Genomic DNA, 54,388 nt, shown 5'->3' with positions numbered 1-54,388 from the left:
CTGCGCGCGCTCGAAGACGCCCTGCTCGAATTTGCGGGCTCGGTCATGGTGATTTCGCACGATCGCTGGTTCCTCGACCGTATCGCCACGCACATCCTCGCGTTCGAAGGCGACTCGCAGGTCACGTTCTTCGACGGCAACTATCAGGAATACGAGGCCGACAAGATCAAGCGTCTTGGCGAAGAAGCCGCGCGTCCGAAGCGTCTGCGCTACAAGCCGATCAGCCGCTAATCAGGCGAGATCGATAGCAAACAACGGCGGCCCGCGGGCCGCCGTTGTCTTTATGGAGCCACGCGCGGCATGGCGGTTGCTCGAAAGCCGCTACGCTTGGGGTCACCTTGTGTCACTTCGGGCTTGAACTCCGGCCATCCCCCGAAAGGAATTCCGTATGGCGATGCCGCTGCGCAACCGTGTTCTCCTCATCGTGGCGATCGTCGTCGCGGTGCTCGTGCTCGCGGCGCTCGGCACGCTCTACGCGCTGCAGCGGGAGGCCAAGGCGTACGTGGAGGGCGCGCTCGCGCCAGTCGGCACAGCCGCGAGCGTGAACGTGGCGTTCAATCTCTCGTCAGTCGAACTCACCGACGTGCGCCTCAAGCCCCCGCCCAACTGGCCCACCGCCGACACCCTGCGCGCCGCGCGCATCACGATCACGCCCGACTTGCGTGCGCTAATTTCGCACCGCGTGCATATTCGCGACGTCACCGTGAGCGACTTCACGATGACGGTGCTGCGCCGGGAAAGCGGCTCGATCCAGATCCTGCCGAATCTGCGCGCAGAGATGACACGAAGCGCCGCGCCCGCGAGCGGTGCGCAGGGAGGAAGCAGCCTGCCTCAGGAAAAGGTCATCGACCATATCGGCTTCGAGAACGGCACATTCGACTTCTACGACCGCTCGGTGAGCAATCCGCCGTGGCGTGTCACGGTGAACCGCGCGCAGGCGAGCGTCGACAATGTCCACCTGCCCGCACTGACGGAGCCTACGCGCGTTTCGGTCACGGGCAATGTTGTCGGCCCGGAGCACACAGGGCGCATGACGTTCAACGGCTGGATGCAGATCGCGAGCCAGGACTCGCAACTCCACACGACGCTGCGCGGCGTGGATGTGCGGACGATCGATCCCTATCTGCTGAAAAAGGCCGGTGCGAAGGCCAATGTGACGGGCGGCACGCTCGACCTCGATCTCACCTCGACCGTGCGCGGCTATCACCTGCACGCGCCGGGCACGGTCACGCTGCACAACCTGCAACTTTCGCAAGGCGGCAACGCCGTGGACACCTTCCTGTCGATTCCGACGCGAGCCGCCGTGGCGGCCTTGAAGGCGCACAAGGGTGAGATCACGCTGCATTTCGTGCTCGAGGGCAACCTGCGTGATCCGAAATTCAAGCTCGACGAAAACCTGATGACGGAACTGCGCGCAGGCTTCGCGCAGGCGCTCGGCGTGAGCGCGGAAGGTGTGGCGAAGGGCGCCGGGCAAACCGCAAAAAGTATCGCCGACGCGCTGCGCAGTCTGCTGCAGCCGGTGCCGCCGGCGCCGGCATCGAAATAGCGCGCGGGGCGCGGACTTTGGCCTGGTTAGACCGGCAGGCCGAGTTCGCGCAGTTTCGCGTCGGTGGCCGCGTTGCTCGTGTGGTGCACGCCGTGCCAGCCGAGCGCCGTGGCGGCTTGCGCGTTGTGCGCGTTGTCGTCGATGAAAACGAGTTCCTCGGGCTTCACGCCCGGCAACTGCGCTTCGATGCGGCGGAACATCTCGTGGAAGATCGCCGGATCGGGCTTCACGAGCTTCACGCGGCCCGAAACGACGATGTCGCGGCAGCGCCGCAGGATGCCGAAGCGCTCCCACGCCCACGGAAACGTCTCGTCCGACCAGTTCGTGAGACCGAAGATCGGCATGCCCGCCGCCTCCAGACGCTCGAAGGTGGCGACGCCGCCCTCGAGCAGCCCGCCGATCATCTCGTGCCAGCGCTCGTAGAACGCACGGATAAGCGCCTCGTGCTCGGGAAACTGCGCGATCAGTTCCTCGGTGCCCGCTGCGATAGGCTCGCCGCCGTCCTGGCGGATCACCCAGTCCATCTTGCAGACATGTGTGAGAAACCAGCGCCGCTCGTCGTCGTTGGGAATGAGCTTGCGATAGAGATGCTCGGGACTCCAGTCCACGAGCACCCCGCCGAAATCGAACACCACTGCCTTGATCGCCATGCGCGTTTCGCTCCGCTTGTTCGCTATCTGATCGCTATCTGGATACCGGGGACCTCAGATCGGCTGCGTGCGCTTTTCGAGCCACGCGAGCGCATCGCCGCTCACGTGCAGCGCCACGCGCACGCGCACCGTCTGGTGATACGCATTGAGCCATTCGCGCTCGTCCGCGCGCAAAAGCGCCAGATCAATGCAGCGCGTGTCGATCGGGCAGAGCGTGAGCGTCTCGAAGTCGAGGAAGTCGCCGAATTCGGTCGTTTCGGCGCGCTGGTTCAGCACGAGATTCTCGATGCGAACGCCCCACTTGCCCGGCCGGTAGATGCCCGGCTCGACCGAGGTGATCATGCCCTCTTCCATCGCGGTCCAGGGCTCGGCCGGCGCGTAATGCGAGATGACCTGCGGACCTTCGTGCACGTTCAGGAAGTAGCCCACGCCGTGGCCGGTGCCGTGGCCGTAGTCCGCGCCCGCTTCCCAGATCGGCGCGCGCGCGATGGCGTCGAGCATCGGCGAGCGGATGCCGCGCGGGAACTTCGCGCGCGAGAGCGCCATCATGCCCTTGAGCACGAGCGTGAAGTCGCGCTTTTGCTCCGTGCTCGGCGTGCCCACGGGCACGACGCGCGTGATGTCCGTGGTGCCGTCGAGGTACTGTCCGCCCGAGTCGATGAGCAAGAGGCCATTGCCTTCGATCACGCTGTGCGATTCGGGCGTGGCGCGGTAGTGCGGCATCGCGCCGTTCGCGTTGAAGCCCGCGATGGTCGCGAACGAGAGCGACTTGAAGCCCGCACGGCGCGCACGCGCGGCGGAAAGCTTTTCGTCGATGGTCAGCTCGGTGATGGTCTCGCGGCCAAGCGCCGCCTCGAACCACGCGAAGAATTCGGCGAGCGCCGCACCGTCCTGCTCCATGGTCGCGCGGACGTGATCGGCTTCGGCGGCCGTCTTGCGCGACTTGAAGAACGTGCTCGGATTGACCGACTCCACGAGCTTCACCGCCGACGACACCGCCTGCAGCAAGCCATACGTCACGCGGCGCGGATCGACGAGCAGCGCGGCCTTCGCGGGCAGCGCCGCGAGCGCGGCGGCGGCCTCGGCATAGGGCGCGACGCGCACCTTGTCTTTCGCGAGCGACTGCACGAGCGCCTCGCTCACCTTGCCGTCGGCGACGAAAAGCGTCGCGTCGTCCGGCCCGATCAGCGCGTGGGCGACGAACACCGGGTTGTAGTTGACGTCCGCACCGCGCAGGTTGAAGAGCCAGGCGAGGTCGTCGAGCGTGGAGACGAAGTGCCACTGCGCGCCCTTCTCCTGCATCGCGCGGCGCACCTGGTCGAGCTTGCCGGCGCGGCTCGTATCGGCGTGCGGTGCGACGTGCTCGTACACGGGTTCGAGCGGCAAGGACGGGCGGCCCTGCCAGACATCGTCGAGCAGATCGAGGTCGGTGCGCAGCGCGACGTCGCGCGCCTTGAGCGCATCGGCCAGCGCGCGCGCCGAGGCCACGCCGAGCACCGCGCCGTCCACGGCCACCGCGCCGCCCGCGCTCACGTTCTGCGCGAGCCAGTCGATGTGCGGCGCGCTCTGCTGGCCGCCCATCATCTTCATGAGCTGGATGCCGGTGCCGGCCAGTTGCTGCTCGGCCTGCACCCAGTAGCGGCTGTCGACCCACACGCCCGCGAAATCCTTCGTCACAACGAGCGTGCCCACCGAGCCGGTGAAGCCCGAGAGCCACTCGCGCCCTTGCCAGCGGCGCGGCAGGTATTCGGACAGATGCGGATCGGCGGACGGCACGAGGGCAGCATCCACGCCGGCGCGCGCCATCGCGGCGCGCAGGGCGGCAATGCGTTCGGGAATCGAGGAGGTTTCGGGGAGTCGGGCGTTCATGTTTTCACCTGCGAAGAATTCGATGCGGAAGATCTGGGTACGGCCAAAGGCGGCGGCTGGACAGACCGGCTGCGTGCGGCTAGCTCCACCGGGCGCGCAGCGCCACGCACACACCCACGAAAACGAGCGCGAGCGCCGTGCAAAGCGGCCACTGGAGCAACTCGCCATCGTAGAAAAGACCGATCGCACTGCCGGCCGCGTTCGCGAGCGCCGCTCCGAGCACGCCGGCCACGACCGCCAGCGCGAGTGAGTGACGCGCGGCACGGCGCAAGGGATGGAGCCACCATCCCGCACATCCCACCACCAGACCAAGAATGACAATACCGGGCCAGCCCATCAGAGACTTGTCCTATAGGTTTTCGGATAAGTCTGATAGGACTGGCGAAGCACGGGGGCTAGCATTTGTAACTTGGTTAGTCTCTTTTAAAACTGGAAAACGGTCGGCTCGGCGCTTCCCGCGTAGCGGTTGAGTGTAGGGGGCAGGATGGCGCAAGGCAAGCGCATCCGGGCCGCTCCAGCCGCACTCTCTCGTATGCGAATCGCCCTTGTCGAACCCGACGCCCGTCAGGCCGAAACCCTTGTGCGCCTGCTCATTGCGGGTGGGCACGCATGCCAGCACTTCCCGCTCGGCGCACAGCTCTTCGAAACCCTTGAAGACGAAACCTTCGACCTTTTGATCGCGGCATGGTGGTGCGGCGACGTTGGGGCCGACGACGTCATCCCCCAGGTGCGCAAGCTGCTCCCGGGTCTGCCCGCCATCGCGCTGATGCTCGCGCCCCATGAAAGCGAGATCGTCGCGAGCCTGCAGGCCGGTGCGGACGACTGCATCGCCAAACCCGTGCGCGGCCCCGAAATGCTCGCACGCATCGACGCGCTCCTGCGCCGCGCCGGTGTGCGCCGGCCGCGCAACCGCGCCCGTCACGGTTTTGGGGACTACCTCTTCGATTCCGGGCGCTACGAAGTGTCGTTTCGGGGTCAAACCGTCACGCTCACACCCAAGGAATACCGCTTCGCGCTGCTGCTCTTCACCAACGCATCGCGCCCCGTTTCGCGAGCACGCATCCTCGAAACCGTTTGGAATCTGAACCGCGACGTTCGGTCGCGCACGCTCGACACTCACGCCTCCCGGCTGCGCAGCAAATTGCAGCTCGGGCCCGAGCACGGCTGGCGTTTGACAACGTTGTATGGCTTTGGCTACCAGCTCGAAAGACTCCCCATATCACCTACCGGAATGTCGGACTCTGTCGACGCGAATGTCGGAAGCGAGGAAAAGTTATAATATCCGCCTAAATCTCGCCCCCATGGTATGCAGCTTCTAACGATCGGAATCAATCACCACACCGCGCCCGTCGCCTTGCGCGAACGCGTGGCGTTTCCGCTCGAACAGATCAAGCCCGCGCTCGCCCTGTTCAAGGAAGCGTGGTCCGGCAAGCGTTCGCTGAGCGCGCCGGAAGCAGCCATTCTCTCCACCTGTAACCGCACCGAGCTCTACTGCGCGACCGACGCGCAAAGCTCGCGCGACGCCGCCGTGAGCTGGCTTTCGCATTACCACGGCATCCGCGAAGAGGAACTTGCACCGCACGTCTACACGCTGCCGCAGTCCGAAGCGGTGCGTCATGCGTTCCGGGTGGCTTCGGGGCTCGATTCGATGGTGCTGGGCGAGACGCAAATCGTCGGCCAGATGAAGACCGCGGTTCGCACCGCGACCGAAGCCGGGGCGCTCGGCACCTATTTGAACCAGTTGTTCCAGCGCACCTTCGCCGTGGCGAAGGAAGTGCGCAGCTCGACCGAGATCGGCGCGCAATCGGTCTCCATGGCCGCCGCTGCCGTGCGCCTCGCACAGCGCATCTTCGACAAGATCGCCAACCAGCGCGTGCTCTTCATCGGCGCGGGCGAGATGATCGAACTGTGCGCCGCGCACTTCGCCGCGCAGCAGCCGCGCGAACTTGTCGTCGCAAACCGCACCGCCGAGCGCGGGCGCTATGTTGCCGAACGTTTCGGCGGGCGCGCCATTCCGCTCTCCGACCTGCCTACCCGCATGCACGAATTCGACATCATCGTCTCGTGCACGGCGTCCACGCTGCCCATCATTGGACTCGGCGCGGTGGAGCGCGCGGTGAAAGCGCGTCGGCACCGCCCCATTTTCATGGTCGACCTCGCGGTGCCCCGCGACATCGAGCCCGAAGTCGCCCAGCTCGAAGACGTGTTCCTCTATACCGTCGACGATCTCGGCGCGATCGTGCGTGAAGGCAACGCCTCTCGCCAGGCCGCCGTCGCGCAGGCCGAGACGATCATCGAGTCGCGCGTGGCGAACTTCATGCAGTGGCTCGACTCGCGCAGCATCGTGCCGGTCATCCGCCACATGCACACTCAGGCCGACGCGCTGCGTCGCGCCGAGCTCGACCGCGCCCGCAAGTTGCTCGCGCGCGGCGACGACCCGTCCGCCGTGCTCGAAGCGCTGTCGCAGTCGCTCACCAACAAGCTGATCCACGGTCCGACGCATGCGCTCAACACGTCGAGCGGCGATCAGCGCGACTCGCTCATCGAACTGATGGGCGGCTTTTACCGCCACGGCCAGCCGGCCAGGGCAGACGACGCCGCGCCGCCAGCGGCGGGTGTCACGGCCTCGCCGCGTTCCGCCGGCTCGTCCGATTCGTCCGATTCGTCCGGTAGTTCGGACCGTTAGCGACGTTCGCGGTCGGGCGCGCGCCATGCGTGCCGTGCACAACCGGGCCGCGCGCCCGCCTCTTCTCTCTCGCAGTCCTATCCGGAGTCCGCTCCGCACCGCCCGATGAAAACGAGCATGCAATCGAAGCTCGACCAGCTGACTACGCGCCTGGCCGAGCTAAACGACCTGTTGAGCCGTCCCGATGTGACCTCGAACCGCGAGCAGTACCGCAAGCTCACGCGCGAGCATTCGGAACTGGGGCCGGTCGTCGAGCACTATGGCCAGTGGCGTCAAGCCAAAGACGACGAGGCAGCGGCGAAAGACCTGCTCTCCGACGCCTCGATGCGCGACTTCGCCGAAGAAGAGGTGAAAGCCGCGCGCGAGCGCATGGCGCAGCTCCAGCAGGAATTGCAGATGATGCTGCTGCCGAAAGACCCGAACGACGACCGCAACGTGTTCCTCGAAATCCGCGCGGGTACGGGCGGCGACGAGTCGGCCCTGTTCGCGGGCGACCTGCTGCGCATGTATCTGCGCTACGCGGAGCGCAGCCGCTGGCAGATCGAAATGATGTCGGCGAGCGAGTCGGATCTGGGCGGCTATAAGGAAGTGATCGTGCGCATTGCGGGCGAGGCGGCGTACTCGAAGCTCAAGTTCGAGTCGGGCGGCCACCGCGTGCAGCGCGTGCCCGCCACCGAAACGCAGGGTCGCATCCACACGTCGGCCTGCACGGTCGCGGTGATGCCGGAAGCCGACGAGATCGGCGAAGTCGAGATCAATCCCGCCGACCTGCGCATCGACACGTTCCGGGCCTCCGGCGCGGGCGGTCAGCACATCAACAAGACCGATTCGGCCGTGCGCGTGACGCACCTTCCGACCGGCATCGTGGTGGAGTGCCAGGACGACCGCTCACAGCACAAGAACAAGGACCGCGCGCTCAAGGTACTGGCCGCGCGCATCAAGGACAAGCAGTACCAGGAGCAGCACGCGAAGGAAGCGGCCACACGCAAGAGCCTCGTGGGTTCGGGCGATCGCTCGGAGCGCATCCGCACCTACAACTTTCCGCAGGGGCGGCTCACCGATCACCGCATCAATCTCACGCTCTATCGCCTCGAAGCAATCATGGACGGCGACCTCGACGAACTGATCGGCGCGCTCGTTTCCGAGCATCAGGCCGAGCAGCTTGCGTCGCTGGGCGACGCGGATTGAGCGCGTATTGGACATGAGCGAAGCCTTTACCGCTGACGCGCTGCTGCGCGCCTCGCCGCTGCCCGCGCTCGAAGCGCGCATTCTGCTGATGCACGTACTTGGCTGGCGCCGCACCGAACTCATCACGCGCGGCGACGAGACGCTCGACGCGGCCCGCGTGGACGCCTACCGCTCCCTCGAAGCGCGCCGAGTGCGAGGCGAGCCGATCGCGCAGCTCGTGGGTGCACGCGAGTTCTACGGCCTCGACTTCGACGTGACGCCCGACGTGCTGATTCCGCGTCCCGATACCGAGCTGCTCGTGGAAACCGCGCTCGCGGCGCTCGAAGGCATCGCACAGCCGCGCGTCCTCGATCTCGGCACCGGCAGCGGTGCGATTGCGGTGGCGCTCGCCTCGGCACGGCCCGATGCGCGCGTTTGGGCCGTCGATCGCTCGGCGGCCGCGCTCGAAGTGGCTTCACGCAACGCCGCAAAGCTGCTCGACATGCGGCGCCCCGGCGGCCCGCTCGCGTTCGTCGCGGGCAGCTGGTACGACACGCTCGAACCGGCACTGCGCTTCGAGGCGATTGTGAGCAATCCGCCCTACATCGCGAGCGCAGACCCGCATCTGGAACAAGGCGACCTGCGCTTCGAGCCGCGCGGCGCGCTCACCGACGAAGCCGACGGCCTCACCGCTCTGCGCGCGATCGTCGCGGGCGCACCGGCGCGGCTCGCGCCGGAAGGCGTGCTCTGGATGGAGCACGGCTACGACCAGGCAGCCGCTGTTCGAGCGTTGCTGGAAAGCGCCGGTTTCACGGACGTGCGCTCCGAGCGCGATCTGGCCGGCATCGAACGCATCAGCGGGGGCCGCCTGGCGCCGCAGGCCGACCAGGAACGCTCCTAGTAGCGCCGGGCCCGCGCGAGCGAAATCCGCTATCATTTCATCCTGCATTCCAACGTATTCAGCATCAATTCAATCGCAAGGTCAGTCATGGACACCCAACAACGCATCAAGCAGATCGTCGACGAAAACGCCGTCGTCCTCTTCATGAAGGGCAACGCGCAGTTCCCGATGTGCGGCTTCTCCGGTCGCGCGGTGCAGATCCTGAAAGCCTGCGGCGTCGATCAGTTCAAGACCGTCAACGTGCTCGAAGACGACGCGGTCCGCCAGGGCATCAAGGAATTCTCGAACTGGCCGACCATTCCGCAGCTCTACGTGAAGGGCGAGTTCGTCGGCGGCTCGGACATCATGATGGAGATGTACCAGAACGGCGAGCTGCAGCAGCTTTTCGCCGCGGCGTAATTGCCGGCCACGGGGCGGCATCGGGCGCACCGCGTTGCGTCTGCGCCGTCCCGAGCGCGCGGCACGCTACGCCGGCGCTTATCATGAGGCGCTGCGCGCCTCGCCTTCGCTTCGACTCCCGCCTGCCCGCCTGACGTGAATACCGCCTCCCCAGCTTCGTCCGCTATCGCACAACTGCCGCAACGCCGGCTGATCATCGCGATCACGGGTGCCACGGGCGCGATCTACGGCGTGCGCATGCTCGACATGCTGCGGCGGCTGGGCGGCGTCGAAACGCACTTGCTCGTTTCCGCCGCGGGCTGGCTCAACATCCAGCACGAGTTGCAGCTCACCAAGGACGATCTGCACGCGCGAGCCGATGTCGTGCATTCCGTGCGCGACGTCGGCGCGACCATCGCTTCGGGCTCGTTCGCGACCGACGGCATGATCGTCGCGCCCTGCTCGATGAAGACGCTCGCGAGCGTCGCTCACGGTCTCTCCGACAATCTGATCGCGCGCGCCGCCGACGTCACGCTCAAGGAACGCCGCCGTCTCGTGCTGCTCGTGCGTGAAACACCGTTCAACCTCGCGCACCTGCGCAACATGACGGCCGTGACCGAAATGGGCGGCGTGATCTTCCCGCCGTTGCCGGCCTTCTACAATCAGCCGGCTTCGATCGACGAGATGGTCGATCACACGGTCGCGCGCGTGCTCGACCTGTTCGCGCTCGGGCCCGCTCTCTCGCCCGCCTGGCCGGGGCTGCGCGGCGGCGACGAGTAAGCGCTCATCGCATCTACCTGCGCCACGTCGATTATCAATGCTGGCGACACAATCAATTCCCTTTCGCCACGTTTAATTCGCGACGGTTGGGTCTTATATTGATCGCAATACGATACTTTCGGACCGCCCCGGCGCGGCCAGCCCAGGATCATGACCACCCGCACGCCTACCCTTTTCCTCTCGCACGGCGCGCCTACGCTGCCGATCGATCCATCGCTGCCTTCTGGCGGCTTTACCGTGCTCTCGGAGCATTTGCCGCGTCCGCAGTCGGTGCTCATGCTCTCCGCACATTGGGGCACGATGCGCCCCGCGGTGAGCACCGCCAAGCAGCCTGAAACGATCCACGACTTTTACGGCTTTCCGCGCGCGCTCTACGAAATCCAGTACCCCGCGCCGGGTGCGCCTGAGATGGCGCAGCGCGCAGCGGCGCTGCTGCGCGAGCAAGGCGTTCCCGTCGATGAGGAAGCACATGGCCTCGACCATGGCGCGTGGGTGCCCATGCTGCTGATGTTCCCGGACGCCGACGTGCCCGTCGCCCAGCTCTCGGTGCAGCCGCGCGCCAACGCCGCGCATCACTTCGCGCTGGGACGCGCGCTGCGCTCGCTGCGCGACGAAGGCGTGATGGTGATCGGCTCGGGCCAGATCACGCATAACCTGCGCGAGGCGGACTTCTCGGCGCGCCCGGAAGACGCCGATCCGCGCGTAGCCGAGTTCACGGAGTGGTTCGAGAATCACCTCGCCGCGCGCGACATCGACGCATTGCTCGACTACCGCCAGCGTGCACCGCACGCCGCGCTCATGCACCCGACCGACGAGCACCTGCTGCCCGTCTTCGCAGCGCTCGGCGCAGCCGACGACGACTACACGCTCGGTGTGCAGTCGCTTGGCACCTACCAGCGCGCGCTCGCGATGACGAACTACGTGTTCGGCAGTGCGGTGCAATAACGCCCCTGCGAGCCGCCATACTGGCTCCGCGTTTGCTCAAAAGGCAAAAAAGCCCGCCTGAATCGCTTCAGGCGGGCTTTTTGTATTGCGCGACGCTTGGTTTGAGACTTAGTGCGCGCCGATGCCTTCGAGGACTTCGTCGTGCTCCTGGCGTTCCGCGAGGTACGGCGAGCGGTAGCCCGAATTCACGCCCCAGTAATAGAACACGAGCGCGATCAGCGCGACGATCAGCATGTCCCAGCCGTAGGGAAGTAGACCACTGCCGCCGAACTCCTTGCTGCCCATCAGCGAGAGAAGCGCCATGATCGGCAGGTATGCGCACAGCCACCATGCGGCCTTCAGGTCCTGGCCCCAGCCGTCGAAGCCCTGCTTGCGCTGGAAGTAGAAGTACACCGGCAGCGCGACGACCATCAGCAGAATGATTTCGCCGGTCAGCGGCCACTTCGCCCAGTACAGGATCATCGACGCGCAGACGAATGCGAACGGCGCGATCACTTTCATGAACGGCACGCTCAGCGGGCGCTCGATGTCCGAGGCGGCGCGCTTGAGGGCCATCAGGCTGATCGGGCCGGTCAGGTACGAAATCACCGTCGCCACCGAGATCACCGCCGCGAGCGAGCTCCAGCCGCGGAAGAAGAACATGAAGATGAACGAGACGAGCAGGTTGAACCACATCGCGTTACGCGGCACGCCGTAGAACGGGTGCACGTTGCCGAACATCTTCGGCATCGTGTTGTTGCGCTCCATCGCGTAGATCATGCGCGAGGTCGTCGCCATGTAGGTCGTACCGGTGCCGCTCGGGCTCACGAATGCGTCGACGTAGAGCAGGATCGCGAGCCAGTTCAGGTTCAGCGCGATCGCGAGTTCCGCGAACGGCGACTTGAAGTTGAAGGTGTTCCAGCCCTTCGCGACGTCAGCCGGATTGACCGCGCCGATATAGGCGATCTGCAGCAGCACATAGATCACGAGCGCGCAGAGAATCGAGCCAATGACCGCGAACGGCACGCTCTTGGCCGGATTGCGCGCTTCGCCCGCCAGGTTGATCGGGCTCTGGAAGCCGTTGAACGCGAACACGATGCCGCTGGTCGCAACCGCAGTGAATACCGCCGACCAGCCATACGGCGCGAACGTAGTCGTTTGGCCGAAATTCTCATGGTGGAAACTTCCCGCCATCAGCCCAATGATCGTCAAGCCCGGGATAATGAACTTGAAAATCGTGATCGCGCTGTTGGCACGCGCGAACAGCTTCACACCCCAATAGTTGAGCATGAAGTAGATAATCACGAGAATCGCCGAGAGCCCGAGCCCTGAGTGTGTCAATGACCCGTCGACAAAGAGCGCGTGCGCCCACCCATAGGGCCAGGTGCTCATGTACTGAATCGAGGCTTCGGCTTCGATCGGGATCACCGAGACAATGGCGATCCAGTTTGCCCACGCGCTGATGAAGCCCACCAGGGCGCCGTGCGAGTAGCGGGCGTAACGGACCATGCCGCCCGACTCCGGGAACATCGCACCGAGTTCGGCGTAGGTGAGCGCGATGGCCAGAATGACCACGGCACCGATGATCCAGGCGCAAACAGCCGCCGGACCTGCAATTTTCGCCGCCTTCCACGCGCCGAACAGCCAGCCCGAACCGATGATCGAGCCGAGGCCGGTAAACATCAGCGCGAACGGGCCGATGTTCCGTTGAATAGAACTTTTCACGTCTTCTCCTGTTTCAAGAGCAGCTCGACACCGCATTTATCCCGTCTGTTGTGTGGGCGGGTTTCCTGCGGTTGTCGTACCTCCACACAAAAGATTGCGCCTGTAGGCGCAACTTCCGCGCGGCGCGTAGTTTAACCGGTTGCACCACGGACGGGCGCCAAAAACGACCGCTTAATACAAAAAAGTCATTTGCTTATCAAGCTTTGTAAGGGTCAATTTCGACCCTGTAGCAAAAAAATACGAACTTTCCCGGGGCCCTAGTTGACCTTCCTGCCATTTAGCCGTATAAAGTTCGGGCAGGATTTCAAGCGGCGAGTGTGAATTGGTCTTTCGTAGTTCGCCCATCAACGGTACTCCGGCTGGTCCCATACCCCTTCCTTGATTTTCGTGCACCTCTCGGGCTTCGGCCTTCATTCATTTTTAGGAAAGTAATATGGAAACCGGTACCGTCAAGTGGTTCAATGACGCAAAGGGCTTTGGCTTCATCACTCCGGACGGTGGCGGCGAAGATCTGTTCGCGCACTTCTCGGAAATCAAGGTTGACGGCTTCAAGACGCTGCAAGAGAACCAAAAGGTTCAATTCGAAGTCCGCACGGGCCCGAAGGGCAAGCAAGCTGCCAACATCAAGCCGGTCTAAGTACTGCGCTCATTGGTCTGCTACGGCTTTTAGGATCTGAACGCCGCTTCTGCGGAGATCCTGACTAGCAAGCTTACCGAAAAACCCCACTCTTCTTCTCGAAGGTGGGGTTTTTTGTTGCCTGCGTTTTCCAGGACCGCTTTTCAACGGGGTTTGGGCGCCCCGAACGTTCACCCGAAAAGGCGCTGCGCGTGAATGCCAAGGCCCGTCGCCACGCTGGCAAGACGGTCGCCGAACACGGCTTGCGACTGCGGAAACGCCTCTGCCAGCGCCTGCGTCAGGAACAAGAGGCCGGTCGAGCCGCCCGTGAAGTAAAGCGCGCTCACCTGCCCTGGCGCGACGCCAGCCGCCTGCACCGTTTCACGCGCGGCCTGCACGATGCGCCGCGTCTCCTCGCGGCCCGCCTCGACGAGTTGCGCGTCGCCGAACGCGAGGCGCAGGTCCGTTTCGACCGCTTCGAGGTCGATCATCGTCTCCCCGCCCGCCGAAACACCGATCTTCGCCTCCTCGGCGCGCGCCGTGAGCGCGTGCCCCAGTCGCTCGTCGACCACACGCATCAGCCGGTCGTGATGGCGCGTCTCGGGGTACAGATGGCGCATGAGCTTCAGCTCGGTCGCGCGTTTGGGCGTGTAGATCGTGTTGATGAGGTGCCAGGTCGCCAGATCGAAATAGATGCGGTTCGGCACCTCGCGCCCTTCGGGGTCGAGCGACTGGTAGCCCAGTTCGCGCAGGATGGTCGCGAGTTCGACGCGGCGGTCGAAGTCGGTGCCCGCCACGTGCACGCCGTGATGCGCGAGTACATCGTCCTTGCGCTCGAGCCGCGTCATGCGATCCGGCCCCACACGCACGAGCGAGAAGTCCGACGTACCGCCGCCAATGTCGGCCACGAGCACGAGCCCCTCTTGCGCGAGGCGCGACTCGTAGTCGAACGCCGCCGCGATCGGCTCGAACTGGAACTCGATCTCGCGAAAGCCCACGCGGCGCGCCGCCGCTTCGAGCTGGTCCTGAGCGAGCTGGTCGGCGCGCGGGTCTTCGTCGACGAAGAAGACCGGGCGACCCAGCACAGCGCGCGTGATGGGCGCGCCCGAGCAACGCTCGGCGCTGCGCTTCAGGTGCTCCAGGAAGATTGTGATGATTTCGGTATAGGGAATCGCGCTGCCGTCGCCGAGGTCGGTCGTGCTCTCGGCAAGCGGAGAGCCGAGGATGCTCTTCATCGAGCGCATCAGCCGGCCGTCGAAGCCGTCAATATAGGACGCAAGCGCCGCACGCCCGAATTCGCGGGTGTGTTCATCGGCGTTGAAGAACACCGCCGTGGGCAAAGTGGTGTGTGCGCCTTCCACCGGCGCGAGGCGCATCGCGCCGTCGGCCGCTGCCGGGAGCGCCACCGCCGAATTGGAGGTTCCGAAGTCAATCGCGCAGAAGCTGGTCATGGCAAGAGCGCGCCGCAGCGAATGCGCGCGCAAGAGAGGAAAGGTCGGGGGGATCGGCTTTGTAGCACGAAAGCGCGGCGCTGAGCAACCGCAGGCCCATGATGCGGCCCCGCCAGAAAAAAACGCGCGGGCCGCGCCGCGCGTTTGCGCTCAGGAGAAAAGCCCGCAGCCCGCGTGGGCGCAAGGCTACCCGCGGCTCAGCCCTTGAACGGTTGCTTCCAGGCGTTCGCGTAGGCGATCTCGCCCACCACCGAACGCGTGCGCTCCGCCTTTTCGCGGTCGCGCAGCACCGGTTCCAGCTTCTCGGCTTCGCCGTAGTGGCCGATCGAGATGATCGACAACGGCTCCACGTCGTTCGGCAGCGCGAATTCCGTGCGGAATGCCTTCACGTCGAAACCGCTCATCTGGTGCGCGGCGAGACCCTGCGCATGCGCCTGGAGCACGAGCGCCATCGCCGCCGCGCCCGCATCGTATTGCGCAGTGCGATTCACTTCACCCTTCGCGTTGAGCGTATGCGCCGTCACAGCGATCAGCACCGGCGCGGGCGCGTTCCACTGCTGGTTGAATGGCACGAGCGTCGCGAACGCGCGCTTGAACGCGATTTCATCGGCGCTACGGTCGAAGACGATAAAGCGCCACGGCTGCAGGTTGTAGCCCGAGGGCGCCCAGCGCGCCGCCTCGATCACCGCGTGCAGCGCCTCGCGGCTCACCGGCTCGCTCGAATAGGCGCGCGGGCTCCAGCGGCCGGCGATGAGTTCGTGAATGGGCACGGCTGTCGGTGCGGGTTTGTGCTTCGTCATGCCTGGTGTGTCCTTGAGGTGGCGGGCGGCTTGCCCGGGGGTCACTAGAATAACCGCAGCGCGTGAAATACGCTCAAACGCAACGGGCGACGCTCATGCGTCGCCCGTCGGGATGCGCCGAAGTGCGAACCGGCGCGTTGAAGCCGAGGTGCGCGAGCGCTTCGTCAGGCCGTTTGCACGCCCACGGCCCGCGACCCGCGGTTGATGCGCAGTACGAGGAACGACGCCACGAGACACAGGCCGCCCGAAATCATCGACGCCACCGTGTAGGTGCCGAGGCTCGAGCGCAACAAGCCCGCGCCGAACGCCGCGAATGCCGCGCCAAGCTGATGCCCCGCCACGACCCAGCCGAACACGATCGGCGCGCGCTCCTTGCCGAAGACGTCGGTAGCGAGACGCACGGTCGGCGGCACCGTCGCGATCCAGTCGAGTCCGTAGAACACCGCGAAAATCGGCAGCCCGAAGAAGTCGATGCCAAACGCGTGCGGCAGATAGATCAACGAAAGTCCGCGCAGCCCGTAGTACCAGAACAGCAGCAAGCGGCTGTTGAAGCGGTCCGAGAGCCAGCCCGAGAGCGTCGTGCCAAACAGGTCGAAAATGCCCATCGTGGCGAGCAGCGAAGCGCCCTGCACTTCGGTCATGCCGTAGTCGCCGCACATGGCGATGAGGTGCGTGCCCACATAGCCGTTCGTGCTCGCGCCGCAAATGAAGAAGCTGAAGAAGAGCAGCCAGAAGTCGCGCGTGCGGCTCGCCGAGAAGAGCGCGTCGAACGCGATCTTCAGCGGATTTTGATGCGGCGCGGGCGGCGCGACGGGGGTGCTCTCATCCTCGCCGAACGGACGAAGATTCACGCTCGCGGGCCGCTCGGGCAGCAGGAACAGGACGAGCGGCAGCACCGCGGCGGCCGCCACCGCGACCACGAGCACCACCGACTGCCAGCCGTGCTTCTCCACGATCGCCGCGAGGAGCGGCAGGAACACGAGTTGGCCCGTGGCCGAACTCGCTGTGAGGATGCCCATGGCAAGCCCGCGGTGCGAGCTGAACCAGCGCGTGACGACTGTGGCCGAGAGCGAAAGCGCCGCTACGCCGGTGGCGCCACCTACCATCACGCCCCAGATCAGGATCATCTGCCACGGATGCGTCATCAGCGCGGAAAGCGCCACGCCCGCCGCCATCGTGCCGAGCGCCGCGAGCAGCGTGGGCCGCACGCCGAAGCGCTGCATGGCCGCCGCTGCAAACGGCCCCATCAGCCCATAGAGTGCGATGTTCACCGAGATGGCAAGCGAGATCGTCGCGCGGCTCCAGCCGAACTGATGCTCGAGCGGGATCATCATCACGCTGGGCGTCGCGCGCGTGCCGGCCGCCGCCAGCAGTACCAGAAATACGACTGCCACAACGAGCCATCCGTAGTGGAAACGCCCGACTATTCGCCTCGCTGCCCAGTTCATTGATGCTCCTGTCACGGCGCGTCCGGTTTCGACACGCCGATGTTTTCGTTGGTATGACCGCTAGCTGCGACGATTCGCGATCGCTCGATTGTTACCGATCGGTCACAAGTGTGTTGCGATAGTAGTTACCGCTCGGTAACATGTCAAGCAATCCCCTGATCGCGAGATGCGCTCATGAAACACGAAGGCCACGACGAAACGTCTACCACCTCTGCGCGCACGCCTCGCCCCCGCGCGCAGACGGCCGGGGCGCGCGCCCACGAGCACCTGCTGCGCGCCGCCGACGAGCTGTTCTACCGCGAGGGCGTGCGCGCGGTCGGCATCGAGGCCGTGGTCGAGCGTGCCGGCGTCAACAAGATGAGCCTGTACCGGCAGTTTTCGTCGAAGGACGAACTCGTCGTCGCCTACCTGCATCGCTGCGATGTGCGCTTTTTCGAGCGCTTCGACGAAAGTCTCGCGAAGCATCCGGGCGAGCCGGCAAAGCAGTTGGTGCAGTATTTCGAGGACCTCGCGCGCCGCGCCTCGGCGCCGGACTATCGCGGTTGCCCGTTCGTGAACGTCGCGACCGAATTTCCCGACGTCACGCATCCCGCGCGGCGCAGCGTCGAGCACAACAAGACGCGGCTCATGGCGCGACTCACCGCGCTCGCGCAGGAAGCAGGCGCCGACGATCCGGTCGCGCTTGCGGAGGAGCTCGCGCTGCTCGTCGAAGGCGTCTATGCCGCAAGCCAGACTTACGGCCCCGGCTGCGGCGCGATTCTTGCGGCGCCGCGCATGGCAAAGCTGTTGATCGGGGCGGCATGTCCCCGGCGCTAGCCGCCCGTAAAATGACACGATGAACGAAACCACTGCTCTGTCCCCCGACCACGCCGCCATTCTCGAAGCGACCCGCCACTGGCTCACGCGCGCCGTGATTGGCCTGAACCTCTGCCCGTTCGCGAAGAGCGTGCATGTGAAGAACCAGATTCGCTACGTGATCAGCGAGGCGACCGATCTGGCAGGTGTCCTCACCGATCTCGAGCGCGAATTGCAAACGCTCGCTCAAACAGACGCCGCGGAGATCGACACGACACTCCTGATCCTGCCCCACGCGCTCGCCGACTTTGCCGATTTCAACGACGCGACCTGGTTTGCCGAGCGTCTCGTGCAGCAGTTGCGGCTGGAAGGCACGCTGCAGGTCGCGAGCTTTCACCCGCAATTCCAGTTCGAGGGCACCGAGCCCGACGACATCGAGAACTACACGAACCGCGCGCCGTATCCAATCCTGCATCTGCTGCGGGAGGCGAGCATCGAGCGCGCAGTCGAGGCATTCCCCGACGCCGCCGACATCTACGAACGTAACCAGGAAACGCTGCGCAAGCTCGGCTTCGACGGTTGGCAAGACTGGATGAACAAGCGCGACTGACGCCGCGCTGCCCGCAAGCTCAACCTTCGGTTGCCGCCTCTGAGGCCGCCTCGCCTTCGTCGGCGAAAAAGCGCTCGCGCAGGTCCGCCAGGCCGAAGGTATCGAGAATCTCACCCAGCCGCGCCGCCGGACGGCGCCGCGGCAAATCCTTGTACTGGGCGATGATGAGTTCGTTCTTCATCGAGTGCTCCCAGCCCACCAGTTCCGTCACGCTCACCTGATAGCCGTGCGCTTCAAGTTGCAGGCAGCGCAGCACGTTGGTGATCTGGCTTCCGAATTCGCGCGTATGCAGCGGATGGCGCCAGATTTCCGTGAGCGCTTGCCCGAGCGACTTGCCCTTACTCCGGCGCAGCACGCCCGCCACCTCGGCCTGGCAACACGGCACGACCACGATATAGCGCGCGTGCTTCTTGAGTGCGAAACGCAGCGCGTCGTCAGTGGCGGTGTCGCAGGCGTGGAGTGCCGTCACGATATCGACGGTCGCAGGCAGCTGCGGCGACGTAATCGAATCGGCTACCGAAAGGTTCAGGAACGACATCCCGTTAAAGCCCAGCCGTTTGGCTAGCTCCTGCGAGTGCTGCACGAGCTCGTCGCGCGTTTCGATGCCATAAATATGTGACCTGTCGCGCTGATCCTTGAAGAACAGGTCGTAGAGAATGAAACCCAGATAGGACTTGCCCGCACCGTGATCGACGAGGGTCACGTCGCGGCCATCCTGTTTGAGGTCCTTAAGCAGCGGCTCGATGAACTGGAACAGGTGATAGACCTGCTTCAGCTTGCGGCGGCTGTCCTGGTTCATTTTGCCGTCGCGCGTCAGGATGTGGAGCTCCTTGAGGAGTTCGACAGACTGGTTCGGACGGACTTCGTAAGTCTTGCTGGACATCGTCGTGGTCAGATGAAAGGCGTGGTATGTCGCGAAACGTGCGACAGGCGACAGAAGGGCTGCAGTAGTTCTGTCATTTTACGAAAAAAGCTAGTCGTGGCTGCCGAACCCATAAGAGCAGCGAGTGTCGTAATAGCGTCCATGCACGCGGACCCACGTGCGGACAGGAGGGAGGGGTTGAGTAGAAGAGACACGAGGATTTTCGTCCCCGATGCCCAAAAAGGACCAAAACGTAGCGCGACCGGCCGGCAACGAATCGACAGGCGCGCATTGGGAGGTCGCACCGGGAGTGCCGGTTGCGATGAATCAGGCTGGCGCAGTCCTCGCTGCGCGAAGAGCGCACGACGCTGTATGGCCTTGCATGGGGCATGCAATGAATACGATACCTGACGGAAACGCAGAGCAAAAATTCCAGGAACTGCTTACGAAACTCGTCACGGTTCCCGACTGGACGGAAAAGCAGCAACTGGAGCTGGAAATGGCGCGCGACATCTCGGTGGAGATGCTGCGGTGCGCGGAAAGCATGCGCGACGGCCCTTCTGATCTCGAAACCTGCCTGATTCTGCTGAAGTACGCGAAAGTGCTCGATTTCGTGATGTCGGCGCTGGCGTCGCGCCGTGATATCAAGCCGCAAACGCTGCGCGTGATTTTCAAGCTGGCAGGCCTCAAGGTCGACGAGGCCTATCCGGGGTGAAGCCGATGTGACCCGGACGCATACCCGGCGCGGCGGCTACGCCGCCGACGCCGGTGCTCGCCACCCATACGGGCCGTTAGCGGCCCGCACTCTTCTTTATTGCCAACGCTCCCCGCCGGTTCACTGCGCGCGCACCTTGAGGCGCCACAGCGAAGTCAGCTCGGCCGCGCGCGCACGATAGAGCGGATCGCTGGGATCCGAGGCTTTCGGGTGCCGCGGACGAATGTCCTCTCGGCCCACCACTTCGAGCCCAGCCTGCACGATCATTTCGACGAGCGATTCGCGCGTGCGCAACCCGAGATGCTCCGCGAAGTCGGACAGGATCAACCACCCCTCGCCGCCCGGCTCGAGATGATCCTTGAGACCGCCGAGAAACCCGCGCAGCATGCGGCTCTCCGGATCGAACACGGCGTACTCGATGGGCGACGCGGGACGCGCCGGCACCCACGGCGGATTGCAGACGACGAGCGGCGCGCGGCCCGGCGGGAACAGATCCGCCTCGACGACCTCGACCTGCGCGGCATAGCCAAGGCGGTCAAGGTTCTCTTGCGCGCAGGCTAGCGCGCGGGCGTCCTGATCGGTGGCGACCACGCGCTTTACGCCACGCGCGGCGAGCACGGCGGCGAGCACGCCCGTGCCCGTGCCGATATCGAAGGCCTTTTCGAGCGACGGCAGCGCCGTGCGCGCGACAAGATCGACGTATTCGCCGCGTACCGGCGAGAACACACCGTAGTACGGATGAATACGCGCCCCTTTCAGCGCCGCGATCTCAACGCCCTTCTTGCGCCATTCGTGCGCGCCAACGAGACCGAGGATTTCACGCAACGACACGGCAGACGCTTCGCCATCGGGCTCGCCCCACGCCTCTTCGCACGCAAGCCGGACGTCGGGCGCGCGGCGCAGGTTGATGCCGTAGTCGCCTTCGAGCGGAATCAGCACCATGGCGAGCGTGCGGGCGCGCTGCGCCTGCGCCTGGCGATGCAGATGAAACGCTTCGAGCGGTGAAGCGGGCGCGTTGGCCAGTGCGCCCTTGCGGGGCTTGCGCTCCGCGCGGCGCGCCATGGCCTGCAGTAACTGACGCGCGTTCTGATAGTCGCCGCGCCACAGCAGCGCGGTGCCTTCGCAGGCGAGACGGTACGCAACATCCGCGGTCGTGCGATCGTCGGCGATGACCACGCGTTTGGGCGCCGGCACGCCAGCCTCGGAGCGCCAGCGCACCGTGCGCGGGCCTTCGGTGTCGGGCCAGGTGAGAGTGGGATGTTCGGTCATAGGTCGGATATTCGATGCGGCGGGCCAGTTCGTAGATTCGTTCCTGGCTCGCGGGTTGACGCCGCGGGGCGCCTCGCGCGGCGCCATCATATAGCAGAGCGACGCCGCACGTTCCGCCGCATCGCCTTTGCAGGGATGATCGCTCAGACGGGCGGGCGCGTCGACTCGGCCAAACGGCGTAGGACGAAACGCACGTGGGCGGCAGTAAAATGTGCGCCGACCGCGCCTCGCCAGGCCACGCCCACCCGCACGAGACCATGCCAGAAACCATCCCGCAGACTCACGGCGCGCGCAAAACGCGCACGCGCCGCGCCAGCGCCGGAGGTGGGCTCGACGAAGCGTTTTACGCCGAACTGCTGCATATCGTGGGGCTGCGGGAGAGCGTTTCCGGCGGAGGGCGCACCGTGGCGCGACTCGCGCCGGAAGCGCGATTGCGCGGCGCACTGATCGAACTCGCGCTGTCGCGTCTCGCTGCCCGCGAGGTTCAGAGCAAGAGCGAGCGGCAGGATGCCGAGCACTTCGAACTCGCGCTGCGGCTTTGCATCGCGTGGATCAGCCGCCTGGTTTTTCTCAAGGTGCTCGAAACGCGTCTGCTGACGCTCCATGACGGCGATTCGCCCTACGCGTTTCTGAACGCACGGCACATCCGCTCGTTCAGCGATCTCGACGCACTGTGCGACACCGTACTGGGCGTCGATGACGTCGCGCCACCGGCTCGCTTCGCTCACCTCCCCCGCTTCGACGGTGCGCTTTTCGCGCCGCAAGACCTGGACCCAAGCCTGCTCGGCATGCGCGCGCTCGACGAGAGCGCCACGCTACCGCTTTTCGCAGCGACTGTGCTCACCGATGCGAGCGGCGAGCGGCACGTGCTCGCGTATCTGCTTGATTTTCTCGCCGCGTTCGACTTCTCCGCCGGTTCGGTCGCGCAAGAGCCCGCCGCGACGAACCGGCGTTGCCTCGACGCCTGGGCGCTCGGGCTCGTCTTCGAAAAGCTCAACGGCTACCGCGATGGCGCCTGGTACACGCCGGGCAGCGTCGCGATGCAACTCGCCCGTCCCGCCGTCACGCATGCGGCGCTGAATCGCTTGAATCGCGCTAAGGGCTGGTGCTGCACGAGCATCGATCAGCTATCCGAATTGATCGAAGACCGCCACGAAGCTCAGGCGATTCTTGACTCGCTGCGCATCTGCGATCCTGCTGTCGGCTCGGGCCATCTGCTCGTTTCAGCGCTCAACGAGTTGCTTGCGCTAAAAGTGCGCCTTGGCTTGCTGCACGTACGCGAGCGCGAAGCACTCAGCACTTGCCGCATCGACGTCACTGCGGACCGGCTTTGCGTCACGCGCGCGAACGGCGAACCGTTCACGCGCGCGCGCGATGGCGAGGCCATCCGCAAGATTGAAGCGGCGCTCTTTCGCTTGAAGCGAGACATCGTCGAGCACTCGCTTTTCGGTGTCGATATCCATGCAGATTCGGTCGGCATGGCACGCCTGCGGCTGTGGATCGAACTGCTCGAACACGCGGATTTCACCGCTTCGCTGCCGAACCTCGAGACCAACCTCAAACAAGGCAACGCGACGCTCAGCCGTTTTGACTTCGATACGCCCATTCGCGACAACGCCGAGCGAGTGGCGAACTATCGCGCGAACGCGGCAAGACTGCGGGCGACAAACACACCCGCTGCAAGACGCGCCGAAGCCACTCGATTCGCACAACTGCGCGACGCGTTGCACAACGCGCTCGCGAACAATCTGCCCGATACGCCGCCCGAGGAAACCACAGCGTTCGAATGGCGCATCGAGTTCGCCGCCCTCCTCACCGACGAAGGCGACTTCGAGCGCTTCGACGCCGTCATTGCGAACCCGCCCTATATCGACTCCGAGCGCATGATCAACCAGGGCCAGCGCGCGCTGCGCGAGCGGCTAGCGCAGCGCTGGCCGAGCGCGAGGGGCAACTGGGACCTGTACATCGTGTTCATGGAACTAGGCCTCGCGCTCCTCAGGCCGGGCGGCGCGATGGCGTATCTCACGCCCGACAAGTGGCTCTCGAAGCCCTTCGGCAACGCGCTGCGCGCGCGGCATCTGGACAAAATCGAACGCATCGTCGGGCTCGGGCGCGACGTGTTCGAACAGGCGCGCGTGGACTCGATCATCACGGTCTTTCGCGAGTCGGGCACGCCCGCCGTCGCGACCGCACGCATCGAGGGCGATACGCTCTTCGAGCTGGCGCAAACCGACAAACGTACGCTCGAGGCGCCTTGGCCGCTCGACGCGTTGCTCTCGCCCCACGCCGCGTTCGTGCAGCGGATCGGCCGCGCGCACCCCACGCTCGGCGCCCTGCTGCCCTGCGAAAACGCGTGCGCGACATCGGACGCCTACCGGCTCGCGCCCCTCGTCGAAGAGGTCGAAGGGCAGTTCCTCGCGGACCATCACTACCGCGTGGTGAACACCGGCACGCTCGGGCGCTACGTCTCGCGCTGGGGCAGCAAGCCGATGACCTATCTCGGACGACGCTACGACGCGCCCGTGGTCGAGCGCGGACGCTTCGCTTCGACGTTCGCGAACGGCTACGGCGCGAAAGCCCATGCGAAAAAGGTGATCGTGAAAGGCCTTACACGGCTCGACGCGACACTCGATCTCGCTGGCGACACCATCCCCGGCAAGACCACGCTGATCCTGCGCTCGGAAGACGAGCACCTGCTGAAGTTCGCGGCGGCGCTCCTCAACTGTCCGCTCTCAGTTTTCCTGATCCGCGCGAAGTACGGTTCGTCGAGCTACAACGGCGGCGTGGCGTTCACGAAAGCGATGATCGACGCCTTGCCAGTGCCAGGCGGCGCTGCGGTGCGCAGCGAGATCGCCGACTGCGTGACCCGGTTGCTGCGCGCTCACCAGTCCGGATGCGGCGACCCGGAAGTGGAAGACATCGCGCGCGAGATAGATCGACGCCTCTACGCGGCATTTGGCTTGTCGGCGCGGGAAATCGACCTCGTGGAAGGCCGCGCCGGCTCGATTGCGAGCGAGGCAAACTAACCGGGCAGCCGGGCGACGGCGTCACGGCGAGTCGGCTAGTCTTGCTCATCCTCGCGCAGAGCAGACATCATGGAACGGCTACGTTTCTTCAGTACCTCCGACGAGAGCAGCGTGCTGACGCTATCGATCGCCACGACGTTGGTGATCGCCCTCATCGGCATCCTGTTTGGCCTGATCTCCGGCTCGTTTTCCATTGTCTTCGACGGCGTTTATTCACTCGTCGACGCGAGCATGAGCGCGCTCGCGCTCGCCGTCGTGCGCCTCATCACCTCCTACGCGGTCAATGTCGACCTGCCGCGCAAATGGCGCGAGCGCTTCACCATGGGCTTCTGGCATCTCGAACCCATGGTGCTCGGCCTGAACAGCACGCTGCTCGTGGGCGTGGCCGTCTATGCGCTGATCAACGGCGTCACGAACCTGCTCTCCGGCGGCCACGAATTGCGCTTCGGCCCGGCTCTCGTCTACGCCGTGCTCACCGTGAGCGCTTGCGTTGCGATGGCGGTGTTCGAATCGCGCGCGAACCGTCGAATCCACTCGGATTTCGTGCGCCTCGACATCAAGTCGTGGATCATGTCCGCGGGCATCACGGCGGCGCTGCTGATCGCTTTCAGCGTCGGCTATGCGATTCAGGGAACGGCGTGGGAGCACCTCACGCCCTACGTCGACCCGGCGGCGCTCGTGGTGGTGTGCGCCGTGATCATTCCGATTCCGCTTGCGGAAATCCGCCAAGCCCTGATGGACGTGCTGCTCGTCGCGCCCGCGGATCTCAAGCAGCACGTCGACGCGGTCGCGAAACGCTTCGTCGAGCGCTACGCCTTCGAGTATTACCGCGCCTATGTCGCGAAAGTGGGCCGTTCGCGCGAGATCGAACTGTATTTCGTCGTGCCGCCCGACATGCCGCCGAAGCGCATCGCCGAATGGGATGCGATCCGCGACGAAATCGGGCGGGCCATAGGCGGGGACGAGTCGCACCGCTGGCTCACGATCATGTTCACGAGCGACCCGGAATGGGCGGAATGAGGCATTGGGCCCGCAGTTGACCCCGACCCGGAGTGGGCCCAGAAAGCACAAAGGGTTACGTGAACTTCACGTAACCCTTTGTCTTGAATGTGGTGCCGGCTGCAGGACTCGAACCCGCCACCTGATGATTACAAATCAACTGCTCTACCAGATGAGCTAAGCCGGCGTAGCCCGCTATTCTACTTCATTTTACGATCTTGAGGTGGCCCTTGCCGCCCTTATTGCCGCCTTCGTCATCTTTGTCGGCAGCGCGCGACGCAACGGGCGCGAGCGGCGCAGCGGGTTCCTCGGCAGGCTCGTCGCGCACTTCATGCGCCTCATGCGCTTCGGTTTCTTCGTGGTCCTCGGAGGACAGCACGTCGTCGGCGTCGCCCGGTGGCGATTCGACCGGGAACGCCATGCCCTGACCATTCTCGCGCGCGTAGATCGCGAGAACGTTCGATACCGGCACCTCGATCTTGTGTGACTTGCCCGAGAAGCGCGCGTGGAACTCGATCATCTCGTTGCCCATCTGCAGTTGGCTCGTCGCCTCGAAGCTGATGTTCAGCACGATCTCGCCGTCACGCACGAACTGGCGCGGCACGCGCGTGCGGTTGTCGACCCGCACCGCGATATGCGGCGTGAAGCCGTTGTCGGTGCACCACTCGTACAGCGCGCGCAGCAAATACGGCTTGGTGGAAATCTCTTGCATCAACAATCCTTTCACGAGGCGGCACCCACACCCACGCAGTGGGCGCCGCCTCTGTTACCTGCAACCGCCAGGATACCGCTTAACTGCGTGCTTAACTGCGTGCTTAACTGCGTGCTTAACTGCGTGCTTAACGGCGCATGACCTTTTCAGACGGCGTGAGCGCTTCGATGTACGCCGGACGGCTGAAAATGCGCTCAGCGTACTTCATGAGCGGCGCGGCATTCTTCGACAGTTCGATGCCGTAATGGTCGAGGCGCCACAGCAACGGCGCGATCGCGACGTCGAGCATCGAGAACTCTTCGCCCAGCATGTACTTGTTCTTAAGGAAGATCGGCGCGAGCTGCGTGAGGCGGTCGCGGATCGCGAGCCGCGCCTTCTCGTGATTCTTCTCGGCGGCCTTGCCCTTCTCGTTTTCGAGCGTGCTCACGTGCACGAACAGTTCCTTCTCGAAGTTGAGCAGGAACAGGCGCGCGCGGGCGCGCTGCACCGGGTCGGCCGGCATCAGCTGCGGATGCGGGAAGCGCTCGTCGATGTACTCGTTGATGATGTTCGATTCGTACAGAATCAGGTCGCGCTCGACCAGAATCGGCACCTGACCGTACGGATTCATCACGGCGATGTCTTCCGGTTTGTTGAACAGGTCGACGTCGCGGATTTCGAAGTCCATGCCCTTTTCGAACAACACCAGCCGGCAACGCTGGGAGAACGGGCAGGTAGTGCCGGAGTACAGAACCATCATGATTTACATTTCCTCAATAAACCCAAAAGGCCAGCTGGCGAAAAAACCGTCTGACGGTCCCTGAACCGTCAGACGGCTTCTCGTCGCACCGGCCCCACGTCGGTCAGGACGTGCCTATTTGATATCTTTCCAGTACGCGGCGTTCAATCGCCACGCGAAAAAGCTCAAGACGCCGAGGAACAGGAGCACCCACACGCCAAGCTGCCTGCGGGTTTTCTGCTCGGGTTCGGCCATCCAGCCGAGGTAAGCCACAAGGTCGGCCACGTCGGCATCATAATCCACCGGAGAGAGCGTTCCGGGCGTGACTTGCTGGAACCCTGCGAAGCGGCGGACTTTTTCCCCGGTTTCCTCGTCCGTCGTGTCCTCGAACTTCGCCGTGCGTATGCCCTGCAACTGCCACAGCACGTGCGGCATGCTCACGTTCTCGAACACCAGATTGTTCCAGCCGGTCGGCCGCGTGTCGTCGCGGTAGAAGCTGCGCAGGTACGTGTACAGCCAGTCGCGCCCTTTCGCCCGTGCTTCCACGGAGAGGTCCGGCGGCGCCACGCCGAACCACGACTTCGCGTCGTCCGGGCGCATCGCGATGGACATCGTGTTGCCGACCTTGTCAGTCGTAAACAACAGATTATCTTCGATTTGCTTCTGCGGAATGCCGAGATCCTGCAATCGGCTGTAGCGCATCAAGTTCGCACTATGGCAATTCAGACAATAGTTTACAAACAATTTGGCGCCGTGTTGCAGCGAAGCAAGATTCTCGCCGTTATCGGGAGCGCGGTCGAGCGGAATGTTTTCCTGCGCTGTCGCGGACCCGACCCCAAATGCACATGAGAGCGCCAGCGCGGCCAAGCCGGCCCGGACGCTCACCTTCGCGAGCGTCGAAAAAAGAGATTTTCTCGTCATATCTTCCTCGCTCATCAATTAATGGGGCTTGAAGTGCACGCGTTCGGGCGGCTGCTTGAACGTGCCAAGCGGCGTCCAGAAAGGCATGCCGAGGAAGAAGGCGAAATAGACGAGCGCGCAGATCTGGGCGATCAGCGTGGCGGCCGGCGATGGCGGTTTCGTGCCGAGGAACGCGAGCGTCAGGAACGCAAGCACGAAGATGCCCAGAAACACTTTGTGGAACAAGGGCCGGTAGCGGATCGACTTGACCGGCGAGCGATCGAGCCACGGCAGGAAGAAAAGCGAGATCACCGCCGTGCCCATCACCACCACGCCCCAGAACTTCGACTCGGTGAAGTACATGGCGAGGATCACGAGCACCGCCAGCACCGGCAGCCCGGCGCGCCATTTGCCGCGGGCGCGCACGAGCGCGAGCAAGCCGAGCAGCGCGATCACGATCATCAGGACGATCTTGAACGGGTCGGTGGTCGCGCGCAGCATCGCGTAGAACGCCGTGAAGTACCAGACCGGCGCGATCTCGGGCGGTGTTTGCAGCGAGTTGGCCGGCACGAAGTTGTTCGCTTCAAGGAAATAGCCGCCCATTTCCGGCGCGAAGAACACGATCGCCGCGAAGATCATCAGGAAGATGCACACGCCCATGAAATCGTGCACCGAGTAGTACGGATGGAACGGAATGCCGTCGAGCGGCACCCCATTCGCATCCTTCTTCTCCTTGATCTCGATGCCATCCGGGTTGTTCGAGCCCACTTCGTGCAGCGCGATGATGTGGCAGATCACGAGCCCGACCAGCACCAGCGGAATGGCGATCACGTGGAACGCGAAGAAGCGGTTGAGCGTGACGTCCGACACCACGTAGTCACCGCGAATCCACAGCGAGAGATCCGGGCCGATGAAGGGAATCGCCGAGAACAGGTTCACGATCACCTGCGCGCCCCAGAACGACATCTGGCCCCACGGCAGCAGGTAGCCGAAGAACGCCTCGGCCATCAGGCACAGGAAGATCGCGCAGCCGAAGATCCACACGAGTTCGCGCGGCTTGCGGTACGACCCGTACAGAAGCCCGCGGAACATGTGGAGATACACGACCACGAAGAACATCGACGCGCCCGTGGAGTGCATGTAGCGGATGAGCCAGCCCCACGGCACCTCGCGCATGATGTACTCGACCGATGCGAACGCGAGCGTCGCATCGGGCTTGTAGTTCATGGTGAGGAAAATGCCGGTGATGATCTGGTTCACCAGCACGAGCAGCGCGAGCGAGCCGAAGAAGTACCAGAAGTTGAAGTTCTTCGGCGCGTAGTACTCGGAGAGGTGCGCTTTCCAGGTCGAGGTCATCGGAAAGCGCTTGTCGATCCAGCCCTGCAGGCCGGCCGTCTCCCCTACATCCTTTTCGGTTCCCGTCGCCATCACGCTTCTCCTTTTTCGTCCTTGCCGATCACGATCTGCGTCGCGGACACGAACATGTATCGGGGAATGTCGAGGTTTTGCGGCGCCGGCTTGTTCTTGAACACACGGCCGGAGAGATCGTAGGTGGAGCCGTGGCACGGGCATAGAAAGCCGCCCGGCCAGCTGTCGGGCAGGTTGGGCTGCGGACCTTCCTGGAAGCGCGGCGTCGGCGTGCAGCCTAGATGGGTGCAGACGGCCACGGCCACGAGAATGTTCTGATGCTCGGCGCGCGAACGGAATTCGTTCATGCAGTACTCCGGCATCGGCATCGAGAACGGATGCTCGGAGTTCGGGTCGGCCAGATCGGGATCGGCCTTTTTCACGTCGGCCATCATGCGGTCCGTGCGGTTCAGGATCCACACGGGCTTGCCGCGCCAGGCCACGGTCATCATCGAGCCAGGCTGCAGATTCGTGATGTCGGCTTCGACGGGCGCGCCGGCGGCGCGGGCTTTTTCGGATGGTGCAAAGGAACCTACGAACGGTACGACAGTGGCCACGCCTCCAATGCCACCTGCTACGGACGTCGCAATCAGCCAGGTTCGGCGGCTGCCGTCGACGCGGTCATTCTCGTTGTCTCGCATCACATCGCCCCACTTCTGAGTTGGATTTTTCCGTCACGCCAGCTTACCCGCGGTGCTGCCGAACGCTAGTTTGCTCGAATGGAGTTGGCATTTACAAGGGGCGTTCTCCAAAAAGCTTCGGAAGTCCTTGATATCTCGGGGTTTTCCCGCAGAAAAGAGGGCCACTTTCTTTTCGGTTTGTAAATGCCTTACGAATAAAACGATGCTGCACCACGACAATTTTCGCCATGCGAACGCTAAAAGTCCGCACTGAAAAAACCGCTTAAACGGGATTGTCGACGTCGATGAAAAGATGCTCGATGTTGAAGGCTTCCGAGAGGTGCGCGCCCACCGCCTGCACGCCGAAACGCTCGGTGGCGTGGTGGCCCGCCGCGAGGAACGCCACACCGCTTTCCGCAGACGTGTGCGTGGTCTGTTCGGAGATCTCGCCGGTGAGGAAGACGTCGGCGCCGGCGTCGATCGCGGCGTCGAAGAGACTTTGCGCCGCGCCCGTGCACCAGGCCACGCGGCGCAGCTGCCAGTCGGGGTCGCCGAGCACGAGCGGCGCGCGGCCGAGCGTCTGCTCGACCTCAGCGGTGAAGTGCGCGAGCGTGATCGGCATAGGCAGCGTGGCCATCCAGCCAAGATCCTGCTCGCCGAAGCGTTGTTCGCCGATCCAGCCGAATCTCGCAGCCAACTGCGCGTTATTGCCCAGCTCGGGATGGTTGTCGAGCGGCAGGTGGTAGGCGAACAGGTTGATATCGTTCGCGAGCAACGTCTTCAGGCGACGGTACTTGCGGCCCGTAATTTGCGGCGCTTCGTTCTTCCAGAAGTAGCCGTGGTGCACGAGCACGGCGTCGGCGCCCCACTCGAGCGCGGCTTCGAGGAAGGCGAGTGAAGCGGTCACGCCGGTGGCGATCTTCTCCACGCGACGCCGCCCTTCGACCTGCAGGCCATTGGGGCAGTAGTCCTTGAACCGCGCGGATTCCAGAAGATTGTTCAGATACAATTCCAGTTCGATCCGATCCATATAATCCTCTAATCTTCAGATGCTTAGACGCTTTTGGCTGTTCTTCGCCCAGGCGGTGACGGTCCTGCTGGCGTTGATGTTCATCATCGCCACGCTCAAACCGCAGTGGCTGCAGCACCAGGGGCAGTTCGGCAAGCAACTCGCCGAGCCGATCGTCGCACTGCGGGAGGTCGCGCCAGGCATCGGTGGAGGCGCCGCCCAAGGCTCCTACGCGGACGCCGCCCAGAAGGCAATGCCCGCGGTCGTCAACGTCTTCTCTAGCAAGGACGGATCGCTGCCTCCCGATCCCCGCCAGAACGACCCGCTATTTCGCTACTTCTTCGGCGATCGCAACAAAAACCAGAAGCAGCAGGAGCAACCTGCCGCCAATCTCGGTTCGGGCGTCATTGTCAGTCCGGACGGTTACATTCTAACGAACCAGCACGTGATCGACGGCGCGGACCAGATCGAAATCGCGCTTTCCGACGGCCGCACCACCAACGCGAAGGTGATCGGCATCGATCCGGAAACCGATCTCGCGGTGCTCAAGATCAACCTGCCGAACCTGCCCACCATCACGCTCGGCCGCATGGACCAGACACGCGTGGGCGACGTCGTGCTCGCCATCGGTAACCCGTTCGGGGTGGGACAAACGGTCACGATGGGCATCATCAGCGCGCTGGGCCGCAATCACCTCGGCATCAACACGTTCGAAAACTTCATTCAAACCGACGCGCCGATCAACCCGGGCAACTCGGGCGGCGCGCTCGTCGACGTCAACGGCAACCTGCTCGGCATCAACACGGCCATCTACTCACGCTCGGGCGGCTCACTCGGCATCGGCTTCGCGATTCCCGTTTCCACGGCGCGCAGCGTGCTGGAGAGCATCATCACCTCAGGTTCGGTCACGCGCGGCTGGATCGGCGTCGAACCGCAGGACGTGACGCCCGAGATCGCCGACTCGTTCGGGCTGAAGGAGAAGTCGGGTGCGATCGTCGCGGGCGTGCTGCAGGGCGGCCCCGCCGACAAGGCCGGCATCAAGCCGGGCGACGTCCTCACCTCGGTGAACGGTGAGGCCATCACGGACACCACACGTCTTCTGAACGTGATCGCGCAGATCAAACCGGGCACGGACGCGAAGATCCACCTCGTGCGCAAGAACAAGGACATGGATCTCGACGTGCTGATCGGCAAGCGCCCGCCGCCGCCGAAGCAGCCGGCTCAGGAAGACGGCGAAGGCGACGACGACGGAGGCTGATCCGTCACAGGCCGGGCGTCGCGCCCTGCCCGCATCCAGAAAGCGAAAAGGCCGCGAACCCGGGTTCGCGGCCTTTTGTTTTCCTGCGCTCATTTTCCTGCGCTCAACCAGCTGAGGTCAGCTCGCGGCCTGACTCTCGTCCGCGGGTTTCTTCTCGCCAGTACCGACGAAGATACGCGCCGCGATAATGCCCAGCTCGTACAGGATGATGAGCGGCAACGCGAGAATAAGCTGCGAGAAAACGTCCGGCGGCGTCACGACTGCCGCGACAATGAACGCGCCGACGATCACGTAAGGCCGCACCTGCTTGAGCTTCTTCACGGTGACCACGCCCATGCGCACGAGTAGCACGACGATGATCGGCACCTCGAAGGTCACACCGAACGCGATGAACATAGTGAGCACGAAGCTCAGGTAATTGTTGATATCCGTCGTCATCTCCGCGCCTAGCGGCGCGTTGTAGTGCGCCATCACGCGGAAGATGGTCGGGAACACCACGAAATACGCGAACGCCATGCCGCACAAGAAGAGCGTGTAGCTGCTCGCCACGAGCGGCACGACGAGCTTCTTTTCGTGCTGGTACAGACCGGGAGCGACGAACGCCCAGATCTGGTAGAGCACGACCGGCAGCGCGATCACGAAGGCCACGAGCATCGTGACCTTCATGGGCACGAAGAACGAGCCGGTCACGTCAGTGACGATCATCTTGCCGTCGCGCGGCAGGTTCTGCATGAGCGGACGCGCAAGCAGACGGAATATGTCGGGCGCCCAGTACACGAGCCCGATGAACACGACGATCACGGCAAGGCCTGCGCGAATGATGCGGTCGCGCAGTTCGACGAGATGGGAAATGAAGGTCTCTTCGGAGCCTTCTTCCAGTTTTTGCTGGGGGTCGCTCACACCGGCCCTCTGTTGGAAATGGTCGTGCGCAAAGGCGGATCCGCGTCAGAAGAACCGCGTGGGGCGGCGCAGGCTCGCCGGCGTGTGCTGCGCCACGCGCGCAGCGCCGGATTGCACCCGCGTGCGGCGCAGCGTGGCGCGTTTGTACCAGACAGGTGCGGCGCTTTGCTTCACGCGCCAGTTCTTGCGCTTCGCACCGCTCGCGCCCGCGTTGCCGGAGCGCCATCCCGATTGCGTCGTGGCGCCGTCCATCGCGTTGGCGGCAGCACCTTCCACGCTGGCGGGATCGGCGCCGCCCGCGATGCTCGGCGATACCGACGTGCCTGCGCTCCACGCGTCGTTCAACTCGGTTTCATGCTTACGCAGATTGTCCTGAACGTTCTTTTCGACGTTCTGCGCCGCCGCCTCGAACTCGGTCTTCATGCGGCGCAGCTCGTCGAGTTCGATCTCGCGCGTGACTTCCGCCTTGACGTCGTTGATATAGCGCTGCGCGCGCCCGAACAGCGCGCCCGCCGTGCGTGCGACACGCGGCAGCCGCTCCGGTCCGAGAACGACCAGCGCGACGACGCCGATCAGCGCCATCTTGGTTAAACCGAGATCGAGCATGAATGGAGTTTTCCGTCAGCCTTGGCTGCCTTATTGGTCACGAGCTGGATTCAAGCTGGAAAACAAGTGGCGGCGAAAAAAGCCGCCACGCGTTTTAGCGGTAGTCGTTCGAGCGCTGCGTCTTGTCCTTGGCTTCGACGTCGACTGCGCCGCCGTCGGCCGGGAGCTCGCGCTTTTGCGTGTCGGCGCCGGCGCCTTCGCTCTCGCGCATGCCTTCCTTGAAACCCTTCACCGCACCGCCCAGATCGCTACCGATATTGCGCAGCTTCTTGGTGCCGAAGACGAGCGCAACGATCAACAAGACGATCAGCCAGTGCCAAATGCTCAACGAACCCATGATTGACTCTCTCCTTAACCCCGTCGCCGCGCGAACTGCGCGACGCGATAAATTGTGCCTGCTTGATGTTGCATGGACGTGGCGTGCGACCTTTAGCGAGACCCGTGGTTCGCCCCACGCCATTCGTCATTTATACCGACTTTCACCGCCGCCGGCACTCAGCCCATGCGGTGCCACGGACGCGGCCCGGCCAGCAAATGCGCATGCAGATGGTAGACCTCCTGCCCGCCGCCCGGCCCCGTGTTCACAACCGTGCGAAACCCGGTTTCGCCGCCTGTGTACGAGACGCCCAACTCCTTGGCGAGCCGCGCCACCAATACAAACATTCTACCAAGCAGCGGTGCGTCGTTTTCACCGCAATCGGCAAGGGTGGAAATATGCTGGCGCGGAATAACGAGGACGTGTGTTTCGGCTGCAGGCCGGATGTCGCGGAAGGCGACAAACTCGTCGTCTTCGTACACCCTCGTGCTGGGAATATGGCCATCGGCGATCTTGCAGAAGAGACAAGTGCTGCGGTCGTGACTCATGGTGCTCCTGGTGAGCAAAGCCGCACATGCACGCGAGCGTCCTCAAAACCAGGCGCGTGGGTTGTGCAGCGGCTTGTTGTCGTACAAGTACAGCCAGCCTTTGATGATACGGTACAACGTCCAGATTGCGACAGCCCACAAAATTGGAATGCCGACCAGCACGAAGATAAGCACGCCGCCGATCAGATGGCCGGCGAGGCCAAGCCAGAATGTGCGGATTTGCCAGGTGAAGTGCTGCTCGTAGGGCGTGCCGAGCGCTTCGTCGCGCTTGAGGTAATTGAGGATGATGGCCACCAGCACCGAAATGCCGCCGGTGAGCCAGTACACCGCGTAGAGCGCGTACAGCACGTGCGTGAAAGTGCGCAGGCTGCGCAAACGGTCCGCGTCAACGCCGTTGCGGTACGAAGGGGGCGGATAATCGCCAGACGTGGACATTTCGTTCATCTCCCTTTGCAGAACGTTGGTTGCGCTGCGCGCCAGCCTCAGTCGCCGTTCTCTTCGCGCTCGCGGCTCTTGCGCAGCGCCTTTTCTTCAAGACCCGAAAGACCTTCGCGGCGTTCCAGTTCCGCGAGCACGTCGGCGGGACTCAGATCAAAGTGCGAGAGCGTGACGAGGCAATGGAACCACAGGTCGGCCATCTCACCGACCAGCGCTTTCGGTGCGCCGCCCTGGCGCACGTCCTTCGCGGCCAGCACGACTTCCGTCGCTTCTTCGCCGACCTTCTTGAGCACCGCGTCGTCGCCCTTGTGAAAAAGGCGCGCGACATAGGAAGCGTCCGGATCGCCGCCCTTGCGGCTGTCGATCACCGCCGCGAGGCGCAGCAGGGTGTCGTTGGTGTTCAGTTGCGTCATTTGTAGATGTGTTCGGGGTCTTTCAGCACAGGGTCGACGGCGACCCAGCGGCCTTCGTCGACGGTGCCTTCGAATTGCTGGAAAAAGCACGAGTGGCGGCCCGTGTGGCACGCGATGCCCGAGACCTGCTCGATCTTCAGCAGCACGACGTCTTCGTCGCAGTCGAGGCGGATGTCGCTCACATGCTGCACGTGACCCGACTCCTCGCCCTTGAACCACAGGCGCTGGCGCGAGCGCGAAAAGTACACGGCGCGGCGCAGCTCCACCGTCTTTGCGAGCGCCTCGCGGTTCATCCACGCGAACATCAGCACGTCGCCGGTGGTGGCTTCCTGTGCGATCACTGGCACGAGGCCGTTGGCGTCCCAGTTGACCTTGTCGAGCCAGTTGGCGTTGGCGAGGTCGTTGGTTTGTGCGTTGCTCATCGCGTCACATCCTCACCGAAATGCCCTGGTCGGCCATGAAGCGCTTCGCCTCGCCCACCGTGTGCTCGCCGTAGTGGAAGATGCTCGCCGCCAGTACGGCGTCGGCGCGGCCCTTGACGATGCCGTCCGCGAGATCCTGCAGGCCGCCCACGCCGCCCGAGGCGATCACGGGGATCGGCACCGCGTCGGACACCGCGCTCGTGAGAGCGAGGTCGAAGCCGCTCTTCGTGCCGTCGCGGTCCATGCTCGTGAGCAGGATTTCGCCCGCACCCAGCTCGGCCATCTTGCGCGCCCATTCTACGGCGTCGATGCCCGTGGCCTTGCGACCGCCGTGCGTGAACACTTCCCAGCGCGCGGGTTCGCCCGGCGCGGACGTGCCGGATACACGTTTGGCGTCGATGGCGACAACGATGCACTGCGAGCCGTATTTGTCGGCGGAATCGCGCACGAGTTGCGGATTGGCGACGGCCGACGAGTTCATGCTGACTTTGTCCGCACCGGCGTTGAGCAGGCGCCGCACATCCGCCACGGCACGCACGCCGCCGCCCACGGTGAGCGGAATGAACACCTGCGAAGCCACCGCCTCGATGATCGGCAGGATCAGGTCGCGCTGGTCGGAGGTCGCGGTGATGTCGAGGAACGTGAGTTCGTCGGCGCCCTGGTCGTCGTAGCGGCGCGCGATTTCGACGGGATCGCCCGCATCGCGCAGCTCGACGAAATTGACGCCCTTCACGACGCGCCCGGCGGTCACGTCGAGGCAGGGGATGATGCGTTTGGGTAGAGCCATGATCTTGCCGAAGTTGCCAGTCGGTGTGTGTGCGGCGAGCGCCTTTCGCGAGAAGGCTGCCGGCCCCGGGTTCGGGCGTGGCGCGCAGCCCATTGTCGCGCGCTTTGCGGCTTGCCTTGTGCCTTGAGGCGAAATTATCCGCGCGAGCGCCAGTCCTCAAGGAGATGGCGGCGCAGCACCAAAAACAAAAGGCCTCCCGTTACGGAGGCCGGCATTCGACGCTTTAAGCGTCGTCCGATTCGCGCAGGCTGTCTGCGCGCGTTTGCGCGGCGGTGAAATCAAGGTCGCCCGAGTAGATCGCGCGGCCGCAAATCACGCCTTCCACGCCTTCGTCCTCGACTTCGCACAGTGCGTCGATGTCGCCGAGGTTGGAAAGACCGCCGCTCGCGATGATCGGAATCTTTACCGCCCGCGCGAGGCGCACCGTCGCTTCGATGTTGATGCCCTGAAGCATGCCGTCACGGCCAATGTCGGTGTAGATGATCGATTCGACGCCGTAGTCCTCGAACTTGCGCGCGAGATCCACGACTTCGTGGCCCGTGAGCTTGCTCCAGCCGTCGGTCGCGACTTTGCCGTCCTTCGCGTCGAGGCCGACGATGATATGGCCCCCGAATGCGGTGCACGCCTCCTGAAGGAAGCCCGGATTTTTCACGGCGGCGGTGCCGATGATCACATAGGACAGGCCGTCGTCGAGATAACGCTCGATGGTGTCGAGGTCGCGGATGCCGCCGCCAAGCTGCACGGGGATCTCGTCGCCGACTTCGCGGATGATCTCGCGAATCGCGTCTTCGTTCTTCGGCTTGCCGGCGAACGCGCCGTTCAGGTCGACGAGGTGCAGACGCCGCGCGCCGCGCTCGACCCAGTGTCGGGCCATAGCCGCCGGTTCCTCGGAGAAAATCGTCGCCTGGTCCATATCGCCTTGTTTGAGGCGCACGCAGTGACCGTCTTTGAGATCGATGGCCGGAATCAGCAGCATAGCTTCGGGTGTGTCTGGGAATGAGGTTGGAATCTGGCGACGCCGGCGGAAAAAAGGCCCGATCCGACGCCGTTTCGCTAGTTTAGTACAACTCTTTCGGCAGCCTTGCTGACGCAAATCGTATGCCGCGGCGCTCGTGCGCAACGACGGCTGCGCGCGTCAGTGCCGCAGGAAATCAGGGGTTCCAGTGGACAAAGTTGCGATAGACGCGCAAGCCCGCAGCGGCGCTCTTTTCCGGGTGGAATTGGGTGGCAAAGATGTTATCCCGCGCCACTGCCGAGGTAAAGGCCGCGCCGTACGGCGTTTCGCCCACGGTGTGCGCCGCATCCGCCGGAATCACATAGTAGCTGTGCACGAAGTAAAAGAAGCTTTCGTCGGGCACACCGTCCCACAGGGCGTGCGCGCGCGCCTGACGCACACGGTTCCAGCCCATTTGCGGGACCTTGAAGCGCGAACCGTCGTCCTGCAACTGGCCTTCGAGATCGAAGCGCACGACCTTGCCGGGCAGCAGGCCCAGGCCCTTCGTGTCGCCTTCCGCGCTCCAGTCGAACAGCATTTGCTCGCCCACGCACACACCCATGAGCGGCTTCGTGCGCGAGGCTTCGAGCACGGCGTCCTGCAGGCCCGACTCCGCCAGGCTGCGCATGCAGTCGGGCATCGCGCCCTGACCCGGCAGCACCACGCGATCGGCCGCGCGGATAGCTTCGGGACGCTCGACGATAGCCACGTCCGCTTCCGGTGCAGCCTGCCTCAGCGCTTGGGCCACCGAACGCAGGTTGCCCATCCCATAATCCACAATCGCAATTGAAGTTTTCATCTCGAATCCGGCCTGCTCATCAGGCCCTGCCCTTGGCTGTGTAGGCGCCTGTGCGCCGCGATATGCTGATCTGCCTTCGAAGCCGTCAATGTACGCCAGTCGGCGCGCGCAAGCCCATAAGCCGAATGGCTAATGTGGCGCGCATGCTGCATGCTCGCGACGGCCCCGGCGCGGCGCGCTCGAAGTCCTGAGCGCACCGTCCGCGCTGCGCGGCCCGCCTTCTTCGATTACGGGCGTCGCTTAGAGGCTGCCCTTCGTCGACGGAATCTTGCCCGCCTGACGTTCGTCCAGTTCGGCGGCCTGCCGCAGTGCGCGGCCAAATGCCTTGAACACGGTTTCCATCTGATGGTGCGCGTTGAGTCCGCGCAGATTGTCGATGTGCAGCGTCACGCCGGCGTGGTTCACGAAGCCGCGGAAGAACTCAATCGACAGGTCGACGTCGAACGTGCCGATGCGCGCGCGCGTGAACGGCACATGGAATTCGAGGCCCGGACGGCCCGAGAAGTCGATCACGACGCGTGAGAGCGCTTCGTCGAGCGGCACATAGGCGTGGCCGTAGCGGCGAATGCCCTTCTTGTCGCCAATGGCCTGCGCCACCGCCTGGCCGAGCGTGATGCCGACGTCTTCCACCGTATGGTGGTCGTCGATATGCGTGTCGCCATGCGCCTCGACCTCCAGATCGATCAGACCGTGTCGAGCGATCTGATCGAGCATATGGTCGAGAAACGGCACGCCGGTCGCGAGCTTTTGCTCGCCGGTGCCGTCCAGATTGAGTTTCACGCGGATTTGCGTTTCGCTGGTGTTGCGAACGACTTGCGCGACGCGCATGGCAATATCCTTCAAACAGCCCGTAACAGGAGAGTGGGAGAACGAAGCTTCGGCTTAACGGAGCACGAGCTTCAGGGCAGCGAGCAATTGCGCGTTTTCGTCGGGGGTGCCAACGGTCAGGCGCACACAGTTCGCAAGCAATGGGTGCATTTTACCCACGTTTTTGATCAGAATCCGGGCAGACAGCAGCGTGTCAAAAACCGCTGCCGCGTCGGGCACGCGCACGAGCAGGAAATTTCCCGCGCTTTCGAACACCTGGGCACCCGGCAGCTTCGCCACTTCGGCCGCGAGCGTTGTCCGCTCCGCGCGCAGTTGCGCGGCCTGCGCGTCGAGCACATCGACGTGGTCGAGCAGTAGATCCGCGGCCGCCTGCGTGAGGACGTTCACGTTATACGGCGGACGCACCTTGTCGAACTCGTTGAGCCACGTCGGACGCCCGGCCAGATAGCCGAGGCGTATGCCTGCGAGCCCGAGCTTCGACATCGTGCGCATCACGACCACATTGTCGAACTCGCCCGCGCGCGGCATCCAGCTCTGCATCGCGAACGGCTGGTAGGCCTCGTCGATCACCACGAGGCTTTTCGCCGCCGCAGCTGCCGCGATCACGCGCTCGATGTCGGCGTCGTCGAACAGCGTGCCCGTGGGGTTGTTCGGGTACGCCAGCCAGATCACAGCCGGCGAGTGCTCGGCGATGGCCGCGAGCGTCGCCTCGAGGTCGAGCGTGAAGTCGGTCTTGAGCGGCACGCCGACGAACTCCACCTGCGCGAACTTCGCCGACATCGCATACATGACGAAGCCCGGCACCGGCGCGAGCACCTTTGCGCCCGGCTTCGCGCATGCCATGGTGACCATGCTGATGATCTCGTCCGAGCCGTTGCCGAGCAGGACGTCGCAGTCGGCCGGCACGCGCATGACCTGCTTGAGCTTCGCGATCAGCGCTTCGGGGCGCGGCGCGGGATAGCGGTTGAGCGCGACTGCCGCAAGGCGTTCGCCTAGTTGGGCGACCAGGTCGGCGGGCAGTGCAAACGGGTTTTCCATGGCATCGAGCTTCACGAAACCGGAAGCGTCGGGCACGGGGTAGCTCGTCATCGCGAGCACGTCGCGACGGATGATGTCTTGTGGTGTCGTCATGTCGAAAGGCGGCTCGCGAAAAGCGGGGCCGCCAGCACGGGCAGCTCGGCGAGCCGGCCGCCCTGGTTATCGTCGTGGTCTCTGCTGTGCGTGGGTCACACTGCGGGTCAAAATACTGCACCCGCGCACTTGCGGGGCTTGCCGTCGCGCAACGTCTCCGTGCTGCGCGGCCGCTCATTCAACGTGTTTGCTGCAAGTTGCGAGGCGTGCTTTACATCTGCTTCATGCGAAATTCGGCACTGCGCGCGTGGGCTTGCAGGCCTTCGCCATAGGCAAGCTCGGCCGCGATCTCGCCGAGCGTTTGCGCGCCTTCCGCGCTCACCTCGATGAGGCTCGAACGCTTGATGAAATCATAGACGCCGAGCGGCGAGGAGAAACGTGCGGTACGAGACGTAGGCAGCACGTGATTCGGCCCCGCGCAGTAGTCGCCGAGGCTTTCGCTCGTGTAGCGGCCAAGGAAGATCGCGCCTGCGTGGCGGATTTCGGCGCCCCACTTCTGAGGCTCCAGCGCCGAGATTTCGAGGTGCTCCGGCGCGATCTCGTTGGCGATGGCGCAAGCCTCTGCCATGTCGCGCACCTTCACGAGCGCGCCGCGGTTCGTGAGCGACGTGGCAATGACTTCGGCGCGCGGCATGGCGGGCAGGAGTTCGTCGATGGCATCTTCCACGCGCTTGATGAAGCCCTGGTCCGGGCACAGCAAGATGGACTGCGCGAGTTCGTCGTGCTCGGCCTGCGAGAACAGGTCCATGGCCACCCAGCGCGGATCGGTCGTGCCGTCGCAGATCACGAGGATTTCCGAAGGGCCCGCGATCATGTCGATGCCGACCGTGCCGAACACGCGGCGCTTGGCCGAAGCGACGTAGGCGTTGCCCGGCCCGCAGATCTTGTCGACAGGCGGAATCGTGTTCGTGCCGTACGCGAGCGCGGCCACGGCCTGCGCACCGCCGATCGTGAATACGCGATCGACGCCGCCGAGCAGCGCCGCTGCCAGCACGAGCGGGTTCTTCACGCCGTCGGGCGTGGGCACGACCATGATGATTTCGCGCACGCCCGCCACCCGCGCGGGAATCGCGTTCATCAGCACGGACGACGGATACGCGGCCTTGCCGCCAGGCACATAAAGGCCCACGCGGTCGAGCGGCGTGACCTTCTGGCCGAGCACCGTGCCGTCGGCTTCGGTGTATTGCCAGCTATGCGAGCCGCACTCGATGCGCTGCTTCTCGTGGTAGCCGCGCACGCGCGCCGCCGCCGCTTCGAGCGCCGCGCGCCGCTTGGGCTCAAGGCTCTCCAACGCCGCTTCGAGTTCGGAAAACGGCAGTTCGAGCGCAGCGACGCTCGTGGCGCCAAGGCGGTCGAAGCGGTTCGTGTAGTCGAGCACGGCGGCGTCGCCGCGCGCCTTCACGTCGGCGAGAATTTGCGCGACGGAGCGCTCGATGGCCTCGTCCTCGCTCGCCTCGAAGGCGAGCACCGCGTGCAGCGACTTCTTGAAGCCTTCGGCGCTGGAATCGAGTTTGCGCATCGTGATAGCCATGCTGGTATCCATCCGTTACGTTGTGCGCGCCACGCCTTTTGAGATGCGCTGCGCGCAAGGCGGCGCGTCATTGCGCCTGCCCTTTGCTACGACTCCGTCAGCCTGTACAGACTGACTTATCAGGCCGAGTGTTGGGTCGACTGCGCGCCGCGCGACGCGCGTTCGAACGCGTCGATGATGGGCCGCAGCGCGGCGCGCTTGAGCTTGAGCGCCGCCTGATTCACGACGAGGCGCGACGAGATCTCCATGATCTCTTCCACCTCGACCAGATTGTTCGCGCGCAGCGTGCCGCCCGTGCTGACGAGGTCGACGATCGCATCCGCGAGACCCACGAGCGGCGCGAGCTCCATCGAGCCGTACAGCTTGATGAGGTCGACGTGCACGCCCTTGGCCGCGAAGTGCTGGCGCGCGGCTTCCGTGTACTTGGTCGCCACACGCAGGCGCGCACCCTGGCGCACCGCATTCGCGTAATCGAAACCGCCCTTCACGGCCACCGAAAGACGGCAGCGCGCGATGTCGAGATCGATCGGCTGATACAGGCCGCCGCCGCCGTGCTCGTTGAGCACGTCCTTGCCCGCCACGCCGAAGTCGGCCGCGCCGTACTCCACGTAGGTGGGCACGTCGGTGGCGCGTACGATGATGACGCGCAGATTCGGGTCGGTGGTCGGCAGGATCAGCTTGCGCGAGGTTTCGGGGTCTTCGGTCACATGCACGCCGGCCGCGGCGAGAAGCGGCATCGTCTCTTCGAAGATGCGGCCCTTCGAGAGCGCAAGCGTCAGCGGCGCGCTGGCTGCGGCCGCTGGCGTGGGCTTGGACTCGACCGTGCTCATGCCGCACTCCCCTTGATCCGCTTCACGTTCGCGCCGATCTTCGTGAGCTTCGCTTCCATGCGGTCGTAGCCGCGGTCGAGGTGATAGATGCGGTCGATCAGCGTTTCGCCGTCGGCGCACAGGCCCGCGATCACGAGGCTCGCCGATGCGCGCAAGTCGGTTGCCATCACCTTCGCGCCCGAGAGCTTTTCGACGCCAGCGATGAGCGCCGTCTTGCCGTCGATCGTGATGTGAGCCCCGAGGCGGTTCAGTTCCTGCACGTGCATGAAGCGGTTTTCGAAAATATTTTCGACCACTTGCGAGGTGCCGTCCGCGATCGTGTTGAGCGCCATGAACTGCGCCTGCATGTCGGTCGGGAACGCCGGGTATTCGGAAGTGCGCACGTTCACGGCGCGCGCGCGCTCGTGCATGCGCACGCGCATCCAGTCGTCGCCCTCTTCTATCGTCACGCCCGCTTCGCGCAGCTTGTCGGTGACGGCATCGAGAATGTGCGGACGCACATGACGCAGCGTGACGTCGCCGCCCGCGGCCGCTACCGCGCACAGGAACGTGCCCGCTTCGATACGGTCGGGAATGACGGTGTGGTGCGCGCCATGGAGTTTGTCCACGCCCTGAATGACGAGGCGGTCCGTGCCGATGCCTTCGATCTTCGCGCCCATCGCCACGAGCAGATGCGCGAGGTCACCCACTTCCGGTTCGCGCGCGGCGTTCTCGATCACCGTCTCGCCCTCGGCGAGCACGGCGGCCATCAGCAGGTTTTCCGTGCCGGTGACCGTAATCATGTCGGTGACGATGCGCGCGCCCTTCAGGCGCTTCGCGCGGGCTTCGATAAAGCCGTGCTCGATGTTGATCTCGGCGCCCATCGCCTGCAGGCCCTTGATGTGCTGGTCCACGGGGCGCGCGCCGATCGCGCAGCCGCCCGGCAGCGACACCTTCGCCTCGCCAAAGCGCGCGACGAGCGGCCCGAGCACGAGGATCGAGGCGCGCATGGTCTTCACGAGTTCGTACGGCGCCACGAGGTTGTTCACCCTCGAAGCGTCGAGTTGCACGCGGTGGCCGTCCTGCTCGGTGCGCACGCCCATCTGGTTAAGCAGCTTGAGCGTGGTGCGCACGTCCTGAAGGTCAGGCACGTTGTCGAGGTGAACGGGCTCGGCGCTCAGAAGACCTGCGCAGAGAATGGGCAGCGCCGCATTCTTCGCACCGGAAACGACCACTTCCCCTGCGAGCTTCTGCCCGCCGACGATGACGAGTTTATCCATGCCTGAGGTTTCCTGATCGGTGCGGCCGGCTTGCTGGGTCGCTTGATGTTGAGCTGCGCCGCTCGCGGCGGCGTCTTTGTCCTGGGTAATTCGCACTGAGATTCCAGATTATGCGTTCTGCCATTCGGCGGGCGTGAGCGTCTTCATGCTGAGCGCGTGGATTTCCTCGCGCATGCGGTCGCCGAGCGCCGCGTAGACGAGCTGATGGCGCTGGATCAAGCGCTTGCCGTCGAATGCTGAGGAGACGATCGTCGCGAAGAAATGCTGGCCATCGCCTTCGACTTCGAGGTGCTCGCACGCGAGCCCTGCCGAGATGTACTGCTTGATCTGTTCCGGAGTCGGCAACATGAGTATGGCTCCTGCTTAGTGACGCAGCTTGTACCCGCTCGCAAGCAAACGCATGGCGAGCGTGGCAAGCGCCACGAAAAACACGAAAACGATCGAAAGGCTCACGAGCGGGTTGATGTCGGACAGGCCGAAGAACCCAAAGCGAAAGCCATCGATCATGTAGAAGAACGGATTGAGCCGCGACACCTCGCGCCACAGGGGCGGCAGCGTATGCGTCGAATAAAACACGCCCGAAAGAAACGTGAGCGGCATGATGAGAAAGTTCTGAAACGCCGCGAGCTGGTCGAACTTCTCCGCCCAGATCCCGGCGATCAGGCCGAGCGTGCCGAGAATCGCGGAGCCGAGCACCGCAAAAGCGATGATGTAGAACGGCGCGGCGAAGCTCATCGGAATGAACCAGATCGTCACGACGAACACGCCCGCGCCAACGGCGAGGCCGCGCACGATCGAGGCGAGCACGTAGGCTCCAAACATCTCCCATGCGGCGAGCGGCGGCAATAGAACAAATACGAGATTGCCCGTGATCTTCGACTGGATCAACGACGACGAGCTATTCGCAAAGGCGTTCTGCAGCACGCTCATCATCACGAGGCCGGGAATCAGGAAGCTCGTGTACTCCACGCCCGGGTACACCTCCACGTGGCCGCGCAGCGCGTGTCCGAAGATCGTGAGATAGAGGAGCGCGGTAATGACCGGTGCGAGCACGGTCTGGAAAGCGACCTTCCAGAAACGCAGCACTTCCTTGTAGAACAGCGTACGGAAACCGCTCATGCGAGACCCTCGACCACGTCAGGACTGTTCATCACCTGCACGAAGACATCCTCCAGATCGGCCTTGCGCACTTCCACTTCTTCAAGCTTGCAGCCGTTCGCGCGGCACTTGGCAAGAATGCGCTCCACGTCGTCGTAACTCGCGAGGCGCAGCAGATGCTGGTGTGCGCCGGCGTTGGAAGGATCGACTTCGAGCGCGCGCAGATCGCTCGGCAGCACGCCTTCCGAGAAGCGCAGGAAGAGTTGCGTGCCCGCGAAGCGCTGCAGCAGCGCAGTCGTGCGCTCGAGCGCGACCATCTCGCCGCGCCGCAGCATGGCGATGCGGTCGCACAACTGCTCGGCTTCTTCGAGATAGTGCGTGGTGAGCACGATGGTGTGCCCTTCGCGGTTCAGGCGCGCGATGAACTTCCAGAGCGTCTGGCGCAGTTCCACGTCCACGCCGGCGGTGGGCTCGTCGAGCACGATCACCGGCGGACGGTGCACGAGCGCTTGCGCCACGAGCACGCGGCGTTTCATTCCGCCTGACAGCGCGCGCATGTTCACGTCGGCTTTCTCGGTGAGGTCGAGATTGGCCATGACTTCGTCGATCCACGCGTCGTTATTGCGCAGACCGAAGTAGCCGGACTGGATGCGAAGCGTCTCGCGCACGGTGAAGAACGGATCGAACACCAATTCCTGAGGCACAACACCCAGGTTGCGGCGCGCGTTGCGGTAGTCGGTGACGACATCGTGACCGCGCACGGCGATCGAGCCCTCGTCCGCGCGCGCGAGGCCGGCAAGTATGCTGATGAGCGTCGTCTTGCCCGCGCCGTTCGGGCCGAGCAGCCCGAAGAACTCGCCGTCTTCGACCGTGAAGCTGACGCCCTTGAGCGCCTGAAGCGACTTGTAGCGCTTCTTGACGTTACGGATTTCTATGGCTGGCATGACTAATACGCCGCCCGTTTGAGAACGGCGCGGCTAAAGAGAGCATCAATGCTGCGGGGAAGACCGGAATTGGGGACGGCTTACGGCGCCGGCTTTGCTGTCTCGGTGCACGCTTTTTACCTACCAAGCGGTGCTTTTTGCGCCGAGGCAGCGCCCAAAAAACGGTTGATTATAGGCCAAGTCGGAAAGCGCGGCCTGGCCTTGGAGGGGGAACTGCGTCGCTCCGGCAGTGCGGCGGCAGTGCTGCGTTAGCCGCTCGAACGCAATCGTTCGGCCAGGCGACGCGGGTCAATGTCGCTCGTTGAGGAGCGAATCGACGCCGTAGGCGCGCGCGAGAGAGGCGAGCGCGGGAGGCAAATTGAGCACGGCGAGGGGAGCGCCGCGTTCACGCGCGGCACGCTGCCAGGCGATCAGCACGGCGAGTGCCGATGAATCGAACTGGGTGAGCGCGCCGCAGTCCACGGCGGTTGCGCCCGCCGAGATCTGCGCGAACCCGGCCGAGAGCGTGGCCTTCGCGCTCTCGTGGGTCAGGTTTGCGCCGGTGGCGAAACGCTCGCTCACGAGGTCGCCTTGCCCGATGCGAGTTGCTGGTTACGCTGCGTGAGGAACTGGATCAGGCCGTCCACGCCGCCTTGCTGAATCTTTTCCTGGAACTGCTGCTGGTACGCCTGGATGAGCCACGCGCCAAGCACGTTGATGTCATACACGCGCCAGCCTTGCGGCGTCTTGTAGAGGCGATAGTCGAGCTCGATCGGCTGGCCGCCGTTCACGACCGTCGAACGGACCACGACGTCGGTGTCGTCCGGGTTCGCGCGGAACGGCTTGTACTGGATCTGCTGGTCGCGCACCTGGGCGAGCGCGCCCGAGTACGTACGGATGAGCAGCGTCTTGAACTGCTCGATGACCTGTTGCTGCTGCTCCGGCGTGGCCGTGCGCCAGTTGCGGCCCATCGCGAGCTGCGTGGTGCGGCGGAAATCGGTATACGGCAGGATCTTTTCGTTCACGAGCTGCGTGATCTTGCTGATGTCGCCCGACTGGATGGTCTTGTCACCTTTGATCTGGCTCATGACCTGCTGCGTGACCGTCTGGACCATCGCGTCGGGATTGCTGGTGTCTACCGTCTGGGCGAACGCGCCGCCGGCAAACGAAAGAAACATGGCGAAAAACGGGTACAGAAAGAATTTTTTCATATCCAGTCCTGCTAGTTGGGGGACATCGCCCCGTTGGAGCCAACGATAGCACGCGAGTTCTATCTCGCTATGTCAAAAACTGCCAGCAAAGTGCGACAAGCGTTTCTGCTTGTTACGTCAGACGTTTATGCCAGACGAACGCGGCGGCGAGGCGTTGCGCCACGCCGCCGCGGCGCTCAATGCAGCCGCAGCATGCTCGGGAAGCCGATGCGGGCCGGAGGGATCATCTGGTCGCCCGGCACGGTGGTTTCCGAGGCCCCCACCGGCGCCGCGGCGCCGGCCGGACCTTCCAGCGTGGCCGGAGCGGTCGTTTCGCCGTTGGGGGAGGCGGGCGCCATGCTGGCCGCGTTCGGCGTAGCCGCACGCACGGCGCCCGAAGCGGGGACCGCTGCACCGGCGGCAGCACCAGGCGCCGCGCCTTCGTCGGTGTCGTCGTACTTCGGCAGCGGCGCGCCATCGCCGTAGTCCGGCAGATTGTTGTCAGACGCGCGGCCATCCGAAAGCAGATAGCGGCGGCGCTGCAAGTAGGCGTTTCGGATGAACGAGTACTTGTCGATCGCCGCGCCTTCGAGCAGGTCGCTCGCGCCCAGCAGGTTGGCGCGCGTGCTCACTACGTTCAGGCCATAAAGGCCCCACGAGAGCGCGGCCGGATCCACATAGGTAAGCGGATTGATGAAGTAGTTGGGCACGAGGGCCACGCCGTCACGCACCGTGCTCGGGCCGAACAGCGGCAGCACGAGGTACGGGCCGGGCGGCACGCCATAGTGACCGAGTGTGAGACCGAAGTCCTGGTTGTGCTTGGGCAGCTTCGCGAGCGTCGCGACGTCGAAGAGGCCACCCAGGCCGAAGACCGTGTTGATCACGATCCGCATGATGTCCTCGACACCATCGGCGATCTTCAGCTGCAGGAAGTTGTTCGCGGCGTTGTAGACGTCGCCGATGTTCGCGAAGAAGTTCGTCACGCTGTCGCGCACGGGCTGCGGCGTCACCTTCACGTAGCCCTGCGCCACCGGCTTGAGCGCGTACGTGTCGACCTTGTCGTTGAACGTGTATACCGTGCGGTTGAACCCTTCCCACGGATCGTCCTTCGACGGCGTCTGCACCGTCGAACAGCCCCCGAGTGCAAGCGCTGCGACGCCGAGCGTAACGGCGCGCATGCGTATGGTCGTCATTCTGTTTCTCCTTCTTATTGGGCCGCCGAAGCCGCCGGCGCCGGTGCCAGCGCAGGGGCCTGAGCCGGTGCGGGCGCGGGTGCCGCAGCAGGCGCCGCATCCGTGCTCGCGCCGCTGGACGGCTTGGCGGCGCCCGAGTCGGCCGCCTTGCTATAGAGGAACTGGCCGATCAGGTTTTCGAGCACGATGGCCGACTGCGTCATCGAGATGGTGTCGCCGGCCTTGAGCATTTCCGTGTCGCCACCCGGCTCGAGTCCGATGTACTGCTCGCCGAGCAGGCCGGACGTCAGGATCTTCGCCGATGTGTCCTTCGGAAACTGGTACTGCTGGTCGAGGTTGATCGTCACCAGCGCCTGATAGGTGTTGGAGTCGAAGCCGATCGAGGCCACGCGGCCCACGGTCACGCCAGCGCTCTTCACCGGCGCACGCGGCTTGAGGCCGCCGATATTGTCGAACTTGAGCTTCACCGGGTAGGTGGACTGGAACGACAGCGAACTCATGTTGCCGGCCTTCAGCGCAAGGAACAGCAGCGCGATAAAGCCCAGCACCACAAACAGGCCGACCCAAAAGTCGAGAGCATTCTTTTTCATCGTCATCCCAATGAGAATCCGTTGCGGCGACGCTCATACGCGCGCCGCGCGGCCGGGTCATTGCCCGGCGTCTTTAGCTGAACATCAGCGCGGTGAGCAGGAAGTCGAGGCCGAGCACCGCGAGCGACGCGTACACGACTGTCTTCGTGGTCGCGCGCGACACGCCTTCGGGCGTGGGCTTCGCTTCATAGCCCTGATAGAGCGCGGTGAACGTCACGGCGAAGCCGAACACGATGCTCTTCATTACACCGTTGCCTACGTCTGTCCAGACGTCCACGCCGCCCTGCATTTGCGACCAGAACGCGCCGGCGTCCACGCCGATCAGCAGCACGCCCACCACGTAGCCGCCCAGAATGCCGACCGCGCTGAAGATGGCCGCGAGGATCGGCATGGCGATCACGCCCGCCCACATGCGCGGCGCGATCACGACGCGCACGGGGTCCACGGCCATCATTTCCATGGCCGTGAGCTGCTCGCCCGCTTTCATGAGGCCGATCTCGGCCGTGAGCGACGTGCCCGCGCGGCCCGCGAACAACAGCGCGGTGACGACGGGCCCGAGCTCGCGCACGAGCGAGAGCGCGACCAGCAGCCCAAGCGCCTGCTCGGAGCCGTAGCGGTTGAGCGTGTAGTAACCCTGCAGGCCGAGCACGAAGCCTACGAACAGGCCTGACACCGCAATGATCAACAGCGAATAATTACCGACGAAGTGGATCTGCTTCGTGACAAGGCGCGGCCGGCGCAGCAGCGGGAAGAATTCGAGGACGAGGCGCACGAAAAAGCGCGTGGCGTGCCCCGCGCGCGCGATCGTTTCGAGCACCGTGCGCCCGATCGAGCTGATGGCGCCGATCATGAACGGCCTCCGCCGATGCCGAAGTCCGCTGCGAGCGGCTGGTTCGATGGGTAGTGGAACCGGAACGGGCCGTCCGGCGCGCCGTCGATGAACTGGCGCACGATCGGATCGGTCGAGGCGCGCAGTTCGTCGGGCGAACCCTGTGCCTGCACGCGCCCGTTCGCGACGAAATACACGTAGTCGGCGATCGCGAACGACTCGGGCACGTCGTGCGTGACGAGGATCGAGGTCGCGCCGAGCGCGTCATTGAGCGTGCGGATGAGGTTCGCGGTGATGCCGAGCGAAATCGGGTCGAGACCCGCGAACGGCTCGTCGTACATCATGAGTTCGGGGTCGAGCGCGATGGCGCGCGCGAGCGCGACGCGGCGCGCCATGCCGCCCGAGATTTCCGACGGCGCGAGGTCGCGCGCTCCGCGCAGGCCGACAGCGTTGAGCTTCATGAGCACGAGGTCGCGGATCAACTCTTCGGGAAGATCGGTGTGCTCGCGCAGGGCGAAGGCAACGTTCTCGAATACCGACATGTCGGTGAAGAGCGCGCCGAACTGGAAGAGCATGCCCATCTTCCGTCGCAGGGCGTAGAGGCCTTCGCGCGATTGCGCACCGACGTCCTGGCCACCGAACAGCACCTGGCCGCGCTGGGCGCGAACGAGGCCGCCGATCAAGCGCAGCACTGTCGTTTTTCCGCCACCGGAGCCGCCCATGACTGCCACTACCTGACCGCGCGGAAAGCGCATGTTCAGGCCGGACAGGACGAGCCGGTCCCCGTAGCCGAAGTCGACGTCGCGCAGCTCCAGTAGGGTCTCAGAGGTTGAGGGCACGTGGCTGACAGTCCATTTACACGAAGGCGGGATTATAGGGCCATCGTGGAAAACCTGCCGTGACGCCCCTTGTCCCTTTGATGTAGGCCACAGTCGCCCGCTGCTGCGGGTTGCGGCCCCTCGGCCTCGGGTCGCGCATGCGGCGCAGCCCGAGGCCAGGGCGGACCATTATTGCGTAAACGCGTTGCGCAATGCAGCAACCGCGGCAGCCGGTTCGGCCGCCTCGGTCACGGCGCGCACCACCGCCGCGCTACCCGCGCCCGTGGCGAGCACTTCGGGCAGCACATTGCCGTCGATGCCGCCGATCGCCACCATCGGCACGACGCCGTCGAGCAGCTTCACGTAGCGGGCGAGACGCGCGAGCCCCTGGGGCGCCGTGGGCATCGCCTTGGTCGTGGTGGCGAAGACGGCGCCGCACGCGAGGTAGCTCGGACGGAAATGGAGCGCCGTGAGCATTTCGAAGTAGCCGTGCGTGGAGAGGCCAAGACGAACGCCTGCCGCCGCGATCGCGCCGAGGTCGGCTTCGCGCAGGTCTTCCTGGCCGAGGTGCACGCCGTACGCGCCGGCCGCGACAGCCTCCTGCCAGTGATCGTTGATGAAAAGCTGCGCGTCGTGCTTACGGCCCGCCGCGACGCAGCGTTCGATTTCGTTCGTGAGCGCCGGCGATTTCGGTTGCTTGCTGCGCAACTGCACCGTCTTCACGCCGTAGTCGAGCACACGCTCGACCCAGTCGGCCGTGGGCAGCACCGGATACAGGCCAAGCTTCGCGGGGCACGGCGTGAACGGCTGCGCAGGCGCAGCAGGCAGGCCCAGCACGCGCGGGAATCGTTTGATGTCGACGGGCCAGGCGTCGGTTTGCTGCTCGTCGCCGTCGCGCCAGGCAAGCGCGAGCACGAGTGCGTCGTGCGGATCGAAGCCGCAGTCGAGGAACGCCGCGAGTGCGGGGATCCAGTCTTCCGCCAGCTCGCCTTCGAGCGCGTAACGCTCGCCGCCCAAATGCAGTGTGGCGCGTGCGGCCTTCGGGTTCTCGCCGGCGGCTTCGATCACGCCCGCGCCGTCTGTCATCCAGCGCGCGATGTTGGCCAGATGCGGCGCCGCGTCGGTGACGATGATGAGATCGCCGCCGTTCGGCGCGTCAGGCGGCGTGAGACAGATGCGCCACGGCGCGTGCGTGGGCTGCCAGTCGCCCAGGCGTGCGCGGATGCGCTCCGCCGTTTCGGTGAGTTCGTCGGCGGGCGGCCAGAACAGTTCGCGGTCCTGCAGTCGCAGCGTTTCAGTCATCGCTTGTCTCCATCCTGGTGCCAGAACGGCATGCCGACCACGGGCGTGCTCGCTACGGCCGCCTCGCGCTCGGCCATCGGCCCGGCGAGATACGCGGCGCGCCCTGCCTCGACGCCCAGCGCGAACGCGCGCGCCATCGCCTCGGGGTGCGTGGCCTGCGAAACGGCCGTGTTGAGCAGCACGCCGTCGAAGCCCCACTCCATCACCTGGCAAGCATGCGACGGTACGCCGAGCCCCGCATCGACGATGAGCGGCACATCGGGCAAGCGCTCGCGCAGCACGCGCAGGCCGTACGGATTGATCACGCCCTTGCCGGTGCCGATCGGCGCGCCCCATGGCATGAGCGCTTCGCATCCTGCGTCGAGCAGACGCCGGCCGATCACGAGGTCCTCGGTGCAATACGGCAGCACCTTGAAGCCGTCCTTCACGAGGCGCGAGGCGGCCTCGATCAGGCCGACCGGGTCGGGCTGCAGCGTGTAGTCGTCGCCGATCAGTTCGAGCTTGATCCAGTCGGTTTCGAAGACTTCGCGCGCCATGTGCGCGGTCGTGACCGCCTCGTTGACGGTGAGGCAGCCAGCCGTGTTCGGCAAGAGCGGCACGCCGTGGCGCTTGAGCAGGTCGAAAAAGCCCGCTTCGGCGGTGCCCTCGTTCATCTGGCGGCGCAGCGCGACGGTGATCATGCCGGGGCGCGCGGCCGCCATCGAGTCGGCGAGCGACTGCAGCGACGGATAGCGCGACGTGCCGAGCAGCACGCGGCTCGAGAAGGTCTCGCCGTAGAGCGTGAGCGCGTCGGCGGTGGGAGTGGTGGTCATGGGTTGGAATCCTTGGGCGGTGTCGTGAAAGCGCTCATCACCTGTGCAATCTGTGCATTGGGCGGCGACGCGCGACCGGCGGCTTGGGCGAGCGAGGCTCAGCCTCCGGCCACGGGGCTCACGACGTCGAGGCGGTCGCCCGCCTGGAGCGAGCGCGCGCCATGCTGGGCGCGCGCCACGAAATCGCCGTTCAGCGCGACGGCGAACGGCGGACGCGCGCCAAATGCGGCAAGCGCATCGGCGACAGTCGCGCCTTCGGGCAGCGCGATCGGCTTCTGGTTGATATGAATGTCCATGGCAAATACGTTCTCAGACTACGGTTCGTTTCTGGTGATGCTTCAGGCCGGCTCGTGCGCGCCCTGCGCGTGCAGCATCTCGCCCCAGCGCGACGCGCGGCGCAGCGACTCGAAGGAATCGGCGTCGTTCACGCGCCCATCGAGCAGCGCTTGCGCGATGCGCGCGGCTTCGTCGGCGACTTCCGGCGCGATCATGAAGCCATGCCTGTAGAGGCCGTTCACGCGCAGCGTGGTCTTGCCGTCCCAAATGAGCGCCGGGCGGTGGTCGGGCAGCGTCGGGCGGCACTGCGTGTTCAACTCGAGGATGCGCGCCTCGCCGAACGCCGGATGCACCGCAAACGCCGCGCTCAGCAATTCGAGCGCCGAGCGCACGCTCACGGGCGAACGGTCCTCCCCTTCGATCTCGGTGGCGCCGATCACGAAGACGTCGTTTTCCTTGGGCGCGATATACAGCGGATAGCGCGGATGCAGGAGCCTCACGGGGCGCGTGAGCGTGATGCCCGGCGCGTGCACGCGCGCGACTTCGCCGCGAATGCCGCGCAAACCCGGCAGCGCAGATTTGGCGCCCAGGCCGCGACAGTCGATCGTCACGCGCGCGGGCGGCGGGTTGGCTTCGTCGACCGTGGTGTGCCAGTGGGTTTCCACGCCGCGCGCGGCGAGCCCCGCCGCCAGCGCGACCAACGCCTGTCGATTGTCGAGCTGGCCCTCGCCTTCGAGCAGCCAGCCGCGCGCGAAGCGCCCGGCGAGCGCCGGTTCGGCAGCGTCGAGCTGCGCGCCGGCGAGCGCGACGAAGTTCGCGTCGGCCAGAGCACGCGGCGCGTTGGCCCGCACGCGGCGCTCGAAGAGCGGGGCTTCGGTGCGATCGGCGGTATGCCAGACCACGAGCGTGCCATTGCGCTGGAAGAACACGGGCTCCGGCAACTCGGCCAGAATGCGCGGCCAGGATTCGAGTGACGCGACGCCAAGCTCGGTGATGAGCAGTTCGGCAACGGCGGCCTCCGCGAGCGGCGCGAGCATGGCCGCCGCGACCCAGGCCGCGGCCTCGCCGCCTTCGGGGCCGCCACGCTCGTAGAGCGCGACGCGATGGCCCTCGCCAGCGAGACGCCATGCGACGAGCCTGCCGCTCAAGCCGCCGCCGAGCACGGCGAAGTCGGGCACGCTGCCCGCGCTGCGGTGATGGGCGCGACTCATGACGACGCTCCGTCACGCAAGACGAACGCGATCAAAATCGGGGAACAAAGAGAATAGGCGGTCATCGTATCCTTTCCGTACGGCAGCAGCAGACGTACCCAAGGACGAAACCGGCTGGCAAGGCCGACCGTGGAGGCTATGCGGCGCAAACGGCCCATACATCCCGATAAGGAATTCGTACGAACCCATGCGCCCAAAGCGCAGCCCGGCGGGAATCCTGGCGCCCCTGCAAACACTGGGCGCTCCGGTAAGACTTTCTGGAAACTTCCCGCGCCGGTATTACCCGGATCGGGTGCGAAGGGTCTCTCTCAGCCTCAGTACGGCATGCACCGCATACCGGTGAAGCACCCCTGTTTCGTCAACGTCGATTAGACCACAAAAGGCGCGCGGCCCGCAAACCTCGGCGGAACAGCACTTGTGCTCTGGCACAATGGCCTGAACCCGCCTCTTTCGCCTCACAAGCCCGCGCGGTGAGACAATGGGCGCCACGCTACGGCGGCGCC

General features: G+C 64.7%; 59 protein-coding genes, 1 tRNA gene and 1 riboswitch (1 of these 61 running past the window's edge). Of the genes, 16 read left to right on the top strand and 44 right to left on the bottom strand.

Features of this window, described 5'->3' with window-relative positions:
• Positions 1-231, top strand: the end of a protein-coding gene (gene ettA, locus JMY28_RS32315) for an energy-dependent translational throttle protein EttA (protein ID WP_201699948.1). It extends 1,434 nt beyond the left edge of the window; 231 of the gene's 1,665 nt are visible here — the last part of the coding sequence; its start codon lies off the left edge, out of view; the stop codon is at positions 229-231.
• A gap of 157 nt (positions 232-388) precedes the next feature.
• Entirely contained in the window at positions 389-1,546 is a 1,158-nt protein-coding gene (locus tag JMY28_RS32310) for a DUF748 domain-containing protein (RefSeq protein WP_201699947.1), read from the top strand.
• 26 nt (positions 1,547-1,572) lie between these two features.
• Here JMY28_RS32310 and JMY28_RS32305 read toward each other — a convergent pair whose 3' ends face one another.
• From JMY28_RS32305 to JMY28_RS32295, 3 genes are all read right to left on the bottom strand, one after another.
• Complete coding sequence (locus JMY28_RS32305) at positions 1,573-2,196, bottom strand: HAD family hydrolase (RefSeq protein WP_201699946.1); 624 nt, start codon at positions 2,194-2,196, stop codon at positions 1,573-1,575.
• 54 nt (positions 2,197-2,250) lie between these two features.
• Complete coding sequence (locus tag JMY28_RS32300) at positions 2,251-4,065, bottom strand: aminopeptidase P family protein (protein ID WP_201699945.1); 1,815 nt, start codon at positions 4,063-4,065, stop codon at positions 2,251-2,253.
• 79 nt (positions 4,066-4,144) lie between these two features.
• Entirely contained in the window at positions 4,145-4,402 is a 258-nt protein-coding gene (locus JMY28_RS32295) for a hypothetical protein (protein WP_201699944.1), read from the bottom strand.
• Between the two features lie 195 nt (positions 4,403-4,597).
• On the opposite strand from JMY28_RS32295, the gene JMY28_RS32290 reads away from it, so the two are divergent.
• The 7 genes from JMY28_RS32290 to JMY28_RS32260 all read left to right on the top strand — a co-directional run bounded on the left by JMY28_RS32290 (position 4,598) and on the right by JMY28_RS32260 (position 10,922).
• On the top strand, positions 4,598-5,344 hold the full coding sequence (locus tag JMY28_RS32290) for a response regulator transcription factor (RefSeq protein WP_201699972.1): 747 nt from the start codon (positions 4,598-4,600) through the stop codon (positions 5,342-5,344).
• A 27-nt stretch (positions 5,345-5,371) separates the two neighbouring features.
• Positions 5,372-6,751, top strand: coding sequence for a glutamyl-tRNA reductase (gene hemA, locus JMY28_RS32285; RefSeq protein WP_201699943.1), 1,380 nt, complete (start codon positions 5,372-5,374; stop codon positions 6,749-6,751).
• A gap of 105 nt (positions 6,752-6,856) precedes the next feature.
• On the top strand, positions 6,857-7,939 hold the full coding sequence (gene prfA, locus JMY28_RS32280) for a peptide chain release factor 1 (RefSeq protein WP_201699942.1): 1,083 nt from the start codon (positions 6,857-6,859) through the stop codon (positions 7,937-7,939).
• Between the two features lie 13 nt (positions 7,940-7,952).
• A complete protein-coding gene (gene prmC, locus JMY28_RS32275; protein WP_201699941.1) occupies positions 7,953-8,819 on the top strand; it encodes a peptide chain release factor N(5)-glutamine methyltransferase in 867 nt (288 codons plus the stop codon).
• Positions 8,820-8,906: 87 nt separating this feature from the next.
• The gene (gene grxD / locus JMY28_RS32270; protein ID WP_028208749.1) at positions 8,907-9,218 is read left to right on the top strand and encodes a Grx4 family monothiol glutaredoxin; all 312 of its coding nucleotides are present in this window, start codon (positions 8,907-8,909) and stop codon (positions 9,216-9,218) included.
• A gap of 135 nt (positions 9,219-9,353) precedes the next feature.
• Positions 9,354-9,977: a UbiX family flavin prenyltransferase gene (locus JMY28_RS32265; protein WP_328809774.1), complete on the top strand. Its 624-nt coding sequence runs from the start codon at positions 9,354-9,356 to the stop codon at positions 9,975-9,977.
• Between the two features lie 150 nt (positions 9,978-10,127).
• Positions 10,128-10,922 (top strand): DODA-type extradiol aromatic ring-opening family dioxygenase, encoded by a 795-nt coding sequence (locus JMY28_RS32260; protein ID WP_201699940.1) that lies wholly within the window; start codon positions 10,128-10,130, stop codon positions 10,920-10,922.
• A 108-nt stretch (positions 10,923-11,030) separates the two neighbouring features.
• Here the strand turns inward: JMY28_RS32260 and JMY28_RS32255 are convergent, their stop codons facing one another.
• Positions 11,031-12,626: an APC family permease gene (locus tag JMY28_RS32255; protein ID WP_201699939.1), complete on the bottom strand. Its 1,596-nt coding sequence runs from the start codon at positions 12,624-12,626 to the stop codon at positions 11,031-11,033.
• A gap of 433 nt (positions 12,627-13,059) precedes the next feature.
• On the opposite strand from JMY28_RS32255, the gene JMY28_RS32250 reads away from it, so the two are divergent.
• Positions 13,060-13,263 (top strand): cold-shock protein, encoded by a 204-nt coding sequence (locus tag JMY28_RS32250; protein WP_027797379.1) that lies wholly within the window; start codon positions 13,060-13,062, stop codon positions 13,261-13,263.
• A gap of 170 nt (positions 13,264-13,433) precedes the next feature.
• Here JMY28_RS32250 and JMY28_RS32245 read toward each other — a convergent pair whose 3' ends face one another.
• The 3 genes from JMY28_RS32245 to JMY28_RS32235 all read right to left on the bottom strand — a co-directional run bounded on the left by JMY28_RS32245 (position 13,434) and on the right by JMY28_RS32235 (position 16,941).
• Positions 13,434-14,693, bottom strand: coding sequence for an Hsp70 family protein (locus JMY28_RS32245; RefSeq protein ID WP_201699938.1), 1,260 nt, complete (start codon positions 14,691-14,693; stop codon positions 13,434-13,436).
• A gap of 197 nt (positions 14,694-14,890) precedes the next feature.
• Entirely contained in the window at positions 14,891-15,493 is a 603-nt protein-coding gene (locus JMY28_RS32240; RefSeq protein WP_201699937.1) for a nitroreductase family protein, read from the bottom strand.
• 164 nt (positions 15,494-15,657) lie between these two features.
• Positions 15,658-16,941, bottom strand: coding sequence for an MFS transporter (locus JMY28_RS32235; RefSeq protein WP_201699936.1), 1,284 nt, complete (start codon positions 16,939-16,941; stop codon positions 15,658-15,660).
• Between the two features lie 174 nt (positions 16,942-17,115).
• Between JMY28_RS32235 and JMY28_RS32230 the strand changes: the two genes are divergently transcribed.
• Entirely contained in the window at positions 17,116-17,757 is a 642-nt protein-coding gene (locus JMY28_RS32230) for a TetR/AcrR family transcriptional regulator (protein WP_201699935.1), read from the top strand.
• 19 nt (positions 17,758-17,776) lie between these two features.
• Positions 17,777-18,346: a DUF1415 domain-containing protein gene (locus tag JMY28_RS32225; protein WP_201699934.1), complete on the top strand. Its 570-nt coding sequence runs from the start codon at positions 17,777-17,779 to the stop codon at positions 18,344-18,346.
• 19 nt (positions 18,347-18,365) lie between these two features.
• On the opposite strand, the gene JMY28_RS32220 is transcribed toward JMY28_RS32225, so the two are convergent.
• Positions 18,366-19,229 carry a class I SAM-dependent methyltransferase gene (locus tag JMY28_RS32220; RefSeq protein WP_201699933.1) on the bottom strand — a complete coding sequence of 288 codons (864 nt, stop codon included), beginning with the start codon at positions 19,227-19,229 and terminating at the stop codon, positions 18,366-18,368.
• 373 nt (positions 19,230-19,602) lie between these two features.
• On the opposite strand from JMY28_RS32220, the gene JMY28_RS32215 reads away from it, so the two are divergent.
• The gene (locus JMY28_RS32215; RefSeq protein ID WP_201699932.1) at positions 19,603-19,923 is read left to right on the top strand and encodes a type II toxin-antitoxin system HicA family toxin; all 321 of its coding nucleotides are present in this window, start codon (positions 19,603-19,605) and stop codon (positions 19,921-19,923) included.
• A gap of 120 nt (positions 19,924-20,043) precedes the next feature.
• Here JMY28_RS32215 and JMY28_RS32210 read toward each other — a convergent pair whose 3' ends face one another.
• Positions 20,044-21,192 (bottom strand): methyltransferase, encoded by a 1,149-nt coding sequence (locus tag JMY28_RS32210; protein ID WP_201699931.1) that lies wholly within the window; start codon positions 21,190-21,192, stop codon positions 20,044-20,046.
• A gap of 257 nt (positions 21,193-21,449) precedes the next feature.
• Here JMY28_RS32210 and JMY28_RS32205 point away from each other — a divergent pair, with 257 nt between their 5' ends.
• Both JMY28_RS32205 and JMY28_RS32200 read left to right on the top strand, forming a co-directional pair.
• Entirely contained in the window at positions 21,450-24,218 is a 2,769-nt protein-coding gene (locus JMY28_RS32205; protein ID WP_201699930.1) for a type IIG restriction enzyme/methyltransferase, read from the top strand.
• Positions 24,219-24,287: 69 nt separating this feature from the next.
• Positions 24,288-25,238 carry a cation diffusion facilitator family transporter gene (locus tag JMY28_RS32200; protein ID WP_201699929.1) on the top strand — a complete coding sequence of 317 codons (951 nt, stop codon included), beginning with the start codon at positions 24,288-24,290 and terminating at the stop codon, positions 25,236-25,238.
• A 90-nt stretch (positions 25,239-25,328) separates the two neighbouring features.
• On the opposite strand, the gene JMY28_RS32195 is transcribed toward JMY28_RS32200, so the two are convergent.
• The 7 genes from JMY28_RS32195 to JMY28_RS32165 form a co-directional block, all read right to left on the bottom strand.
• A tRNA-Thr gene (locus tag JMY28_RS32195) sits at positions 25,329-25,404 on the bottom strand.
• An 18-nt stretch (positions 25,405-25,422) separates the two neighbouring features.
• Positions 25,423-25,929, bottom strand: a complete 507-nt coding sequence (locus tag JMY28_RS32190) for a ClpXP protease specificity-enhancing factor (protein ID WP_201699928.1) — start codon at positions 25,927-25,929, stop codon at positions 25,423-25,425.
• Positions 25,930-26,056: 127 nt separating this feature from the next.
• Positions 26,057-26,668, bottom strand: coding sequence for a glutathione S-transferase N-terminal domain-containing protein (locus JMY28_RS32185; protein WP_027797364.1), 612 nt, complete (start codon positions 26,666-26,668; stop codon positions 26,057-26,059).
• A gap of 114 nt (positions 26,669-26,782) precedes the next feature.
• Positions 26,783-27,568 carry a cytochrome c1 gene (locus tag JMY28_RS32180; protein ID WP_407945564.1) on the bottom strand — a complete coding sequence of 262 codons (786 nt, stop codon included), beginning with the start codon at positions 27,566-27,568 and terminating at the stop codon, positions 26,783-26,785.
• Positions 27,569-27,586: 18 nt separating this feature from the next.
• Complete coding sequence (locus JMY28_RS32175) at positions 27,587-28,975, bottom strand: cytochrome b (protein ID WP_201699926.1); 1,389 nt, start codon at positions 28,973-28,975, stop codon at positions 27,587-27,589.
• Complete coding sequence (gene petA / locus JMY28_RS32170; RefSeq protein WP_201699925.1) at positions 28,975-29,595, bottom strand: ubiquinol-cytochrome c reductase iron-sulfur subunit; 621 nt, start codon at positions 29,593-29,595, stop codon at positions 28,975-28,977. Before petA ends, JMY28_RS32175 begins: the two co-directional genes overlap by 1 nt.
• 262 nt (positions 29,596-29,857) lie before the next feature.
• Entirely contained in the window at positions 29,858-30,604 is a 747-nt protein-coding gene (locus JMY28_RS32165; protein WP_201699924.1) for a Nif3-like dinuclear metal center hexameric protein, read from the bottom strand.
• A gap of 19 nt (positions 30,605-30,623) precedes the next feature.
• Here JMY28_RS32165 and JMY28_RS32160 point away from each other — a divergent pair, with 19 nt between their 5' ends.
• Positions 30,624-31,841, top strand: coding sequence for a Do family serine endopeptidase (locus JMY28_RS32160; RefSeq protein ID WP_028206584.1), 1,218 nt, complete (start codon positions 30,624-30,626; stop codon positions 31,839-31,841).
• Positions 31,842-31,958: 117 nt separating this feature from the next.
• Here JMY28_RS32160 and tatC read toward each other — a convergent pair whose 3' ends face one another.
• From tatC to JMY28_RS32020, 28 genes are all read right to left on the bottom strand, one after another.
• Complete coding sequence (gene tatC / locus JMY28_RS32155; RefSeq protein WP_201699923.1) at positions 31,959-32,741, bottom strand: twin-arginine translocase subunit TatC; 783 nt, start codon at positions 32,739-32,741, stop codon at positions 31,959-31,961.
• A 45-nt stretch (positions 32,742-32,786) separates the two neighbouring features.
• Positions 32,787-33,347, bottom strand: a complete 561-nt coding sequence (gene tatB / locus JMY28_RS32150; protein ID WP_201699922.1) for a Sec-independent protein translocase protein TatB — start codon at positions 33,345-33,347, stop codon at positions 32,787-32,789.
• A gap of 94 nt (positions 33,348-33,441) precedes the next feature.
• Complete coding sequence (gene tatA / locus JMY28_RS32145; protein WP_042269645.1) at positions 33,442-33,684, bottom strand: Sec-independent protein translocase subunit TatA; 243 nt, start codon at positions 33,682-33,684, stop codon at positions 33,442-33,444.
• 158 nt (positions 33,685-33,842) lie between these two features.
• Positions 33,843-34,211 (bottom strand): histidine triad nucleotide-binding protein, encoded by a 369-nt coding sequence (locus tag JMY28_RS32140; RefSeq protein ID WP_133186214.1) that lies wholly within the window; start codon positions 34,209-34,211, stop codon positions 33,843-33,845.
• A gap of 42 nt (positions 34,212-34,253) precedes the next feature.
• Complete coding sequence (locus JMY28_RS32135; RefSeq protein ID WP_028206579.1) at positions 34,254-34,646, bottom strand: DUF4870 family protein; 393 nt, start codon at positions 34,644-34,646, stop codon at positions 34,254-34,256.
• Positions 34,647-34,693: 47 nt separating this feature from the next.
• The gene (locus tag JMY28_RS32130; RefSeq protein WP_110388464.1) at positions 34,694-35,062 is read right to left on the bottom strand and encodes a phosphoribosyl-ATP diphosphatase; all 369 of its coding nucleotides are present in this window, start codon (positions 35,060-35,062) and stop codon (positions 34,694-34,696) included.
• Positions 35,059-35,484, bottom strand: a complete 426-nt coding sequence (hisI, locus tag JMY28_RS32125) for a phosphoribosyl-AMP cyclohydrolase (RefSeq protein ID WP_201699921.1) — start codon at positions 35,482-35,484, stop codon at positions 35,059-35,061. Before hisI ends, JMY28_RS32130 begins: the two co-directional genes overlap by 4 nt.
• 4 nt (positions 35,485-35,488) lie before the next feature.
• A complete protein-coding gene (gene hisF / locus JMY28_RS32120) occupies positions 35,489-36,271 on the bottom strand; it encodes an imidazole glycerol phosphate synthase subunit HisF (RefSeq protein ID WP_201699920.1) in 783 nt (260 codons plus the stop codon).
• A gap of 223 nt (positions 36,272-36,494) precedes the next feature.
• Positions 36,495-37,247: a 1-(5-phosphoribosyl)-5-[(5-phosphoribosylamino)methylideneamino]imidazole-4-carboxamide isomerase gene (gene hisA / locus JMY28_RS32115; protein WP_201699919.1), complete on the bottom strand. Its 753-nt coding sequence runs from the start codon at positions 37,245-37,247 to the stop codon at positions 36,495-36,497.
• 175 nt (positions 37,248-37,422) lie between these two features.
• Entirely contained in the window at positions 37,423-38,064 is a 642-nt protein-coding gene (hisH, locus tag JMY28_RS32110; protein WP_201699918.1) for an imidazole glycerol phosphate synthase subunit HisH, read from the bottom strand.
• Between the two features lie 240 nt (positions 38,065-38,304).
• Positions 38,305-38,892: an imidazoleglycerol-phosphate dehydratase HisB gene (hisB, locus tag JMY28_RS32105; RefSeq protein WP_028218451.1), complete on the bottom strand. Its 588-nt coding sequence runs from the start codon at positions 38,890-38,892 to the stop codon at positions 38,305-38,307.
• A 54-nt stretch (positions 38,893-38,946) separates the two neighbouring features.
• Complete coding sequence (gene hisC / locus JMY28_RS32100) at positions 38,947-40,023, bottom strand: histidinol-phosphate transaminase (RefSeq protein WP_201699917.1); 1,077 nt, start codon at positions 40,021-40,023, stop codon at positions 38,947-38,949.
• Between the two features lie 211 nt (positions 40,024-40,234).
• Positions 40,235-41,554 (bottom strand): histidinol dehydrogenase, encoded by a 1,320-nt coding sequence (hisD, locus tag JMY28_RS32095; RefSeq protein WP_201699916.1) that lies wholly within the window; start codon positions 41,552-41,554, stop codon positions 40,235-40,237.
• 119 nt (positions 41,555-41,673) lie between these two features.
• Complete coding sequence (gene hisG, locus JMY28_RS32090; protein ID WP_201699915.1) at positions 41,674-42,384, bottom strand: ATP phosphoribosyltransferase; 711 nt, start codon at positions 42,382-42,384, stop codon at positions 41,674-41,676.
• Complete coding sequence (gene murA, locus JMY28_RS32085; RefSeq protein WP_201699914.1) at positions 42,381-43,643, bottom strand: UDP-N-acetylglucosamine 1-carboxyvinyltransferase; 1,263 nt, start codon at positions 43,641-43,643, stop codon at positions 42,381-42,383. Before murA ends, hisG begins: the two co-directional genes overlap by 4 nt.
• Before the next feature lie 108 nt (positions 43,644-43,751).
• A complete protein-coding gene (locus JMY28_RS32080; RefSeq protein ID WP_028206568.1) occupies positions 43,752-43,991 on the bottom strand; it encodes a BolA family protein in 240 nt (79 codons plus the stop codon).
• A 15-nt stretch (positions 43,992-44,006) separates the two neighbouring features.
• Positions 44,007-44,762, bottom strand: coding sequence for an ABC transporter permease (locus tag JMY28_RS32075; protein ID WP_201699913.1), 756 nt, complete (start codon positions 44,760-44,762; stop codon positions 44,007-44,009).
• Positions 44,759-45,685, bottom strand: coding sequence for an ABC transporter ATP-binding protein (locus tag JMY28_RS32070; protein ID WP_201699912.1), 927 nt, complete (start codon positions 45,683-45,685; stop codon positions 44,759-44,761). Before JMY28_RS32070 ends, JMY28_RS32075 begins: the two co-directional genes overlap by 4 nt.
• A 288-nt stretch (positions 45,686-45,973) precedes the next feature.
• Positions 45,974-46,246 (bottom strand): STAS domain-containing protein, encoded by a 273-nt coding sequence (locus JMY28_RS32065; protein ID WP_201699911.1) that lies wholly within the window; start codon positions 46,244-46,246, stop codon positions 45,974-45,976.
• Positions 46,243-46,875, bottom strand: coding sequence for an MlaC/ttg2D family ABC transporter substrate-binding protein (locus tag JMY28_RS32060; protein WP_201699910.1), 633 nt, complete (start codon positions 46,873-46,875; stop codon positions 46,243-46,245). The genes JMY28_RS32065 and JMY28_RS32060 overlap by 4 nt, the downstream gene beginning before the upstream one ends.
• A 176-nt stretch (positions 46,876-47,051) precedes the next feature.
• Positions 47,052-48,047 (bottom strand): MlaA family lipoprotein, encoded by a 996-nt coding sequence (locus JMY28_RS32055; protein WP_201699909.1) that lies wholly within the window; start codon positions 48,045-48,047, stop codon positions 47,052-47,054.
• A 14-nt stretch (positions 48,048-48,061) separates the two neighbouring features.
• Positions 48,062-48,643, bottom strand: coding sequence for an outer membrane lipid asymmetry maintenance protein MlaD (gene mlaD / locus JMY28_RS32050; protein ID WP_201699908.1), 582 nt, complete (start codon positions 48,641-48,643; stop codon positions 48,062-48,064).
• A 67-nt stretch (positions 48,644-48,710) separates the two neighbouring features.
• A complete protein-coding gene (mlaE, locus tag JMY28_RS32045; protein WP_201699907.1) occupies positions 48,711-49,487 on the bottom strand; it encodes a lipid asymmetry maintenance ABC transporter permease subunit MlaE in 777 nt (258 codons plus the stop codon).
• Entirely contained in the window at positions 49,484-50,305 is an 822-nt protein-coding gene (locus JMY28_RS32040) for an ABC transporter ATP-binding protein (protein WP_201699906.1), read from the bottom strand. Before JMY28_RS32040 ends, mlaE begins: the two co-directional genes overlap by 4 nt.
• Before the next feature lie 168 nt (positions 50,306-50,473).
• Complete coding sequence (gene thiE / locus JMY28_RS32035; protein WP_201699905.1) at positions 50,474-51,586, bottom strand: thiamine phosphate synthase; 1,113 nt, start codon at positions 51,584-51,586, stop codon at positions 50,474-50,476.
• Positions 51,583-52,398, bottom strand: a complete 816-nt coding sequence (locus JMY28_RS32030) for a thiazole synthase (protein WP_201699904.1) — start codon at positions 52,396-52,398, stop codon at positions 51,583-51,585. Before JMY28_RS32030 ends, thiE begins: the two co-directional genes overlap by 4 nt.
• Before the next feature lie 98 nt (positions 52,399-52,496).
• Entirely contained in the window at positions 52,497-52,694 is a 198-nt protein-coding gene (gene thiS / locus JMY28_RS32025) for a sulfur carrier protein ThiS (protein ID WP_201699903.1), read from the bottom strand.
• Positions 52,695-52,736: 42 nt separating this feature from the next.
• Complete coding sequence (locus JMY28_RS32020; protein ID WP_201699902.1) at positions 52,737-53,885, bottom strand: FAD-dependent oxidoreductase; 1,149 nt, start codon at positions 53,883-53,885, stop codon at positions 52,737-52,739.
• Between the two features lie 248 nt (positions 53,886-54,133).
• Positions 54,134-54,247: riboswitch (TPP riboswitch) on the bottom strand.
• Positions 54,248-54,388 lie beyond the last annotated feature (141 nt).

The organism is Paraburkholderia hiiakae, assembly GCF_904848665.1.
GTDB classification, from domain to species: Bacteria; Pseudomonadota; Gammaproteobacteria; order Burkholderiales; family Burkholderiaceae; genus Paraburkholderia; species Paraburkholderia hiiakae.
The sequence above is the reverse complement of the archived record's forward strand: the minus strand, read 5'-3'. Positions and strand labels throughout refer to the sequence as shown.

What these genes read in the sequence shown, in the direction of transcription:
- JMY28_RS32165 (WP_201699924.1), bottom strand. Translation starts at nt 30,604, where the DNA reads ATGGATCGGATCGAACTGGAATTGTATCTGAACAATCTTCTGGAATCC.
- mlaE (WP_201699907.1), bottom strand. Translation starts at nt 49,487, where the DNA reads ATGATCGGCGCCATCAGCTCGATCGGGCGCACGGTGCTCGAAACGATC.
- JMY28_RS32215 (WP_201699932.1), top strand. Translation starts at nt 19,603, where the DNA reads ATGAATACGATACCTGACGGAAACGCAGAGCAAAAATTCCAGGAACTG.
- JMY28_RS32310 (WP_201699947.1), top strand. Translation starts at nt 389, where the DNA reads ATGGCGATGCCGCTGCGCAACCGTGTTCTCCTCATCGTGGCGATCGTC.
- JMY28_RS32290 (WP_201699972.1), top strand. Translation starts at nt 4,598, where the DNA reads ATGCGAATCGCCCTTGTCGAACCCGACGCCCGTCAGGCCGAAACCCTT.
- thiE (WP_201699905.1), bottom strand. Translation starts at nt 51,586, where the DNA reads ATGACTGAAACGCTGCGACTGCAGGACCGCGAACTGTTCTGGCCGCCC.
- JMY28_RS32235 (WP_201699936.1), bottom strand. Translation starts at nt 16,941, where the DNA reads ATGAACTGGGCAGCGAGGCGAATAGTCGGGCGTTTCCACTACGGATGG.
- hisH (WP_201699918.1), bottom strand. Translation starts at nt 38,064, where the DNA reads ATGAAAACTTCAATTGCGATTGTGGATTATGGGATGGGCAACCTGCGT.
- prfA (WP_201699942.1), top strand. Translation starts at nt 6,857, where the DNA reads ATGAAAACGAGCATGCAATCGAAGCTCGACCAGCTGACTACGCGCCTG.
- JMY28_RS32175 (WP_201699926.1), bottom strand. Translation starts at nt 28,975, where the DNA reads ATGGCGACGGGAACCGAAAAGGATGTAGGGGAGACGGCCGGCCTGCAG.
- hisC (WP_201699917.1), bottom strand. Translation starts at nt 40,023, where the DNA reads ATGACGACACCACAAGACATCATCCGTCGCGACGTGCTCGCGATGACG.
- murA (WP_201699914.1), bottom strand. Translation starts at nt 43,643, where the DNA reads ATGGATAAACTCGTCATCGTCGGCGGGCAGAAGCTCGCAGGGGAAGTG.
- hisA (WP_201699919.1), bottom strand. Translation starts at nt 37,247, where the DNA reads ATGCTGCTGATTCCGGCCATCGATCTCAAAGACGGTCACTGCGTGCGC.
- JMY28_RS32230 (WP_201699935.1), top strand. Translation starts at nt 17,116, where the DNA reads ATGAAACACGAAGGCCACGACGAAACGTCTACCACCTCTGCGCGCACG.
- JMY28_RS32205 (WP_201699930.1), top strand. Translation starts at nt 21,450, where the DNA reads ATGCCAGAAACCATCCCGCAGACTCACGGCGCGCGCAAAACGCGCACG.
- JMY28_RS32075 (WP_201699913.1), bottom strand. Translation starts at nt 44,762, where the DNA reads ATGAGCGGTTTCCGTACGCTGTTCTACAAGGAAGTGCTGCGTTTCTGG.
- JMY28_RS32160 (WP_028206584.1), top strand. Translation starts at nt 30,624, where the DNA reads ATGCTTAGACGCTTTTGGCTGTTCTTCGCCCAGGCGGTGACGGTCCTG.
- JMY28_RS32060 (WP_201699910.1), bottom strand. Translation starts at nt 46,875, where the DNA reads ATGAAAAAATTCTTTCTGTACCCGTTTTTCGCCATGTTTCTTTCGTTT.
- prmC (WP_201699941.1), top strand. Translation starts at nt 7,953, where the DNA reads ATGAGCGAAGCCTTTACCGCTGACGCGCTGCTGCGCGCCTCGCCGCTG.
- JMY28_RS32250 (WP_027797379.1), top strand. Translation starts at nt 13,060, where the DNA reads ATGGAAACCGGTACCGTCAAGTGGTTCAATGACGCAAAGGGCTTTGGC.
- JMY28_RS32220 (WP_201699933.1), bottom strand. Translation starts at nt 19,229, where the DNA reads ATGTCCAGCAAGACTTACGAAGTCCGTCCGAACCAGTCTGTCGAACTC.
- mlaD (WP_201699908.1), bottom strand. Translation starts at nt 48,643, where the DNA reads ATGACGATGAAAAAGAATGCTCTCGACTTTTGGGTCGGCCTGTTTGTG.
- tatA (WP_042269645.1), bottom strand. Translation starts at nt 33,684, where the DNA reads ATGGGTTCGTTGAGCATTTGGCACTGGCTGATCGTCTTGTTGATCGTT.
- hisD (WP_201699916.1), bottom strand. Translation starts at nt 41,554, where the DNA reads ATGGCTATCACGATGCGCAAACTCGATTCCAGCGCCGAAGGCTTCAAG.
- tatB (WP_201699922.1), bottom strand. Translation starts at nt 33,347, where the DNA reads ATGCTCGATCTCGGTTTAACCAAGATGGCGCTGATCGGCGTCGTCGCG.
- hemA (WP_201699943.1), top strand. Translation starts at nt 5,372, where the DNA reads ATGCAGCTTCTAACGATCGGAATCAATCACCACACCGCGCCCGTCGCC.
- hisI (WP_201699921.1), bottom strand. Translation starts at nt 35,484, where the DNA reads ATGAGCAACGCACAAACCAACGACCTCGCCAACGCCAACTGGCTCGAC.
- thiS (WP_201699903.1), bottom strand. Translation starts at nt 52,694, where the DNA reads ATGGACATTCATATCAACCAGAAGCCGATCGCGCTGCCCGAAGGCGCG.
- JMY28_RS32295 (WP_201699944.1), bottom strand. Translation starts at nt 4,402, where the DNA reads ATGGGCTGGCCCGGTATTGTCATTCTTGGTCTGGTGGTGGGATGTGCG.
- JMY28_RS32030 (WP_201699904.1), bottom strand. Translation starts at nt 52,398, where the DNA reads ATGACCACCACTCCCACCGCCGACGCGCTCACGCTCTACGGCGAGACC.
- hisF (WP_201699920.1), bottom strand. Translation starts at nt 36,271, where the DNA reads ATGGCTCTACCCAAACGCATCATCCCCTGCCTCGACGTGACCGCCGGG.
- JMY28_RS32300 (WP_201699945.1), bottom strand. Translation starts at nt 4,065, where the DNA reads ATGAACGCCCGACTCCCCGAAACCTCCTCGATTCCCGAACGCATTGCC.
- JMY28_RS32305 (WP_201699946.1), bottom strand. Translation starts at nt 2,196, where the DNA reads ATGGCGATCAAGGCAGTGGTGTTCGATTTCGGCGGGGTGCTCGTGGAC.
- JMY28_RS32260 (WP_201699940.1), top strand. Translation starts at nt 10,128, where the DNA reads ATGACCACCCGCACGCCTACCCTTTTCCTCTCGCACGGCGCGCCTACG.
- petA (WP_201699925.1), bottom strand. Translation starts at nt 29,595, where the DNA reads ATGCGAGACAACGAGAATGACCGCGTCGACGGCAGCCGCCGAACCTGG.
- JMY28_RS32070 (WP_201699912.1), bottom strand. Translation starts at nt 45,685, where the DNA reads ATGCCAGCCATAGAAATCCGTAACGTCAAGAAGCGCTACAAGTCGCTT.
- JMY28_RS32055 (WP_201699909.1), bottom strand. Translation starts at nt 48,047, where the DNA reads ATGACGACCATACGCATGCGCGCCGTTACGCTCGGCGTCGCAGCGCTT.
- JMY28_RS32140 (WP_133186214.1), bottom strand. Translation starts at nt 34,211, where the DNA reads ATGAGTCACGACCGCAGCACTTGTCTCTTCTGCAAGATCGCCGATGGC.
- JMY28_RS32020 (WP_201699902.1), bottom strand. Translation starts at nt 53,885, where the DNA reads ATGAGTCGCGCCCATCACCGCAGCGCGGGCAGCGTGCCCGACTTCGCC.
- JMY28_RS32185 (WP_027797364.1), bottom strand. Translation starts at nt 26,668, where the DNA reads ATGATGGTTCTGTACTCCGGCACTACCTGCCCGTTCTCCCAGCGTTGC.
- JMY28_RS32240 (WP_201699937.1), bottom strand. Translation starts at nt 15,493, where the DNA reads ATGACGAAGCACAAACCCGCACCGACAGCCGTGCCCATTCACGAACTC.
- grxD (WP_028208749.1), top strand. Translation starts at nt 8,907, where the DNA reads ATGGACACCCAACAACGCATCAAGCAGATCGTCGACGAAAACGCCGTC.
- hisG (WP_201699915.1), bottom strand. Translation starts at nt 42,384, where the DNA reads ATGAGCACGGTCGAGTCCAAGCCCACGCCAGCGGCCGCAGCCAGCGCG.
- JMY28_RS32245 (WP_201699938.1), bottom strand. Translation starts at nt 14,693, where the DNA reads ATGACCAGCTTCTGCGCGATTGACTTCGGAACCTCCAATTCGGCGGTG.
- hisB (WP_028218451.1), bottom strand. Translation starts at nt 38,892, where the DNA reads ATGCGCGTCGCGCAAGTCGTTCGCAACACCAGCGAAACGCAAATCCGC.
- JMY28_RS32130 (WP_110388464.1), bottom strand. Translation starts at nt 35,062, where the DNA reads ATGACGCAACTGAACACCAACGACACCCTGCTGCGCCTCGCGGCGGTG.
- JMY28_RS32080 (WP_028206568.1), bottom strand. Translation starts at nt 43,991, where the DNA reads ATGTTGCCGACTCCGGAACAGATCAAGCAGTACATCTCGGCAGGGCTC.
- JMY28_RS32210 (WP_201699931.1), bottom strand. Translation starts at nt 21,192, where the DNA reads ATGACCGAACATCCCACTCTCACCTGGCCCGACACCGAAGGCCCGCGC.
- JMY28_RS32190 (WP_201699928.1), bottom strand. Translation starts at nt 25,929, where the DNA reads ATGCAAGAGATTTCCACCAAGCCGTATTTGCTGCGCGCGCTGTACGAG.
- JMY28_RS32200 (WP_201699929.1), top strand. Translation starts at nt 24,288, where the DNA reads ATGGAACGGCTACGTTTCTTCAGTACCTCCGACGAGAGCAGCGTGCTG.
- JMY28_RS32180 (WP_407945564.1), bottom strand. Translation starts at nt 27,568, where the DNA reads ATGACGAGAAAATCTCTTTTTTCGACGCTCGCGAAGGTGAGCGTCCGG.
- JMY28_RS32225 (WP_201699934.1), top strand. Translation starts at nt 17,777, where the DNA reads ATGAACGAAACCACTGCTCTGTCCCCCGACCACGCCGCCATTCTCGAA.
- JMY28_RS32135 (WP_028206579.1), bottom strand. Translation starts at nt 34,646, where the DNA reads ATGTCCACGTCTGGCGATTATCCGCCCCCTTCGTACCGCAACGGCGTT.